Annotated in this window: 53 protein-coding genes and 1 pseudogene (1 of these 54 cut by a window edge); 15 read left to right on the top strand and 39 right to left on the bottom strand. The window is 68.3% G+C overall.

The genetic code is table 11. The annotated features are described in order from the left end of the window. Positions 1–372 precede the first annotated feature (372 nt). Both MKK65_RS26580 and MKK65_RS26585 read left to right on the top strand, forming a co-directional pair. Positions 373–1,128 (top strand): lysophospholipid acyltransferase family protein, encoded by a 756-nt coding sequence (locus MKK65_RS26580; protein ID WP_243961238.1) that lies wholly within the window; start codon positions 373–375, stop codon positions 1,126–1,128. Further along, complete coding sequence (locus MKK65_RS26585) at positions 1,125–2,261, top strand: glycosyltransferase (protein WP_243961110.1); 1,137 nt, start codon at positions 1,125–1,127, stop codon at positions 2,259–2,261. Before MKK65_RS26580 ends, MKK65_RS26585 begins: the two co-directional genes overlap by 4 nt. Positions 2,262–2,330: 69 nt before the next feature. Here MKK65_RS26585 and MKK65_RS26590 read toward each other — a convergent pair whose 3' ends face one another. The 4 genes from MKK65_RS26590 to cutA form a co-directional block, all read right to left on the bottom strand. Next, complete coding sequence (locus MKK65_RS26590; protein WP_243961112.1) at positions 2,331–2,939, bottom strand: hypothetical protein; 609 nt, start codon at positions 2,937–2,939, stop codon at positions 2,331–2,333. Positions 2,940–3,918: 979 nt separating this feature from the next. Next, a complete protein-coding gene (locus tag MKK65_RS26600) occupies positions 3,919–4,353 on the bottom strand; it encodes a YybH family protein (RefSeq protein ID WP_243961114.1) in 435 nt (144 codons plus the stop codon). A 32-nt stretch (positions 4,354–4,385) separates the two neighbouring features. After that, on the bottom strand, positions 4,386–4,877 hold the full coding sequence (locus MKK65_RS26605) for a lipocalin-like domain-containing protein (RefSeq protein ID WP_243961116.1): 492 nt from the start codon (positions 4,875–4,877) through the stop codon (positions 4,386–4,388). A gap of 190 nt (positions 4,878–5,067) precedes the next feature. Next, positions 5,068–5,421, bottom strand: coding sequence for a divalent-cation tolerance protein CutA (gene cutA / locus MKK65_RS26610; RefSeq protein WP_243961118.1), 354 nt, complete (start codon positions 5,419–5,421; stop codon positions 5,068–5,070). Positions 5,422–5,567: 146 nt separating this feature from the next. Between cutA and MKK65_RS26615 the strand changes: the two genes are divergently transcribed. Together MKK65_RS26615 and MKK65_RS26620 are read left to right on the top strand one after the other, a co-directional pair. Beyond that, the gene (locus MKK65_RS26615) at positions 5,568–6,335 is read left to right on the top strand and encodes an NAD kinase (protein ID WP_058194045.1); all 768 of its coding nucleotides are present in this window, start codon (positions 5,568–5,570) and stop codon (positions 6,333–6,335) included. Then, positions 6,332–6,818: pseudogene (locus tag MKK65_RS26620) on the top strand (N-acetyltransferase family protein). Before MKK65_RS26615 ends, MKK65_RS26620 begins: the two are co-directional and overlap by 4 nt. Positions 6,819–6,830: 12 nt before the next feature. Here the strand turns inward: MKK65_RS26620 and MKK65_RS26625 are convergent. The 6 genes from MKK65_RS26625 to MKK65_RS26650 all read right to left on the bottom strand — a co-directional run bounded on the left by MKK65_RS26625 (position 6,831) and on the right by MKK65_RS26650 (position 10,143). Beyond that, positions 6,831–7,031 (bottom strand): hypothetical protein, encoded by a 201-nt coding sequence (locus MKK65_RS26625; protein WP_058194046.1) that lies wholly within the window; start codon positions 7,029–7,031, stop codon positions 6,831–6,833. Positions 7,032–7,171: 140 nt separating this feature from the next. Next, positions 7,172–7,540, bottom strand: coding sequence for a DUF6481 family protein (locus MKK65_RS26630; RefSeq protein WP_058194047.1), 369 nt, complete (start codon positions 7,538–7,540; stop codon positions 7,172–7,174). A gap of 110 nt (positions 7,541–7,650) precedes the next feature. Then, entirely contained in the window at positions 7,651–7,860 is a 210-nt protein-coding gene (locus MKK65_RS26635; protein ID WP_007568877.1) for a cold-shock protein, read from the bottom strand. A gap of 346 nt (positions 7,861–8,206) precedes the next feature. Then, positions 8,207–9,346: a beta-ketoacyl-ACP synthase gene (locus MKK65_RS26640; protein ID WP_243961120.1), complete on the bottom strand. Its 1,140-nt coding sequence runs from the start codon at positions 9,344–9,346 to the stop codon at positions 8,207–8,209. Next, positions 9,343–9,810: a 3-hydroxyacyl-ACP dehydratase FabZ family protein gene (locus MKK65_RS26645; RefSeq protein WP_243961121.1), complete on the bottom strand. Its 468-nt coding sequence runs from the start codon at positions 9,808–9,810 to the stop codon at positions 9,343–9,345. The genes MKK65_RS26640 and MKK65_RS26645 overlap by 4 nt, the downstream gene beginning before the upstream one ends. Before the next feature lie 24 nt (positions 9,811–9,834). Further along, positions 9,835–10,143 carry an acyl carrier protein gene (locus MKK65_RS26650; protein ID WP_058194050.1) on the bottom strand — a complete coding sequence of 103 codons (309 nt, stop codon included), beginning with the start codon at positions 10,141–10,143 and terminating at the stop codon, positions 9,835–9,837. Between the two features lie 306 nt (positions 10,144–10,449). Between MKK65_RS26650 and MKK65_RS26655 the strand changes: the two genes are divergently transcribed. Beyond that, on the top strand, positions 10,450–11,562 hold the full coding sequence (locus MKK65_RS26655; RefSeq protein ID WP_058194051.1) for an AI-2E family transporter: 1,113 nt from the start codon (positions 10,450–10,452) through the stop codon (positions 11,560–11,562). 6 nt (positions 11,563–11,568) lie between these two features. Here the strand turns inward: MKK65_RS26655 and MKK65_RS26660 are convergent, their stop codons facing one another. Continuing rightward, positions 11,569–12,072, bottom strand: coding sequence for a thermonuclease family protein (locus MKK65_RS26660; protein WP_243961122.1), 504 nt, complete (start codon positions 12,070–12,072; stop codon positions 11,569–11,571). 464 nt (positions 12,073–12,536) lie between these two features. Beyond that, the gene (locus tag MKK65_RS26665) at positions 12,537–13,229 is read right to left on the bottom strand and encodes a L,D-transpeptidase (protein WP_409565499.1); all 693 of its coding nucleotides are present in this window, start codon (positions 13,227–13,229) and stop codon (positions 12,537–12,539) included. Positions 13,230–13,388: 159 nt separating this feature from the next. Here MKK65_RS26665 and MKK65_RS26670 point away from each other — a divergent pair, with 159 nt between their 5' ends. Then, positions 13,389–13,832, top strand: a complete 444-nt coding sequence (locus MKK65_RS26670; RefSeq protein ID WP_243961124.1) for a VOC family protein — start codon at positions 13,389–13,391, stop codon at positions 13,830–13,832. A 2-nt stretch (positions 13,833–13,834) separates the two neighbouring features. On the opposite strand, the gene MKK65_RS26675 is transcribed toward MKK65_RS26670, so the two are convergent. Beyond that, positions 13,835–14,278 (bottom strand): cyclic nucleotide-binding domain-containing protein, encoded by a 444-nt coding sequence (locus MKK65_RS26675; protein WP_058194054.1) that lies wholly within the window; start codon positions 14,276–14,278, stop codon positions 13,835–13,837. 52 nt (positions 14,279–14,330) lie between these two features. Between MKK65_RS26675 and MKK65_RS26680 the strand changes: the two genes are divergently transcribed. Continuing rightward, a complete protein-coding gene (locus MKK65_RS26680) occupies positions 14,331–15,194 on the top strand; it encodes an SCO family protein (protein WP_243961125.1) in 864 nt (287 codons plus the stop codon). Between the two features lie 13 nt (positions 15,195–15,207). On the opposite strand, the gene MKK65_RS26685 is transcribed toward MKK65_RS26680, so the two are convergent. Next, positions 15,208–15,414: a hypothetical protein gene (locus MKK65_RS26685; RefSeq protein ID WP_243961126.1), complete on the bottom strand. Its 207-nt coding sequence runs from the start codon at positions 15,412–15,414 to the stop codon at positions 15,208–15,210. Between the two features lie 251 nt (positions 15,415–15,665). Between MKK65_RS26685 and MKK65_RS26690 the strand changes: the two genes are divergently transcribed. Then, positions 15,666–15,854 (top strand): general stress protein, encoded by a 189-nt coding sequence (locus tag MKK65_RS26690; RefSeq protein ID WP_058194055.1) that lies wholly within the window; start codon positions 15,666–15,668, stop codon positions 15,852–15,854. 939 nt (positions 15,855–16,793) lie between these two features. On the opposite strand, the gene MKK65_RS26695 is transcribed toward MKK65_RS26690, so the two are convergent. Further along, a complete protein-coding gene (locus tag MKK65_RS26695) occupies positions 16,794–17,597 on the bottom strand; it encodes a response regulator (RefSeq protein WP_058194056.1) in 804 nt (267 codons plus the stop codon). Between the two features lie 316 nt (positions 17,598–17,913). Here MKK65_RS26695 and MKK65_RS26700 point away from each other — a divergent pair, with 316 nt between their 5' ends. After that, positions 17,914–18,117: a NepR family anti-sigma factor gene (locus MKK65_RS26700; RefSeq protein WP_243961127.1), complete on the top strand. Its 204-nt coding sequence runs from the start codon at positions 17,914–17,916 to the stop codon at positions 18,115–18,117. A 122-nt stretch (positions 18,118–18,239) separates the two neighbouring features. Here the strand turns inward: MKK65_RS26700 and MKK65_RS26705 are convergent, their stop codons facing one another. Continuing rightward, on the bottom strand, positions 18,240–18,416 hold the full coding sequence (locus tag MKK65_RS26705; RefSeq protein WP_007568853.1) for a DUF1328 domain-containing protein: 177 nt from the start codon (positions 18,414–18,416) through the stop codon (positions 18,240–18,242). Positions 18,417–18,944: 528 nt separating this feature from the next. Between MKK65_RS26705 and MKK65_RS26710 the strand changes: the two genes are divergently transcribed. Continuing rightward, the gene (locus MKK65_RS26710) at positions 18,945–19,865 is read left to right on the top strand and encodes an MBL fold metallo-hydrolase (protein ID WP_243961240.1); all 921 of its coding nucleotides are present in this window, start codon (positions 18,945–18,947) and stop codon (positions 19,863–19,865) included. Between the two features lie 12 nt (positions 19,866–19,877). Here the strand turns inward: MKK65_RS26710 and MKK65_RS26715 are convergent, their stop codons facing one another. Both MKK65_RS26715 and MKK65_RS26720 read right to left on the bottom strand, forming a co-directional pair. Continuing rightward, entirely contained in the window at positions 19,878–20,657 is a 780-nt protein-coding gene (locus tag MKK65_RS26715; RefSeq protein WP_243961128.1) for a DUF1499 domain-containing protein, read from the bottom strand. A gap of 65 nt (positions 20,658–20,722) precedes the next feature. Continuing rightward, positions 20,723–22,522, bottom strand: coding sequence for an AsmA family protein (locus tag MKK65_RS26720; protein ID WP_243961130.1), 1,800 nt, complete (start codon positions 22,520–22,522; stop codon positions 20,723–20,725). Positions 22,523–22,835: 313 nt separating this feature from the next. Between MKK65_RS26720 and MKK65_RS26725 the strand changes: the two genes are divergently transcribed. Next, positions 22,836–23,576 (top strand): CoA transferase subunit A, encoded by a 741-nt coding sequence (locus MKK65_RS26725; RefSeq protein WP_243961132.1) that lies wholly within the window; start codon positions 22,836–22,838, stop codon positions 23,574–23,576. 21 nt (positions 23,577–23,597) lie between these two features. Next, positions 23,598–24,260 (top strand): 3-oxoacid CoA-transferase subunit B, encoded by a 663-nt coding sequence (locus tag MKK65_RS26730; RefSeq protein WP_058194062.1) that lies wholly within the window; start codon positions 23,598–23,600, stop codon positions 24,258–24,260. 109 nt (positions 24,261–24,369) lie between these two features. On the opposite strand, the gene MKK65_RS26735 is transcribed toward MKK65_RS26730, so the two are convergent. The 4 genes from MKK65_RS26735 to MKK65_RS26750 all read right to left on the bottom strand — a co-directional run bounded on the left by MKK65_RS26735 (position 24,370) and on the right by MKK65_RS26750 (position 31,216). Beyond that, a complete protein-coding gene (locus MKK65_RS26735) occupies positions 24,370–26,082 on the bottom strand; it encodes a methyl-accepting chemotaxis protein (protein ID WP_243961134.1) in 1,713 nt (570 codons plus the stop codon). Positions 26,083–26,524: 442 nt separating this feature from the next. Beyond that, positions 26,525–27,211 carry a hypothetical protein gene (locus tag MKK65_RS26740; protein ID WP_058194064.1) on the bottom strand — a complete coding sequence of 229 codons (687 nt, stop codon included), beginning with the start codon at positions 27,209–27,211 and terminating at the stop codon, positions 26,525–26,527. A gap of 151 nt (positions 27,212–27,362) precedes the next feature. Further along, on the bottom strand, positions 27,363–30,062 hold the full coding sequence (gene acnA, locus MKK65_RS26745) for an aconitate hydratase AcnA (RefSeq protein WP_243961136.1): 2,700 nt from the start codon (positions 30,060–30,062) through the stop codon (positions 27,363–27,365). Positions 30,063–30,391: 329 nt separating this feature from the next. Further along, the gene (locus tag MKK65_RS26750; RefSeq protein WP_243961137.1) at positions 30,392–31,216 is read right to left on the bottom strand and encodes a CDC27 family protein; all 825 of its coding nucleotides are present in this window, start codon (positions 31,214–31,216) and stop codon (positions 30,392–30,394) included. Between the two features lie 129 nt (positions 31,217–31,345). On the opposite strand from MKK65_RS26750, the gene MKK65_RS26755 reads away from it, so the two are divergent. After that, positions 31,346–32,746 (top strand): leucyl aminopeptidase family protein, encoded by a 1,401-nt coding sequence (locus tag MKK65_RS26755; protein ID WP_243961139.1) that lies wholly within the window; start codon positions 31,346–31,348, stop codon positions 32,744–32,746. A 10-nt stretch (positions 32,747–32,756) separates the two neighbouring features. On the opposite strand, the gene chrA is transcribed toward MKK65_RS26755, so the two are convergent. From chrA to MKK65_RS26775, 4 genes are all read right to left on the bottom strand, one after another. Next, positions 32,757–34,121, bottom strand: a complete 1,365-nt coding sequence (gene chrA / locus MKK65_RS26760) for a chromate efflux transporter (RefSeq protein ID WP_243961141.1) — start codon at positions 34,119–34,121, stop codon at positions 32,757–32,759. Then, on the bottom strand, positions 34,118–35,290 hold the full coding sequence (locus MKK65_RS26765) for a M20 aminoacylase family protein (RefSeq protein ID WP_243961143.1): 1,173 nt from the start codon (positions 35,288–35,290) through the stop codon (positions 34,118–34,120). The genes chrA and MKK65_RS26765 overlap by 4 nt, the downstream gene beginning before the upstream one ends. 76 nt (positions 35,291–35,366) lie before the next feature. Then, positions 35,367–35,858 (bottom strand): Cu(I)-responsive transcriptional regulator, encoded by a 492-nt coding sequence (gene cueR / locus MKK65_RS26770; protein WP_243961145.1) that lies wholly within the window; start codon positions 35,856–35,858, stop codon positions 35,367–35,369. Then, positions 35,855–38,356, bottom strand: a complete 2,502-nt coding sequence (locus MKK65_RS26775; protein WP_243961147.1) for a heavy metal translocating P-type ATPase — start codon at positions 38,354–38,356, stop codon at positions 35,855–35,857. Before MKK65_RS26775 ends, cueR begins: the two co-directional genes overlap by 4 nt. Before the next feature lie 112 nt (positions 38,357–38,468). Here MKK65_RS26775 and MKK65_RS26780 point away from each other — a divergent pair, with 112 nt between their 5' ends. Continuing rightward, entirely contained in the window at positions 38,469–39,071 is a 603-nt protein-coding gene (locus MKK65_RS26780) for a glutathione S-transferase family protein (RefSeq protein ID WP_058194071.1), read from the top strand. Here the strand turns inward: MKK65_RS26780 and MKK65_RS26785 are convergent. The 11 genes from MKK65_RS26785 to MKK65_RS26835 all read right to left on the bottom strand — a co-directional run bounded on the left by MKK65_RS26785 (position 39,062) and on the right by MKK65_RS26835 (position 51,191). Next, positions 39,062–40,327 (bottom strand): ATP-binding protein, encoded by a 1,266-nt coding sequence (locus MKK65_RS26785; protein ID WP_243961149.1) that lies wholly within the window; start codon positions 40,325–40,327, stop codon positions 39,062–39,064. The genes MKK65_RS26780 and MKK65_RS26785 overlap by 10 nt on opposite strands. A gap of 22 nt (positions 40,328–40,349) precedes the next feature. Continuing rightward, positions 40,350–41,438 (bottom strand): lysylphosphatidylglycerol synthase domain-containing protein, encoded by a 1,089-nt coding sequence (locus MKK65_RS26790; RefSeq protein WP_058194072.1) that lies wholly within the window; start codon positions 41,436–41,438, stop codon positions 40,350–40,352. A gap of 151 nt (positions 41,439–41,589) precedes the next feature. Beyond that, positions 41,590–42,219, bottom strand: coding sequence for a uracil-DNA glycosylase (locus MKK65_RS26795; protein ID WP_243961150.1), 630 nt, complete (start codon positions 42,217–42,219; stop codon positions 41,590–41,592). Continuing rightward, on the bottom strand, positions 42,209–42,967 hold the full coding sequence (locus MKK65_RS26800; RefSeq protein ID WP_243961151.1) for a PIG-L deacetylase family protein: 759 nt from the start codon (positions 42,965–42,967) through the stop codon (positions 42,209–42,211). The genes MKK65_RS26795 and MKK65_RS26800 overlap by 11 nt, the downstream gene beginning before the upstream one ends. A gap of 17 nt (positions 42,968–42,984) precedes the next feature. After that, the gene (locus MKK65_RS26805) at positions 42,985–44,223 is read right to left on the bottom strand and encodes a glycosyltransferase family 4 protein (RefSeq protein ID WP_313902063.1); all 1,239 of its coding nucleotides are present in this window, start codon (positions 44,221–44,223) and stop codon (positions 42,985–42,987) included. 148 nt (positions 44,224–44,371) lie between these two features. Then, on the bottom strand, positions 44,372–45,244 hold the full coding sequence (locus tag MKK65_RS26810) for a sugar phosphate isomerase/epimerase family protein (protein WP_243961153.1): 873 nt from the start codon (positions 45,242–45,244) through the stop codon (positions 44,372–44,374). Further along, positions 45,241–46,842, bottom strand: coding sequence for a YcaO-like family protein (locus MKK65_RS26815; RefSeq protein ID WP_243961154.1), 1,602 nt, complete (start codon positions 46,840–46,842; stop codon positions 45,241–45,243). The genes MKK65_RS26810 and MKK65_RS26815 overlap by 4 nt, the downstream gene beginning before the upstream one ends. Continuing rightward, positions 46,839–47,852 carry a Gfo/Idh/MocA family protein gene (locus MKK65_RS26820; protein ID WP_243961155.1) on the bottom strand — a complete coding sequence of 338 codons (1,014 nt, stop codon included), beginning with the start codon at positions 47,850–47,852 and terminating at the stop codon, positions 46,839–46,841. The genes MKK65_RS26815 and MKK65_RS26820 overlap by 4 nt, the downstream gene beginning before the upstream one ends. After that, on the bottom strand, positions 47,852–49,033 hold the full coding sequence (locus tag MKK65_RS26825; RefSeq protein ID WP_243961157.1) for a class I SAM-dependent methyltransferase: 1,182 nt from the start codon (positions 49,031–49,033) through the stop codon (positions 47,852–47,854). The genes MKK65_RS26820 and MKK65_RS26825 overlap by 1 nt, the downstream gene beginning before the upstream one ends. A 62-nt stretch (positions 49,034–49,095) precedes the next feature. Beyond that, positions 49,096–50,001 (bottom strand): HD domain-containing protein, encoded by a 906-nt coding sequence (locus MKK65_RS26830; protein ID WP_243961159.1) that lies wholly within the window; start codon positions 49,999–50,001, stop codon positions 49,096–49,098. After that, the gene (locus MKK65_RS26835; protein WP_058194081.1) at positions 50,001–51,191 is read right to left on the bottom strand and encodes an inositol-3-phosphate synthase; all 1,191 of its coding nucleotides are present in this window, start codon (positions 51,189–51,191) and stop codon (positions 50,001–50,003) included. Before MKK65_RS26835 ends, MKK65_RS26830 begins: the two co-directional genes overlap by 1 nt. A gap of 324 nt (positions 51,192–51,515) precedes the next feature. On the opposite strand from MKK65_RS26835, the gene MKK65_RS26840 reads away from it, so the two are divergent. Further along, positions 51,516–52,778 (top strand): transglycosylase SLT domain-containing protein, encoded by a 1,263-nt coding sequence (locus tag MKK65_RS26840; protein WP_243961161.1) that lies wholly within the window; start codon positions 51,516–51,518, stop codon positions 52,776–52,778. 12 nt (positions 52,779–52,790) lie between these two features. On the opposite strand, the gene MKK65_RS26845 is transcribed toward MKK65_RS26840, so the two are convergent. Together MKK65_RS26845 and MKK65_RS26850 are read right to left on the bottom strand one after the other, a co-directional pair. Then, positions 52,791–54,395: a DHA2 family efflux MFS transporter permease subunit gene (locus MKK65_RS26845; protein WP_058194122.1), complete on the bottom strand. Its 1,605-nt coding sequence runs from the start codon at positions 54,393–54,395 to the stop codon at positions 52,791–52,793. Positions 54,396–54,400: 5 nt separating this feature from the next. Beyond that, a protein-coding gene (locus MKK65_RS26850; RefSeq protein ID WP_243961162.1) for an HlyD family secretion protein crosses the window boundary here: on the bottom strand, positions 54,401–55,555 show its 3' portion. It continues 96 nt past the right edge of the window; 1,155 of the gene's 1,251 nt are visible here — the last part of the coding sequence; its start codon lies off the right edge, out of view; it ends in the stop codon at positions 54,401–54,403.

Raw genomic sequence — 55,555 nt, forward strand, 5'->3', positions numbered from 1 at the left:
CGCGCGGAACGCTGCGCGCCTCGGCGTGACACCCGCGCCGCTATCCCGATCGGGCTCCGATCGTCACGGATCGTTTTCGGCAGAGCGCAACGCCCTCTCCTCCCCCTTGCGGGGAGGCGTTGGAGGTGGGGGTGGTGCAGGATCGCGCGCAGCGGTGCCTTCTGGACCACCCCCACCCCTGCCCCCTCCCCGCAAGGGGGAGGGGAGAGAGCGCCGCGCCGCAAGCGCTTGCTGGCGGATGCGGCGCGTGACCTCGCTCACCCGCACGGGCGGGCAAACCCGCGTCGCATTTAGCGATCCGCGGAGGGCCGGATAGTGCCCTCCCCGCCATCCGCGCCCCTGCGCCCGGTCTCGCCCCTGATCCGCCGCTTCATGGAGGCGTGGTTCGAGCGCTACCTGCACCGTCACTTCGACGCGCTGCGCCTGCCGCACTGGAGCGTCCCGCCGGCTCAGGACCATCCCGGCCCGCTGGTGATCTATTGCAACCACCCCGCCTGGTGGGATGCCGCGGTGATTATCGTGCTGTCCGGCCGGCTCGGTCCGAAGCGCGAGAACCGGGCGCCGTTCGACGCTGCCATGCTGGCGCGCTACCGGGTGTTCGAGCGGATCGGTGCCTTCGGGGTCGATCTCGACAGCCCCCGGGGCGCCGCCCAGTTCCTGACCGCCGCGCGGGCCATCCTGGCGCGCTCCGACACCGCCCTCTGGATCACCGCGCAGGGCCGATTCGTGGACATACGGGTCCGGCCCCTCGGGCTGCGCCCAGGCGTGGCCCGGCTCGCTGAGATCGCCCCCGACGCGCTGTTCGTGCCCCTCGCCCTCGAATACGCATTTTGGGACGAGCGCGGGGCCGAGGCTTTCGCGGCCTTCGGACCCGGGATCCCCGGTACCGAGCTTGCGGCCCTGCCGCGCACGGATAGACTGGCCCGCCTGGAGGGCGACCTGACTGCGACCCTGGATCGGCTCAGCAGCGACGTGATCAGCCGCGAGCCCGAGCGCTTCCGCGCCCTGGTCGCCGGCCGGAAGGGCGTCGGCGGCGTCTATGATCTCTGGCGGCGCCTCGCCGCGCGGCTGGCCGGCCGCCGCTTCGATCCGGCCCACCGAACCAGCGACAAGCAGCCCGGTCGATGAGTGCCTCGATCCTCACGGCGCTCGCCTTCCTCTGCCTGTTCGCGGCCGCCCTTCCGGCAATCCTGACGGCGGTGAACCTGTTCGCCCTGCACCAGCCCGCCCCGGAGGCCGATTCCGGCCTTGTCTCGATCCTGATCCCGGCGCGCAACGAAGCCGGGAACATCGCCGGGACCGTCCGCGCCGCGCTCGCCAGCAGCGCCGTGCCCGTGGAGGTGATCGTCGGCGACGACCATTCCACGGACGGGACTGCCGAGATCGTGCGCGGTCTCGGCGACCCGCGGCTGCGCGTTGTCCCGGTGCCGCCACTTCCCGAGGGCTGGACCGGCAAGAACCACGCCTGTGCGCACATCGCGGGTCTCGCGAACGGCCGCCACCTCCTGTTCATCGATGCGGATGTCCGACTGAAGCCCGAAGCCGCCGCGTCGCTCGTGGCGCAGGCCCGGCGCGCGGATGCAGCCCTCGTCAGCGGCGTGCCCCGGCAGAGCGCCGGGACGCTCGGCGAGTTGCTGACCGTGCCAATGATCGACTTCCTGCTCGTCGGCTTCCTGCCGGTTCCACTGATGCGCCGCCGCCCCGACCCGGCCTTGGGTGCGGCTTGCGGGCAGCTCATCCTGTTCGAGCGCGCGGCTTACGCGGCGATCGGCGGGCATGGCGCGATCCGCGGCTTCCTGCACGACGGCGTGCGCCTGCCCCGGCTCCTGCGCGCGGCCGGCTACCGCACCGACCTCGTCGCCGGGGCGGGTCTCGCGACCTGCCGGATGTATCGCGGGTTTTCGGAGGCCTGGGCGGGGTTCTCCAAGAATGCGCACGAGGGCATGGCCACGCCCCGCGCCCTGCCGATCTGGACCCTGCTCCTGGGCTGCGGCCAGATCCTGCCGCCGCTCCTGGTGCTGGCCGGCCTGCTCGGCCTGATACCGCCCTTCGCCCTGATCCTCGCCGCAACGGCCTGCGGGCTGTCGCTCGCGACCCGGGCGGCGATCACCCTGGCCGTCCGGGCGCCGCTGGCGACGATCCCGCTCCATCCGGCTGCGGTGCTGGTGGCGCTGGCGATCCAGTGGAACGTGCTCTTGCGCGGCGTCCGGGCCGGCGCGGCCACCTGGAAGGGCCGCACCTACCCGGTCAGCGGCGCCTGATTTTTTTTCGAAGGTCCGGCGGAGCATGTCCGCCGAATTGCTCTCGCAAGCGTCAGGCAGGCTTGGCGATCACCGCGCGGTCGGCTGGCACGGATCGGTCGAGCGCTTGCCCTTCCGAGGCATCAGCGACACGATCAGCTGAACGTTCGGCACGTCGCCGACCTGACGGGTGAGGTGCCCGACATGGCCCTCCGGCCCCTGCGGGGTCGATCCGGTGTCGGCGTTGAACTCCACCTCGCCCGGCCCCTGCTCCAGCACCGAGCCGTCCGTGGCCTCCACCGACCAGCGGCCCGACAGGGTGATCACCCATTGCGGGCCGGGAGCGGTGTGCCAGGTGCCGACATAGCCGACCGGCAGGATCGCGTACTTGATCGACGCCACCTCGCCCGGCGGGAAGCCGACATATTGCGGGGCCGCGGGCGGCGCGTAGCTCTTGAAGATGAAGTTCTTCAGGTCGCAATACTGGACGTGGCTCTGACCCTTGGCGTCCGCGTAGAGTGTCCCGTAGCGCAGCGCCGGCGGATTGGCCGCGGTCAGGCCGGCCGGACCCGACGGAGCCGCCTCGATGGTCATCAACGGCTCGCTCGCCTTGCCGCCGGCCGCCAGGACGGCCGTCCCGCCCGCGCCGGAAGCCAGCAGCACCATCGCGATACGACCGGCGGTCTTGAATGACATCATGGTTTCGACGTCCCAGAGTTCGAGGCGCCGAAGACGGCACCGCGGATCTCATAGTCTAAGCCGCCACCAACGCCTAATTTTCTATCTGTTGCACTACGATTATGCGCTGTTAAAGCTCTCGATCAACGGCAACCAACCGAATGATATCTTGGTTTGATTCGTCGCATGCGGAATTTGGATTGTCCCTACGAACTCAAATGGTGGATCATCGTCTCGGCACAGGCGGCTGGCAACATCGGACTCGGACTGACAGGATCGGGATCCACGCCGCGGATCATCGCCGCCGCATGTCCGAGACCGAGCATGGCTGACGACCTACCGGGTCTGCGTAACCTCATCGCGCGTTACCCCGCATCCTGGTTGGGCGAACTTGCCCTGGCCCCCTGGGAGATCACGGCCCGGGCGGCGGCTTTGGTCGCCGGGCGCATCGCCGCCCTCGACAGGACCTATCGGGTCGCAGACGGCATCGCGATCCACGCGCAGGCGATCGTGGAGGCCGGCGCGACCGTGAAGCCCCCGGCGATCATCGGGCCGGGCTGCCTCGTGGCGACCGGTGCCTACCTGCGCAGCGGATGCTGGCTGGAAGCGGATTGCATCGCCGGGCCCGGCGTCGAGCTGAAATCCGCGTTCCTGTTTGCGGGCGCGGCAGCCGCGCATTTCAACTTCGTCGGCGATAGCATCCTCGGCGCGAACGTGAACCTGGAAGCCGGCGCGATCATCGCCAACCATCGCAACGAAGCACCGGACCGGCCGATCCGCCTCCGGTTGGGAGGGCGCCTCGTCGAGACCGATGTCTGCAAATTCGGCGCGCTAATCGGCGACGGCGCCTGGATCGGTGCCAATGCCGTGATTGCCCCGGGCGCAGTGATCGACCCCCACGCCGTCGTGCCGCGCCTCGGGCTGATCGATCAGGGCTGGTTAGGCCTCTCTTCGTCTGCCCGACCGTGGCGCGGCAGCGTCTTCGAAGACGAGGCGCCGCTCAGTTCCACGTGTGCAGAACCGTCCGCCAGCCGTCTTTCTGGCGTTCCAGCACGTTCACCCAGTTGCCCTCGAATGTCTTCCTGGCGCCGCCGTCCACCGGGCCGGTCATCTCCCAGCGACCCGAGACGATCAGCAGGTTGTCCTTCGCGACGGCGTTCTTCACGGTCGTCTTGTGGTCGTCCCAGCCCTTCGCCTTGAGGCCGGAGAAGAATTTCGGGATGCCGTCGCGGGTCTGGGTCCCGCCCTTGGTAACGACGAGGGCATCGGGCGTGTAGAGCTTGCCCAGCGTCTCCATGTCGTTGCGGTTATAGGCTTCGTCCCACCGGGTCGCGGCGCCTTGCGCGTCGGATTCCAGCGCCTCCGCCCGGCACAGGCCGGGCAGGAGCGCGGCGGCGGCGAAAACCAGGGCCGGCAGAACGCGATTGCGGGGCATCAGATCCTCCCAATACAGATACGAACCGGAGATTAGGGATACTTCTCCCAGATCAGCGTAATGACGCTCAGCTTTCCGTCGACGTTGAACTTGAACGGCGTGGTCGTGTAGATCAGTTGCCGTCCCCTCTGCTCGACGTGCCGCACCTGAGACGTCCCCGTCCAGGCCTCGTTCCAGGACGTGTCGATGGTGTGGGTGACGCGGTCGGCATCGAATTGGTACGTGCCCGCATAGGCGAAGAAGGTCTTGTGCAGGTGGATCCTGTCCGCGTCGGACATCGTGTCGTTGGCGGCGGGCCGGGCGCGTCCCTCGAAGGCGCAGACGACCATCATCCGCCCGTCGCGCCCGTAGGTGATCCAGCCATTGGGCTTGGGGCCACCATAGGCGTCGATAACCTCGCCGGTCTCGACGATCTTCCGCGTGGTGGTGACGAGACGCCAGGTTCCGACCACCGCGTCGGCTTCCAGGGCTTGCGCAGCCGGGAGGCCGAATCCGATCGCAAGGATTGCAACCAATCCTCTCATCGCACGCCACCGCAAGTCATGGCGCCGTATTCAAGTTACGGCACCACGATAATTCAGCATCGAATTTTCACGAAGTCAATTGTTATCGGCGACAATTTGCGGACAGACCGCAGCAGCCCTCAATGAATGCCTTGAATGGCTGTATTCGCACCCGTCCGATCTTCGCCGCAGCGCAGTATCGCAGCGGCGATCAGGACGACGACAACGCCGCGAGGGCCGCATCGGCTGGCTGCGTCTCCGTCAGGATCCAGGCGGCCGTATCGGCATCGGCACCGGCAACCGGGAGATGCAGGATGATCGGCGTCTCGTAGGGGTGGCGCGCCTTCAGGGCGGCCGACAGGACATCGGTCAGGCCCTCCCGGCTCTTGAGGATCGCCACAACCTCCTCACCCCGCTCAACCGTGCCCTTCCAGCTGTAGACCGATAGCATCCCGGGCAGGACGTTGATGCAGGCGATCAGGCGCTCGCGGGCCAGGGCCTCGCCGATATTCAGCGCGGAGGCGGCGTCGGGAAAGGTGGTGTAGACGAGGAGCGGACGCTCCATGCTATGCCTCCAGGATCGCGCATGTGCCCGAGGAGTCAGACGCATGCGGGGCACTGACGTCAACCGGGCGGTTCGCTCATCAGATTGGAGCCGTGACGTGACCCCCGACGCGACCCAGATGCGCTTGCCAGGCACCGCCTGACGCCATGCCGACATTCAAGAAGATCGCATTCGTAGCGAGCCCAACCGGTTACGCCCGGGAAGCCGCCGCCGCCCTGATGCGGCGCTACGACCATGTCCCACCGGAGGACGCGGATGTCGTCGTCGCGCTCGGTGGCGACGGGCTGATGCTGCAGGTGCTGCACCGCTTCATGGATCACCCGAAACCGATCTACGGGATGAACCGCGGCACCGTCGGCTTCCTGATGAACGAATTTCGGGACGATGACCTGCTGGAGCACCTGGAAGCCGCCCAGCGCAGCGTCATCCACCCCCTGGTGATGGATGTATTGGACACGGAAGGCCGCAGTCATCGCGCCCGCGCGATCAACGAGGTCTACCTGCTGCGTCAAACGCACCAGACCGCCAAGCTGAAGATCGCTGTTGACGGGCATGTCCGGCTGGACCTGCTGATTGCCGACGGGGTGCTGGTCGCCACGGCGGCGGGCTCGACCGCCTACAACCTCTCGGTGGGTGGCCCGATCCTGCCGCTCGACGCGAAGCTGCTGGCGCTGACGCCGATCTCGGCCTTCCGCCCCCGGCGCTGGCGGGGCGCATTGCTGCCGGACTATGCTCGGATCCGCATCGACGTGCTCGACGCCCCTCACCGTCCGGTGGCGGCGGTGGCCGACCACACCGAGTTCCGCCGGGTCTGCGCGGTGGAGACCTCGCTCGACCGCGCCACCGAGCTCGTGCTGCTGCACGATCCCGGGCACAGCCTCGACGAGCGCATCCTGCGGGAGCAGTTCGGGTGAGTCTGGAGATCAGACCGGCCCAGCCGTCCGACCACCCGGCGATCGCCCGGATCATCGTGCTGACCATGGGGGGGCGAAACCTACGCGCTCGATCCGCTGCTCAGCGAGGCCGACGCCGTTGCCTACTGGACCGGGGCGGACCGCGAGACCTTTGTAGCAGACCGGGACGGGGCGGTGTTCGGCGCCTCTTACCTGCGCGCCAACCAAGCGGGCGGCTGGTCCCATGTCGCCAACTGCGGCTTCATGACCGGCCAAGAGGCTGTCGGACGGGGCATCGGACGGGCCATGGGCCTACACGCGCTCGAATGGGCGCGCCAGCAGGGCTTTACGGCGATGCAGTTCAACTGCGTCGTCTCGACCAACACCCCAGCCGTCAAACTCTGGCACAACCTCGGCTTCGACGTGGTCGGGCGCATCCCGGGAGCCTTCCGGCATCCGAGATTCGGGGATGTCGACGCCCTGGTGATGTTCAGGGCGCTCTGAGATCGCCGCCGATCAGTGCCGGTTGACCGCGACCAGTTCGCTCTCGCGAATCGCGCGCTCGCCGGCTTCCGTCCGGATCCGGTAGGAGCGCTCGCCGGTCTGATCCTCAGGCATCAGGCGCAGGATCTCGAAGATCTCGCCGCCGCCTTTGTCACCGGGAAGCCCGAGCTGCACCCGGCAGACGCGTTGGCCGATCTTGAATTTGTGGGTCATGCCGGGCTCCTGGGGCGCGGTTTGAAGGGGCGACGCCATCGGAGCAGCCGCCGGCCGCAGTTGCGGTCGGATACGGCTCCGTGTCTCTGGTCTCACGCGCCCGTTCGTGCCGTTCGGCATTCCCTTCGGCGGCAGGCGCCTCAGCGGCGCTTCTGGGCCTTGGCCTTGCGAGCCAGATAGCGCGCATCGCGCTGAAGCTTCTGCTCGGCCTGCAAGGCCTTGGCACGCTCCTGGGCGGCGAGCTGCTCGGCGAGCTTGCGCTCGGCCTCGGCCTGACGCTCGGCCTCGGCCTGAGCGGCGGCGCGCTCGAGTTCCGCCTGGCGCTGGGCAGCGCGCTCGGCCGCGCGGGCCTCGCGGGCATCAACCACGGCGCGACGCGCAGACTGGCGGGCGAGGACGGCCGGATCATCGGCAGTCGGGCGGGCTCGGAAACGAGCCAGCATCTCGGACCGCGCCTTGGCGGCGGCCTCCAGTCGATCGACGACGCCTTGCTTGTTCGGAAAGCTCACAGACACTCCTGAGTTGGGCGCGGCGGGCCGCCATCGTCCCGAAATCGGATTTGAATACGAAGAAGCCGCTCCCTCGAGAGCGGCTTCGACAAAGGCCGACGAAGCGGCGATCAGACCGTCTGGAGCTGGCCAGCGGATTCCTTGCCGCTGCGACGATCGGTTTCCAGCTCGTAGGAGACCTTCTGGCCTTCGTTCAGGCCACGCAGGCCGGCGCGCTCGACAGCCGAAACGTGCACGAACACGTCCTTGCCGCCGTCATCCGGCTGGATGAAGCCGTAGCCCTTGGTCTCGTTGAACCACTTGACGGTTCCGGTGCTCATGGAATTCCTCGATCTTCGCAGGCGTCGTGAGAGATGGCACCCGCTCAAAAAAGCGGGCACCGATATCGACCGATAGCGATAGGAAAGTCAGAACCGCCCTGCGAAGGCGTAACGGTCCAAGATATCCGGACACGTGCCGATAGGCCTCAGATAGACCTTCGCTCGCGCATTGGCAAGTCCGAAGAGATATTTCGACCAGAACCGGCATCGGTAAAACGGGCGTGATGTTTGTGGAAATGAAAACGCGATGCGGGCAGAAGATTTGTGCCGTCAAACAGATAGGCCGTGTGCATCACGTCGGGATGACTTGGCGCACGCAAGCCGCCAGCCCGGTCTCGAGCGCCGGTCAGGCCTGAGTCAGACGCAGCACCCCTTCGCCGCGGCGATGACCAACCGTCGTCACCGCCACCTCGCGGGCCGATCCGGCAGCCACGAGGCCTGCGGCAAGCGCCGCTCCGAAGGGCGCAACGATTTCGAGCCCGTGCCCGATCACGTCCCCGAGCGCTCGGACGTCGGCGCCCGGCGCGAGCCGCGCGATCGCATCCTGTTCCTCCGCCGTGATCGGTGCGACGCCTGAAGCGCCCGACAGGACGCGATCAGGCGACGCGAGACCGGCCTGCGCCCATAGGACGTCGAGACTGTGAGCAACACTGCCGGGGATGCGCGGCGCACGATCGCTCGCGACCCGGTCCAGCCGGGCGAGGGCCTGGGCCCCGCGGGCCGCTGCGTGCGCTTCCGATTCCAGCATGAGGAAGGCCGCGCAGCTCCCCAGGATGAAGCCGGCCGGGGCATCAATTCGCGTGCCCCGCTCGAAAACCGGGTGGTAGGGAGCGCGGGCGAGATAGCCACCCATCTCGTGGACCACCAGCACGTCCGGACGCTCGGCGCTGTAGGAGCCGCCGACCAGGATCGCGTCGATCTGGCCCGCGGCGACCCGGGCCTGAGCAATCCGTAGCGCATCCACACCGGCAGCTTCCTCGCCCATGAAGGTGCGGGAGGCCCCCGTAACCCCGTGCACGATGGCGATATTGCCGGCGAGCAGGTTCGAGAGCTGGGCCAGGAATAGCGTCGGCCTCAGGTCGTTCTGCAGCCGCTCATTCAGGTAGGCGCCCGGGTCAGCCGCATCGCGCAGGCCCGTCAGGATCGCGCCGTCGACCGCGTAGTCGCGCTCACCGCCGCCCGCAGCCACCACGAGATGGAGCGCCTGCTTCAGGGCGGCATCGCCCTTCACGCCAGCGGAGTCGAGGGCAAGTCCGGCAGCGTAGACGCCCAGGCGCTGCCATGCCTCCATCTGCCGCTGGTCACTGCGTTTGGGGATCTGCCCATCCCAGGCGATCGAAGGCGCCGGATGCACGCAATAGGGTGCGAAGGTCTGGGTATCGGTCCGGGGCGCCGCGCCGGCTTCGAGGGCGGCGAGATGCGCCTCGATTCCTTCGCCTGCACAGGAGACGAGGCCGAGACCCGTGACAAGGACGGGACGGCTCATGGCTGCACCGGATCCTGGAACAGGCCGATCGCCCGGGCGCGTTCGCGCATCGGCGCGTCGAGCCCGTCCGGAAACGGCATGGTGCGGAAGCGCAACTCCGCGTCGCAGAGCGCCTTGCAGGCATGGCTGATCGCGGCCTTCGTCACGGCGTAGCCCGAGCCGTCATGCTCCAGGGTTGCCGTCACGACGAGCTCCGCGCCGGGCCCGACGAAAGACCGGAACCGGGCCTTGTCCACTCCCGTAAGGAACGGCATGCGGGTGAAATCGAGATGAGCGAGCACGAGGTAGCCGGACGCCTGCGCCATCGTTTCGGTGAGCAGCACGCCGGGCACCAACGGATGGCCGGGGAAGTGCCCCTCGAAGACGGGGCTCTCCAGCGGCACCCGGGCGAGCGCCTCGATCCGGCCGGCGGCCCGGTCGAGGTGCCGGACGGAATCGATCATCTCGAAGTATTCGAGGCGCATGGGGGTGCGTCGGGCTCTAGGGCGTTAGACCTTGGCGGCCTTCTCGGCCACCAGGGCGTCGATGCGCGCGCACAGGTTCTTGAGCACGAAATACTGCTCCGCCGGAACCTTGCCCTCGTTGACCTCCTGGGTCCAACGCTCGAGCGGCAGCTTGATCCCGAAGGCCTTGTCGACGGCGAAGGCGATATCGAGGAAGGCGAGGCTGTCGATGCCGAGGTCGTCGATGGCGTGACTTTCCGGGGTGATCTTGTCCCGCGGGATGTCAGCCGTCTCGGCTATGATGTCGGCCACGCGCTCGAAGGTGGCGCTGCCGTGGGCGGGATCGTCGGACATGTCTTCTCGCGGGCTGTTCGGTTTCCGGATCGGTCGGGCGGGGAGCCCCCCTCGACACCGGGCGACCCGGCGCTCACGCCCCGCGCGGCCACCAATACGCATACCGGCCCCTGTTGCGCAGGCCGGTCGGACGGCCGCGACCTCTACACGAGGGGGTCGGGGGCGGCAACCGTAACGGTTCCCGGTGCGTTGCCGCGCTGGTCCAGGGTAGTACATCGACGGGTGCGCGGGACCGCGCGCCGCCCCGCGGAAAGAGTTCGGCTTATCTGCGCGGGATCCTTCGCGCGGCGCCAGGAGACGAAACGGATGTTACCCACGGCCCAACCCGTTGCGGTCCCGGCGCATGTCGCTCCTCCGGCCCCGCCGGAGCGAGCGCGCTCGCAAGGCGCTGCGCGGGTCGTGCTGGTCCTGGCGCTGTCCGCCCTCGGCCTCTGGATCCTGCATGGCTTCTTGCCGGCCCTGGCCTGGGCGGTCGTGTTGGCGATCGCCCTCTGGCCGCTTTACGCACGCTTGGAGCGGCGCTTCCCGCCGGGTCGACATAATCTCCTATTGCCCACGCTGATGACCGCCGCGGTGGCCCTGGTGTTCCTCGCCCCCCTGGCGATCCTGGGCGTCCAGGCGGCGCGCGAAGCCCACGATGTGGCCGAGTTCGTCCGTAGCGCCGAAGCGAACGGCATCCCGGCCCCCGAATTCGTTCAGCATCTGCCCTACGGAGCAGCACAGGCCACCGCTTGGTGGAATGACAATCTCGGCCACGCGCAGGCCGGCTCCGACCTGCTGCACCGCTTCGAGAACCATTCGGTCGTCGGTGCCTCGCGTAATTTCGGCCGCGAGGTGGTGCATCGGATCGTGCTGTTCGGCTTCAGCCTCGTGGCTCTGTTCTTCCTGTTCCGCGACTGGCGGACGGTGACGGAGCAAGCCCGGGTCGCCTGCGACCGCCTGTTCGGACCCCGGGGCGAGCGCGTGGCGCGGCAGATGGTGGCCTCGGTGCATGGCACCGTCGACGGGCTCGTGCTGGTCGGCCTTGGCGAGGGCTTCATCCTCGGTGTGGTCTACTATTTCGCTGGCGTACCACACCCGGTGCTGCTCGGCGCCTTCACGGCGGTCGCCGCCATGATCCCGTTCGGCGCGGCCGTCGCCATCGCGATCGCAGCGCTGCTCCTGGTCGCGGCGGGCTCGGTGAAAGCGGCGATCGTCGTGGCAGTAGCAGGCCTGGTGGTGACCTTCGTGGCCGACCACTTCGTCCGGCCGGCGCTGATCGGGGGCACGACCAAGCTGCCGTTCCTCTGGGTGCTGCTCGGAATTCTCGGAGGCGTCGAGACCTTCGGCCTGCTCGGCCTGTTCGTTGGCCCTGCCGTGATGGCAGCCCTGGTCCTGCTGTGGCGGGAATTCACCGAGGGCCACGACCAGACGGCGTGATCACACCTAATCGGCTGTGCTCGCTCCGGCCGAAGCCTCCATGCGGCGCCGGTCTTGGCGCCAATCGGCGGGCTTCTCGAAGGTCCCGGCCCAGAGCCCCCGACGGGTCGCCCAGGCCTGGCCCTCCTGACGGGTGTAGGCCGCCGTTACCTGGCGGCTCGCCAGGGCGTAGCCCCGCGTCACCATCCAGGCAGACAGATCCTCGCCATGCGCGAGGCAGAGGCCGGCGATACCGCCTGCAGCCGAATTCTCGCGGCGCTCGCAGGTGACGACGCCGCTGCCGATATGCGCGCTCAACGCCTGTGCAGCCTCGCGGCCACAGCGGTATTCCCGGCCCGTGACGGTCTGGCAGCTCTGCGCGGTCTCGGGCGCGTCGATTCCGTAGAGGTTGATGCGGGTGCCATGCACCTCGATCGTGTCGCCGTCGATCACCGTCGCGGGCCCGCTGATCGTCCCGGCCGCGGCGGCCGGTCCGCAGAGGAGGAGCAGGGCGAGCATCGATCTTGTCATCAGAAAGCTGTCCACGAAGGGGCGGCAGAGTTCGTTTCGGAAGCGCGCAGGGTCGCCGACCATTGTGGCGTTTTTGCCGGCTACGCTGCGCGCTCGGAGCGCCTGGGCGTTCTGTCGCGCGGTCTGCCCGCGATGGACCGGCACGGCCGTCATCCCGGAGCGGGCTCGACGGAGCGTCGCGCGGATAGGTTGCGAAAGGGTTTGCAACGTTGCGCTGCCGTGGAGGCGGGCAGCGCTTGGCGTCCCGGATGCCGGACGGGTTAGAGGACAGCGATCCGGAAGCCCGCGCCCTCGTGAGCGAGCGTTTCCCGGCGTCTCACGCCGGTGCGGGTTCTGTGTATTGTTGGCGCTGCATACGCCCCGGAGCGGGCGCGTGCCGATCGCATGATGCTGAGCGAGACCCGTCGCCCTCAGGCACGCAGAGTCGGTGTCAGACCCGATACTTGGTCAGACCCGGTACTTGGTCAGACCCGGTACTTGCCGTTGCGCTTCACCAGCACCCGGGTCCCCACCGGCACGCGCTCGTAGAGGTCTGCGATGTCCTCGTTGAGCATGCGGACGCAGCCCGACGACATCTGCTCGCCGATGCTCCAGGGTTCGTTGGTGCCGTGGATGCGGAACAGGATGTCGCGGTTGCCCTGGTACAGGTAGAGGGCGCGGGCCCCGAGCGGATTGTCGACGCCGCCCTTGCGGGTGCGCGGCAGGTCCGGGTTGAGCGAGACCATCGTGACGGTCGGGCTCCAATCCGGCCAGACGCCCTTGCGGCCGACCCGCGCCTCGCCCTTCCAGGAAAAGCCGGCCTTGCCGACGCCGACGCCGTACTGCATCGCGGTGCCGTCCGCCTGGACCAAAAGGAGCTGGCGCTGGTCGATATAGACCAGGATCGTGCCGGGCTTCTCCGGGCCGTTGTAGCTGACCTGCTGGCGGCGGTACTTCGGATCGAGCCGCGCGGTATCGACCAGTGGGATATCGTATGGCTTGTCGGGCTTCGTCCCGATGTACCAGGCCGATTCGTCGTCCTGCGCAAGCTGGGACGGGCGCGTCTGGCAGGCGGCCAGCGGTGCGATCGCGACCACGGCGAGCAGAATTCGCGAGAGCAGGAGCCGGCGAATTCGGCTCCAGGCCGATGGGCGTGTTGCGATCATGGGTCCTGACATGCGGGATACGGTCCTGGACCCTATGCCTACCGTCTCGACGCCCATGGCGATGTAGCTTTTGCGCCGCAGCGGCCCGCGAGAGCCAGATGCCGCGGCCACGGTTGCGCCCTAATTCATAACGCGGGATCCGAAGCTGACACGGCATCCGGGGGGTAAATCATGGCCGAGACCGAGACGCTTCCGACCGAGGCGGTGTCTGCGCCCGAGGTACCGCTGCGTCCGGCGATCCACCTCGATCATTGTGTCATCCACGTCACTGACTGGGCGCGGTCCAACGCTTTCTATCAGGACGTGGTCGGCGCCGAGGTGATCGCGCGCGGGAGCGGCTTCGCCTACCGGTTCGGTGGGGTGCAACTCAATTGCCACGGTCCCGGCGTGCAGGCGGAACCGGTCGCGGCGCAGCCTGTGCTGCCGGGAAACAGTGACCTGTGTTTCCGCTGGTCGGGCACCATCGAAGACGCAATGGCACATCTCGAAGCAGCCGGTGTGCCGGTGGAACTCGGCCCAGTCGAGCGGAACGGGGCCGCGGGAGCTGGCCTCAGCGTCTATTTCCGCGACCCGGACGGATCGCTCTTGGAATTCATCACCTATCCGACCGCGTGAGGTCAGCCCCGGCTCTCGGCCAACGCCTGGTTGGTCTGCTCGAGCCGCAGAGCGAGAACCCGCATCAGCGCGATGCTGATCTGGGGAAACTGCGCCAGCAGTTCCAAAAACACGCCGCGGTCGATGCGGAGCGCCGTCACCGCCGATTCCGCCGTGACGGTGGCCGAACGGGGCTGGTCGGCCAGGATGCCCATTTCGCCGACCAAGGCATCCTGCCCAAGCAGCGCGAGGCGGATCGGACCGGCCGGCCCGTCGATGCTGACCTCGGCGCTGCCTTTGAGGATCACGTAGGCCGCATCCGCCACGTCACCGCGGGCGAAGAAGCGCTGCCCCGGCTCGAAATGCACGCGCTCACTCGTGAAGGCTAGAAGCTTCAGGCGCGCCGGCTCCACCTCGCGGAACAGCGGAACCTGCCTTAAGGAGGATACCTCGGTATCGAGGGTCATTCGCGGGCTCCGCGAGGGGTTTCACACCCTTGCGGGCATGGATGGTATTCAGATGGCCAAACTGGCCCATACATCCATGCGGTTCATCAAGCACTTGTCCAGTCCCACCCCCGACGCAGCCCGGGCGTTCCGATGCCTGATTGCCGGTGCACTGACGATTCTGGGGGGGATTCTGACGAGCGCGGAACCCGTCCAGGCGCGCCTGGTCCAGGCCGATCTCGCCCGCGTTGCAGCAGCACCCCTGCCCGGCGCCCGAGTACCGCTGGATCTCGTCGTTACGGACGCGCGAACCGGACAAGCGAAGACCTTGGGGCAGGCGCTCGGCGGACGCGCCGTCGTGCTGCTGCCGGTCGATTACACCTGCGGCAATGTCTGCGACCCCATGCTGTCGATGGCGGCGGATGCCCTCGCGGCGACCGGACTCTCTGAGGAAGACTACGCATTGGTGCTCGTCGGGATCGATCCCCGGGACGATGCCGCGGCCGCGCGCCGCATGCTCCACGAAACCCTCGGAGACCGGGCGGCCGGCATCCGGCCCTTGATCGCCTCGGAGGCTGCTCTGGCCAGCCTCACCGGTGCCCTGGGCTACACGGCCGTTTACGACCCCGGGACGGACAGCTTCGCCCATCCCGCTGCGGCGATGCTGCTCACTGGCGAGGGCCGGGTCGCCCGGGTCCTCTCACCGCTGGCACTCACCGGCCGAGACCTTCGCCTGGCGCTCACGGAAGCCGGCGAAGGACAGGTCGGCGGCCTCACGGATCGCTTGGCTTTGCTCTGCTACGGCTACGATGCCGCACGCGGCATCTACACCCCCGCGGTCGAACGGATCCTGACCGTTGCTGGGATCGCGACGGTCCTGGCGATCGGCTCATTGATTCTGATCCTGCTTCGCCGGACGCGCCTGCGAACCGGCTGAAAGCGGACCTGCCTCAGCGCTTGGTCGACAGACCATGCTCTCCGGGGCCGGGGGCCTCGCGTTTCGGACTCGCATTCAGGTGTGGTGAGTCGATCGGCTCCTCGCGGGTCGTCGGCGTCGGCGAATCCTCGGGGGCGGGCATCGGAGGGAGCGGCGGTGTGTTCGGCTCAACGGCAGGCCCGGATCCCGGCCCCGCCTTGACCATGTTGCGGTTCGTCATCGCGTAAAGCCCTTTGCCGTAGCCCGCATCACAGCTTTCGTGCAGGCGCCCGCCGAGGGCAGGCCGGCCCGGTACCGGCGCGCGCTCGGGCGTCCCGGGAAGTGGATGCCAGGCAATCTCGCATCAACGCCACACAAAGCCAACGGTTGCTGCCAAGCTTAGCTTTGCCAAACTTGGCCACGCCTGATCACAGGAACCTTGGTTATTGCTGAAGGTTGTTGCGGTGTGAAGCGAAGCCTGAGGAGGAACTGATGGCATCCGGAAATTCAACCTCGAAGCGGGGCTTTGCCTCGATGGACCTGTCGCGGCAGCGCGAGATCGCCAGCAAGGGCGGACGCAGCGTGCCGGCCGAGAAGCGCTCCTTCTCGCAGGATCGCGAATTGGCTTCGGCTGCCGGACGCAAGGGCGGCCAATCCACGGGGACCGGCCGCGCCGAGTGACCCAAAACGACTGTCGAGTTGCGTAACGGCGCCGCGTCTAACGACCGGCGCCGTCCTTGTTTTTGCAGACCACCCAAAGCAAAAGGCCCCGCCGATCCGGCGGGGCCTTTTGCTTTGGACAAGTGCGGGTGGCGGGATCAGGAGATACAGCGGCCCGGAATCATGCGACGGGCCTCGGGACCGACGAGCGAGCTGAGGGCGGTTTCGCACCCCTCCCGAACGAGGCGGCGTGGCTGCAGCGGCGGCTTGAGGATGGGCTGAGTACCGAGTTCCTGTCCCTCCTCGGCAACCGGACCTGATCGACTTTCAATCCGCTGGACACCGGCAACCCGGGTCGGGCTGAGAGCCAGCAAGGCCGGACGCATGCCAGGCAGCGGTGACGGTACGGAAGCGGTCGCGACGATGACCGGGGGCGACCAATGGTCAGCGGTCTCGCGAACTACCGGCTGGATCAGCACGGTGATCAGAGCCGCGGGAGCACTTACGCCCAGAATGAAACCAGACCGCAGCATTGCCCCGACCTCATCATGAGAGCTTGACAGGATATTTCAACAACGCGGTCTGCAATCGTCGGTTCCACCACTGTCTCGTCCCGGTGATCACTGAGTATTCGCACACGTTCGCGTTATGATGCGGCTGCGCACGCGGGTCATCCACAACCATCCCCTGTGTCGCAACGGCCACGGTCGCCCAAAAAGTGCGATCGCCGGAACCTCGCGGGTGGGCTGACCGTTACATCAAGACCCGGCCATCTGGTCCTCCCCGCATTCCCCTTGTGCATCGGCCGGAACCTTATTGACGGGCTGGAGCCATCTCCGGCCCGTTTTTTTGTGCGCAAGCGAGACAGTCTTCGCGCACAAAAAAACCCCGGCTCGCGCCGGGGTTTTCGTCGTGGCACCTAACTGATCCGAAGCGGCAAGCCGATCCGAATATGACGAGTTAAGCGGTCTTGGCTTCCCGACGACGCGCCGTCTGCTGGAAGAACAGCGCCTGGCTGATCACCGCTGAGACGTTCGCCGGCTGGAATGGCTTGGCGATCAGGAAGGCCGGCTCCGGACGCTCGCCCGTAAGAAAACGCTCAGGATAGGCAGTGATGAAAATCACTGGAACCTCGAAGGTCTTCAGCAGATCGTTCACGGCATCAAGGCCTGAGGAGCCGTCCGCCAGCTGGATATCGGCGAGGATCAGACCCGGGCGCTTGCCCTCGCCGGCGATCTTGATCGCCTCGGTGCGCGTCCGCGCGACACCGATAACATTATGGCCGAGGCCCTCGACCAATGCCTCGAGATCCATGGCGATCAGCGGCTCGTCCTCAATGATGAGGATCTCGGTCGCCATGTCGGCGGCGAGCTCACGCCCCGCCTCGTCCACGAGGTCACGGACTTCGGAGACGTCGACGGCCAGGATGATCGCCGCATCCTCTTCCGAGAAACCCTCGAGACAGGACAGAAGGAATGCCTGACGCGGCAGCGGGGTGATCTGGCCCAGGCGAACCTCGGCGGGCAGGTCGTGCTGGACCTGCTCGCTGCGCCCGTTCACCGACAGGGAGTTCCAGATCCGCGTGAAGACCCGGAACAGGTCGGCCTTGATGTTGGTGCTGCGGCCGAGCGTATCCGGCTCGTTGACGAGGGTTTCCAGGGTGGCGGCGACATAGGCGTCGCCGGCCACTTGGCTCCCCGTGAGCGCCCGCGCGTAGCGGCGCAGGTACGGCAGGTGCTGTACCACGAGTTGCGATGTCGACATTCGATCCCCTGTGCCTCGCCGTGTTGCCCGGCCGCGATGCCTCGATCCTCGACCGAGGTCGTGCCGGGGCCGGCTTGTATCCTGCGCAGCCTACCGCCCAACGCGGAGGCCCGCACTCCGTTCCGCCCCCAGCGGAACCGATCCGGTGGGCGGGCGTTGCAGCCGCAGCCATGGCGTATGTCGAGCCGCAGTACAATGCGGCCCCGCGGACTTCGGCAAAAGGGGCGTGTGAATGGCGAATCGGGGGAAGGACGAGGACCGTCGCGCGGGAGATCCGCATGCGGGCCTCGCTGTCACCTCCCCGCTGCGAGCCGCGATGGGCAACCCCAGCGTCGCCCCAACGACCGCTGCGGGCCAGGATGAACCACCCGTCGCCCGCGGCGGCCTGAGTGATCTGACCCGCAATCGTCTCGCCGCACAGTTGCGGGCCATGTACGACACGGTGGCGCAGCAACCGGTTCCCGACCGCTTCGCCGAACTGATCGCGAAGCTTGATGATCGGGACCGTGAGAGCGTCTGAGGAGACTTTATACCCGCTCCGACGCCTCGATTGTCCCTGAAGAGCGAAAAGCCGCCGCTGATGACGGCGGCTTTCCGAATGCGAAAGCCAGCCTGGCGCCAGCGCCAGTCGTTAAAGTCGCTCTACAAAGTTGGCGAGCGGCCACGCATCAGGCCGACGACTGCGGAAATCGCGAACAGAACGATAGCGACAAAGAACACCAGCTTGGCGGCTTCCATGGCGGTTCCGGCAATACCACCGAAGCCGAGCAGAGCGGCGACCAGAGCGACGACGAGGAAAGTTACGGCCCAACCGAGCATTGTGCGTATCCTTTGAAAATACCGGCGCGGGCGGCCGCGTCGTTCTGGACTCGAAAACGCCAAGGTCTCGCTTCGGTTCCGCGCACTTGACAAAGGACCGCTCCTTCCCTTCGCTTAACGATCTGCCCGCGACGATGCGTGACGGAACGGGAGCCAGACGGTAGCGTTCGAACAGTAGTTGTTAGGTCCGAGCTAGGATCCGTGATGCTGCAAGCTGCAAAGAGAGCCGTTCGATCCAAGGCCAACGCGCTGGCGGCGCGCGTGACGGAGATCGTCGACGGTGCTGCCGACGCCGTGCGCGCGGCGGCTCTCGGTCTCGGTGTGATACCGGCTCCCGTCCCGGTGCCTGTCCGCGTGCGTGCCGGCCGGTCCCACCGGGCGCGCTGAAATCCTGGCCCGCCGAAGGACGAGCCGCGATTTGAGAGTTCGCGACTTATCGACTGCGGGAATTCCAGCCGACACTTCTGCCCGATTGCACCGCGAGCGGGCACGGCTCTAGAACCGCCCCCGGAAAAGCACGGGGTGGCGATGGCGGACGAGGACAAGAGCGGGCCGACCTTCGAGCGGTCCTTGCCCGTAGCCGGACGCCTGGAACGCGTGGCTCCGCTGATCCGGCGGCGTATCGCCCCGAATGGCGGCCCGTTCACGGCTACCGGTACCTGTTCCTACGTGGTCGGCGATCGGCGCGTCGCGGTCATCGACCCTGGGCCCGACGAGCCTAGCCACATCGAGGCGCTGCTGGCGGACCTCGAGGGCGAGCAGGTGGAGGCCATCGTGGTCACCCACACCCACCGGGATCATTCCCCGGGCGCTCGGCTTCTCGCCGCCCGAACCGGCGCCCCGATCGTCGGGTGCGCCCCACACCGGGCTGCTCGCGCCTTGGCAGAGGGCGAGGTGCCGATCCTCGATTCGAGTTCTGACACGGCCCATGCCCCCACGCGGGTGATGGCCGAGGGCGACACGGTTTCCGGACCAGGCTGGACCCTCGTGGCATTGGAAACCCCTGGCCACACTATGAACCATCTCGCCTTCGCGTTACCGGAGGCGGAGGCGTTGTTCTCGGGCGACCACGTGATGGCCTGGAACACAACGATCGTCGCGCCTCCGGATGGGGAGATGCGCGCCTACATGGCGTCGCTGGAAAAGCTGCGCGGACGCGGTGAGACGATCTACTGGCCGGGACATGGCGGTCCCGTACGCGAGCCGGCGCGTTTCGTCCGCTGCCTGATCGGCCACCGCCGCCAGCGGGAAGCGGCGATCCGCGCCCGGCTCGCCGCCGGAGATGCAAGGATTCCAGACGTTGTGGCGGCGATCTATCAGGGGCTCGACCCCCGCCTTCGTGGGGCCGCCGCCCTGTCGGTCTTCGCCCATCTGGAAGATCTGGTCGGGCGGGGGCTCGTGGCCTGCGATGGGCCGCCCCGTCTCGACAGCGCCTACGCACCCACCTGACGGGTGACCCAGCTACTTCACCGCCAGGGCCAGGTTCGCCACGTCGTCGAGATAGGCGCGGATGCGATCGGCATTGGTGCCAAAATCGCGGCCGCCGAACCGGGAGGCCGAGCGCACGTCGATCCGGGCGCCGTCGGCCCGGGGGCGAATTCGCACGGTCACGTCGTCAGGCAGATTGAGGATGAGGCCACGGGCCACGACCTCGATCCGGCCGTTGCCGGTACGCCCCCCGGGACGGATCGCCTCGACGATCTGCCAGTGCCGGTTGAGGGCGGCCTTACGGGCCAGTTCGAATGCCTCGTCGGCACCGATATCGAGGGTCAGCGGGGCGATCTGCGGATAGGCGCCGCGCTGACGCTCACGGATCGCGGGACCCGGATCCGACGGGTAACGGCCGCCCCGTGCCGCGAAGGCGGCCCGGGACCGCGAGAAGGCCGGGGGGTTGTCGATATCGGTGGTGATATCTGAAAGGACCGGCAGGCGCAGACCCCGCAAGCCGAGATAGGCCGGGTAGCCCAGGAGGAGTAGCGCCAGGAACAATCCGGCGAGCGCAGCCCCCAGACCGCGCGCACCCTCACGCCAGACATGCACGAACGCGAACACCGCAGCGACAGCCGCGGCCAGGGCGATACACAGCCCAGCCGCCAGGGCGACCAGCGCCGCGTCGGTGTCGGAACGCGGGTCGCGCACCACGATCAGGGCGAGCCCCGTGGCGATGATGGCAAACACGGCAAGCTGCCGCGACAACGGTCCGGCGCGGGTGACGGGTTCCTCGACAAGCAGGCGGCGCATGGGGATCACGGACGGAGTTGAAGCCGGAGCTTAGAATCGGGTGAGCTTGGGCGCCATCGCCCGAATCACGGAGCGTAAGCGCGGGCGTTGCCGCTCAGCCCGAGGGCGGCCGGAAACTTGAGGGGATCGGGCAGCATCGCCTCACCATGAGGGACGACCTGCGCGGTCAGCGCGTCCCACGGACCTGAGACTTCGAACAGGAGCCTGCGCGACGGGTCCGCGGCGCGAAGCGCCAGATCGCCCCGGGCTTCGATCCGCCGACTAGGCAGCGAGATTTGTCCCTGCAGGCTGGCTCCGACGCTCGGCCCGCGCAAGCCGGACTCGGCGAACTCACCGATCCCGTCGGAGAAGCGCAGGGTGATCGCCGCGCGCTCGAAGGCGGTCCGACCATTCCGACGCGCGAGCGCGCCTGCCGGGACGACGCCGTTGCGGTGGACGATCTCGGCTAGGTCGAGGCCCGAGATCGCGCCGCCATCGACTGCCAGCGTCGCGCGGCCGCCGAGATGGGCGAGCAGGCTTGCACTGTCGCGGGCACTGCCCTCCAGAGTGAATTGCCCCTGCAGGGGCCCGCTCATCCAGCGCCCGCCCCCGATCTCGCCGAGCAGGGTTCCGACGTCGACCCGATCCAGGCTGCCCTGCATCCGCACCTCGGTCTCAGCCGGATCCTTGGCACTCACCAGGGTAAGGCGCCCCTTGAGCGTTCCCTCCTGAAGGCGTGCGCGGTTCACAGCGACTTCCATCGCGCCGTCACGCACCAAGATGCTGGCGGCCAAGTCCTGGACCTGCAGCAGTCCAACCCGGCCCTCGGCCGCCGATAGTCGCAGATCGAGATCGCCCTTGGTGAGCGGCGTCAGGGCCAGCGGCGCCGCCTCCGCGTCAAACAACTTGATCAGATCACCCATCAGCGGCGCGAGATTCAGCGTCTCGGCCGCCAGGGTCGCTTGAACCGAGAGGCGTGCCCCGGTCCCCGGCCCGAGGGTCACGGCACCCGCCCCCTCCAGCACGTCGTCTCCGAGCCCCACACGTAAGCGCGGCCAGGATACGGAACGGTCCGAAACGTCGAATTGTCCGTCGAAAGAGAAGGCCCGGGCAAGGGGGGAGAGCGGCGCATCGCGACCAAGCCAAGCCAGGGTTTCGGACAGCGAGCGGCTCTTGAATCGGGCGCGCCCGGCCAGTGCCGGCAAGGCGCCTCCCTGAGGCGACGGGCTTGCCGTGCCATCGACAGCCAGGTTGCCGTCGGGCCACGTCACTGCTGCGGTGAACGGGGTGGGGTGCCCTTGAACGATATCGGCAGCCCGGAGATGCGTCAGCGCGATGCGCGTGGGCACGCCCCGCCATGTCAGGCTCGCGTGGGCCTCTGCGGACGCGCTCCAGAACGGCCAAGCGAGGTCAAGGTCGATGTCCCGTGCCTCGTCGCCCTCGGCGATGCAGGCACCGGTCACGCTTAACCAGCGCGGTCGCTGCGTGGCGCCCGAACGCATCCGCGCGGCCAGCTGAGCAAGCGGCACGCTCCAGGCAGCGGCGTCCGATGATAGTTGTGCGCCATCGAGCCGGAGACCGCCCAGCATGGCGCGGCCGGCCAGGAGGCCGAGCGGATCGAGGTCGACGGTCAGGCTTCCGGCCTTGGCGAGTGTCGGCCCCGTGGGACCGGCAGCGACGCGGACGGGACCGAGGGACAGGCGCGGAAGGGGCAGGAGCGTGAGGCGTGCCGGCCCCTCGCCGGTCAACGACAGGCCGTATTCATCCAGCGCGCGGCCTGCAAAGGTCATCGCCCGGCGGCCATCGACCGGCCAATCCTGCAGGCCGAGGCCAACCAGGATCACGCCTGCGAGGGTGAGAAGGAAAATGGGACGTCGGGGCGACATCGTGCTCCGGATGGGCGAGCCGCGGTTGCGGCCGAAGACCGGGTGCCGCGCCAGCCCCCTCAAGCCGTCGCGGCCCGGTTGGGTCTGCTCGTTGAAGGCACGTCATAGCGCGCCCCGCCGGCCTTGTCTGCGGGGGCCTGCGCAGGCCGCCCCGCTCTCCCCAGGGCGGCGCGGGTTACGGATCGCCCCGGACGCCATGCGGGCCGGGTATGCCGGTACTGGATTTCGTTCACGGAATCGGGGACAGCAGGCCCGAGGAAACGCGGTTCCCAAGATTTCGGCCGGGCAGACCGGACGGGAAAAGGACGGTTCGATGAAGAAGGTCTACACGGATCCCACGGCGGCTTTGGCTGGCTTGCTGCGCGACGACATGATGGTGATGTGCGGCGGCTTCGGCCTCTGCGGCATCCCGGACGAGTTGATCGAGGCGGTGCGCGCTTCGGGGGTCAAGGGCCTGACCATCGTCTCGAACAATGCCGGGATCGACGGGGTCGGCCTGGGCAAGCTCCTCGATACCCGGCAGGTGCGCAAGATGATCTCGTCCTACGTCGGCGAGAACAAGGAGTTCGCCCGGCAGTATCTCGGGGGCGAGCTGGAGATCGAGTTCAATCCGCAGGGCACCTTGGCCGAGCGCATTCGCGCGGGGGGCGCCGGCATCCCGGCCTTCTTCACGAAGACCGGCGTCGGCACCAAGGTTGCGGAAGGCAAAGAGGTCCGGGAGTTCGACGGCGAGCACTACGTGATGGAGCGCGGACTGTTCGCCGACCTCGCCATCGTGCACGCCCATACGGGCGATACCGAGGGCAACCTCCGCTACCGGATGACCGCGCGCAACTTCAACCCGATGATGGCGACCGCCGCCAAGATGACGGTGGCGCAGGTGGAGCACCTCGTGAAGCCGGGTGCGATCGACCCGGACACGATTCACACGCCCGGGATTTTCGTGAAGCGGATCATCGAGGTCGGCGTCCGCGAGAAGCGTATCGAGCAGCGCACCACCCGCAAGCGTGCCGAGAACACGCCAGCGGCCGCCGCCGGCGGCGGCACCCACTGATCGAGGGAAGGGATTAGAACGATGGCCTGGACCCGCGAGCAGATGGCGGCGCGCGCCGCCAAGGAGCTGGAAGACGGCTTCTACGTGAACCTCGGTATCGGCATCCCGACGCTGGTGTCGAACTACATCCCCGAGGGTATGTCGGTGCAGCTGCAATCCGAGAATGGCATGCTCGGCATGGGCCCCTTCCCGTACGAGGGCGAGGAGGACCCGGACCTGATCAACGCCGGCAAGCAGACGATCACCGCGCTCCCGACGACGAGCTACTTCTCCTCCGCGGATTCCTTCGGGATGATCCGGGGCGGGCACATCAACCTGTCGATCCTCGGGGCGATGCAGGTGGCCGGCAACGGCGATCTCGCCAACTGGATGATCCCCGGCAAGATGGTGAAGGGGATGGGCGGCGCCATGGACCTCGTGGCCGGGGTGAAGCGCGTGGTCGTGGTGATGGAGCACGTCGCCAAGAACAAGGACGGCACCGAGAGTCCGAAGCTGCTCAAGGCCTGCGATCTGCCGCTCACCGGCACGCAGGTGGTCGACCTCGTCATCACCGATCTCGGGGTATTCGAGATCGACAAGAAGGGCGACGGCGGCATGAAGCTGATCGAGCTCGCCGACGGCGTCTCGGAGGACGAAATCCGCACGAAGACCGAGGCGGATTACACCGTCGCGCTCGCGGCCTGATCGCGCATCGTCCCGGACATCTCATCCGGGACGATGCCTTCGGCCTTCGCTTTCGCCTTAACCCGCGGGCCGAACACGCCTCTCGGGTTGAAGCCTCCGATCCGCATCGTCACCTTGAGCCGCCTCCGGAAGCGCGGATGCCGTTGAGGAAGCGGGCGACCTCGGCGTTCAGGCGCCCGGACTGGTCCGAGAGCGCCGCAGCCGCACCCAGCACCTGGGCCGCGGCCGCGCCGGTCTTTTCGGACGCCTCCGCAACCCCGACAATGTTGCTCGTCACCTCGCCGGTGCCCGACGCCGCTTGGGCGACGTGGCGCACGATCTCCTGGGTCGCAGCGCCTTGCTCCTCGACTGCAGCCGCGATGCCGGCGGTCAAGCCGTCGATCTCGCCGATCCGGTTGGTGATGCCTCCGATGGCTGCGACGGCGTTCTCGGTCACCTCCCGGATCGCCCCAATCTGGCCGGTGATCTCGTCCGTGACCTTGGCGGTCTGGCTCGCCAGCTCCTTCACCTCCGTGGCGACGACGGCGAAGCCGCGGCCTGCCTCACCGGCCCGGGCCGCCTCGATGGTCGCGTTGAGCGCCAAAAGGTTGGTCTGGCTGGCAATGTTGGCGATGAGCCCGACCATCTCGCCGATCTTCACCGAGGTCTGATTGAGGGCCTTTACGAGCTGCGCCGTCTGGCCGGCCTCCCGGGCCGCCGTGCGCGTGAGGTCGGCCGACCCCGTGATCTGCCGGCCGATCTCCTGAACCGAGGTGCCGAGTTCCTCCGCGGCCGTCGCGACGGTCTGGACGTTGCCGGCGGCTTCCTCGGCTGCCGCCGCCACGGTGGCGGCCTGCATCGCCGCGATACTGGCCGTATCGGTCATACCCTGAGCGGCTTTCTGCAGCTCGGTCGCCGAATTCGACACCGCACCGACGATGCCGCCCATGGCCCGCTCGAAGTTGTCGGCCAGTTCGGCCCGGGCGCGCCTGCGCTCGGCCGCAGCTTCAGCGTCGGCGCGGCGCCGGATCTCGGCCTGCTCGGCCGCCTTCTCGGCGACCATGCGCTTGATCCCCTCGACCGCGCGCCCGACCGCGCCAATCTCGTCGCCGCGGGCGGCCTCGCGGATTTCGCTGTCGATCTCCCCGTGTCCCATGCGCTCGAGCGTTCGGACCAGACGCCCGAGCGGGGCCGTGACGCCGCGGGCGACCACGGCGACGCCCGCGGCGATGGCGGCGACCAGACCGATGGCGGCGGCTACGACCAGCGTGACTGTCGCGCGGGAGGCAGAAAGCTCGGACGCATCGCGCGCCTGCTGGAGCTCGGCCGTCAGGACATCGACCCGGGCCTGCGCCAATTCCCACAGCTTCGCCCGAAGCGGGTTGCCTTCGCCCAACAGGATGTCGCGGGCGAGTTCGCTATCGCCGTGCTCCGCGCTGGCAATGACCCGATCGATGATCGTCCCGAGCGCCGTCAAGGTCTGACGCAGCGTCTCATCCGTTGCACGCCGCTCGGCCGAGGCGGCCAATCTCCCCAACTCGTCGATGAGGGCGAAAGCGTGCGCCTTCGCCTGCTTGATGCGGGTCTCGTACCCAGCCATCTGGGATTCCCGCGTTTCGAGGACCAGGTTCCGCGCCTGGACCGAGATCTCGCCGACATCGATCTGAATACCAAGGATCAGCGCGAGGCGCTTGGCCTGCACATCGACGATCTGCCGTGTCTGGCCCGACTGGGCGAGCAGGTTCGCACGAGCGTAGAGTATCAATCCGCCCGCGGCCAGGGCAACGACGAGGAGCGGGAGCGCAAGCTTCAGCAAGATCTTTGCGTCGCGAAAGCATTTCATCGCGTTGGCCCCGCGCCTTCGAACCCAGACCTCCGATCATCTAGCAGCGCCGCAGAAACATCAACGCCGGAAGCAGGCCACGCTTCGAGCCCGACGGATCAAAAAGAACGCGCCCAATAATGAAAGACTATATTCAGCGCACTGTTAATTCAACTTGAACGAGAATTAGAATTCATATTGCATACGCCATCTTTTGCACACACGAGTTTTATTTACACGAACATTCGCATAGTCAGATATCAGTTATAACATCCAAGATAGAATTTGAGCACAAGGTTGTTGTGCAGCGCTCGAACCCTGACAAGCTCGATCCTTTGCAGCATTCTTGGGGGCACACAGTCGCCGCAACAAGTTCGCGCGAGGCCGTTTGACCTGAGGTCGACAATGACGTCGCGTGCCGCGGTCAGCCCAGCCGGCCACGGCACGCGAGAACTCAAAAGAATCACATCGGCGGGGTGAGGCCGTCCTTGCCGACCGCCACGAGCTTGCCCTCAGCCTTGGCGCCGTCCTTGGCGACCACGGCGAAGACCTTCGCACCGGGCGTCAGGATGGCCTTGTCGGCCGGCTCGAAGGCGACGATCGGCGCCGAGGACGGAACCACGATCTCCTTGGACCCGTCCTTGCCGTAGCTCACCGTCAGGGTGCGCTCACCACCGGACGCCGCCTTGTCGGCCTTCACGGTGCCGTTGGTCATCGCGCTCTTCACCTTCGGCGCGTTGGCGGTCTCGGCCTTTACGGTGCCGTTGGTCATGGCGCTCTTCACCTTGGATCCGGCGCCGCCGGTCTGGTCGGTGATCGTGTCCCAACCGTAATGGCCTTCGCCGGTGCCACGCATCGATTCGGGGAACAGCACGACCTCGAGGGCCGTCATCGGGTTCTCGCCCTTGGTGGCGGTGCCGATGAAGACGCCGTCCTTGATGGCGTCGAGGCTCGACGGGACGACCCAGGCAAACTTGGCGCCGCCGACATCGACAGTCTCGGACTTGCCGTCGTCGGTCTTGATTGTCAGCGTGCTGCCTTCGGCCTTGTCGATGGTGCCGCGGACGCGCTCGACCTGTGCGGCGAAGGCCGCGCTCGACAGCAGCGCTGTCAGGCCGGCGGCGGCGAGGGTCTTGCTGAGGTGCTTCATCGGGATCCCATGCTGGCTTCGGAAGCCGGGTTATGGGGCGCCCGTCGCGCCAAACAAGGTTGCGCGCAAGCCAGACCGACGCGTCTAAGCTACAAATAAGGCGGCGCCCGATGGAACCTGGATGGGCGGCGCGCACGCCGCCCGTGGAGGATCAAGCTGCCAGCGAGCGCAGCACGTAGGGCAGGATGCCGCCGTTGCGGAAGTATTCCAGCTCGTCGAGCGTATCGATCCGGCAAGTGAGCGGCACCGCCTTCTTCGATCCGTCCGCCGAGGTGATCTCCGCGACCAGGGTCTGGCGCGGCTTCAGCTCGCCCGACAAGCCCTTGATCGTGACGGTCTCGTCGCCCTTGAGGCCCAGGGAGGCCCAGGAGGTCTCACCCTGGAAAACCAGCGGGACGATGCCCATGCCGACGAGGTTCGAGCGGTGGATGCGCTCGAAGCTCTCGGCGACCACGGCGCGGATTCCGAGCAGCTTCGTACCCTTGGCCGCCCAGTCGCGCGAGGAGCCGGTGCCGTATTCCTTGCCGGCGAAGACGACGAGCGGCGTGCCGCTCTCGGCGTATTTCTGCGCCGCGTCATAGATGAACATCTTCTCGCCGGAAGGCTGGAACAGCGTCCAGCCGCCCTCGACAACGTTGCCGGACGGGTCCCGGACCATCTGGTTCTTGATGCGGATGTTGGCGAAGGTGCCCCGCATCATCACCTCGTGGTTGCCGCGCCGCGTGCCGTACTGGTTGAAGTCCTGCACGCGCACTTGGTGGGCCTGCAGGTACTCACCGGCCGGCGAGGCCGCCCGGATGTTGCCCGCGGGCGAGATGTGGTCGGTGGTGATCGAGTCGAGGAAGAGCCCGAGGATGCGGGCGTTCTCGATGTCCTCCACGGGCTTCGGCGTCTTCTCCATGCCGACGAAGTACGGGGGGTTCTGCACGTAGGTGGAACCGGGATTCCACGCGAAGGTCTCGGCCTCGGTGACCTCGACGTCCTTCCAGTTCTGGTCGCCGCCGAACACGTCGGCGTAGCGGCGCTTGAACAGCTCCGAGGTGATGTTCTCCTCGATGAACTGCTGCACCTCCGCCGAGGACGGCCAGATGTCCCGCAGGTAGACCGGCTTGCCGTCCGAGCCGTGGCCCAGCGGTTCGGTGGTGATGTCGATCTGCATCGAGCCGGCGAGCGCGTAGGCGACGACGAGCGGCGGCGAGGCGAGGTAGTTCGCCCGCACGTCGGGGTTCACGCGGCCCTCGAAGTTGCGGTTGCCCGAGAGCACCGCGGCGGCCACGACGTCGTTGTCGTTGATCGCCTTGGAGATCGCCTCCGGCAGCGGGCCGGAATTGCCGATGCAGGTGGTGCAGCCGAAGCCGACGAGGTTGAAGCCCAGGGCGTCGAGGGGCTCCTGCAAGCCGGATTTTTCAAGATACTCGCCGACGACCTGCGAGCCGGGGGCCAGCGAGGTCTTCACCCAGGGCTTCGAGCGCAGGCCCTTGGCCACCGCGTTGCGGGCGAGGAGCCCAGCGCCGATCATCACCGAGGGGTTCGAGGTGTTGGTGCAGCTGGTGATGGCCGCGATCACCACGTCGCCGTGGCCGATGTCGAAGTTCGTGCCCTCGACCGGGTAACGGCTGGCGAGGTCGGCCGCCTTCTTGAACTCGGTCTCCATCGAGGTCGCGAAGCCGGGCTTGGCCCCGTCGAGCAGCACCCGGTCCTGCGGGCGCTTCGGGCCGGCCAGCGAGGGCCGGACCTCGCCCATGTCGAGATGCAGCGTGTCAGTGAAGACCGGGTCGGGGGTCTTGGCGTCGCGCCACATACCCTGCGCCTTGGCATAGGCCGCGACCAGAGCGATCCGGTCGTCGGCGCGACCGGTGACCTTCAGGAAGTCGATGGTCCGCTGGTCGATCGGGAAGAAGCCGCAGGTGGCGCCGTATTCCGGGGCCATGTTGGAGATCGTGGCCCGGTCGGCGACCGCCATGTCGTCGAGGCCGGGGCCGTAGAACTCCACGAACTTGCCGACCACGCCCTTCTTGCGCAGCATCTGGGTGACGGTGAGCACGAGATCGGTGGCGGTGGTGCCCTCGGGCAGCTTGCCCGACAGCTTGAAGCCGACGACCTCGGGGATCAGCATCGAGAGCGGCTGGCCGAGCATGGCCGCCTCGGCCTCGATGCCGCCGACGCCCCAACCCAGCACGGCCATGCCGTTGACCATGGTGGTGTGCGAATCGGTGCCGACCAGCGAATCCGGATAGGCGATCTCGGCTCCGTCCTCGGACTTCGTCCAGACGGTCTGGGCCAGATATTCCAGGTTCACCTGGTGGCAGATGCCGGTGCCGGGCGGAACCACGGAGAAGTTGTCGAAGGCCGATTGGCCCCACTTCAGGAAGGTGTAGCGCTCGCCGTTGCGCGAATATTCCAGGGCGACGTTGTCAGCCAGCGCCTTCGGGGTACCGAACTCGTCGACGATCACCGAATGGTCGATGACGAGATCCACCGGGACCAGCGGGTTGATCTTCTGCGGGTCGCCGCCGAGCGCCACCATGGCGTCGCGCATGGCCGCCAGATCGACCACGGCCGGGACGCCGGTGAAGTCCTGCATCAGCACGCGGGCGGGCCGGAACGCGATCTCGACCTCGGCCTTGCCCTTCTCGGCCAGCCAGCCGACCGTCGCGGCGATGTCGGCCTTGCGGACCGAGCGATCGTCCTCGAAGCGCAGCAGGTTCTCCAGCAGGACCTTCATCGAGAAGGGCAGCGCGGTGGCGGAGGCGAGGCCGTTCTTCTCGGCCTCGGGGATCGAATAATACGTGTAGGTCTTGCCGCCGGCTTCGAGCGTCTGGCGGGCCTTGAAGCTGTCGAGTGATGGCACGGCTGGTTGTATCCTCGCTGCAGGTTGTCGAACACGCGCAGGCAAGACCTGCGCTACGAATTTGTGTTCGGCCTTTCTAGCGCCCGACGGGCGCGCGCCGCCCCGGGAGTGCCCGGGCAGGACGATGCGCGGGGGCGATTTGGACGCCCGTGGAGCCGCGCGGCGCAGCCAGGAGTCGATATAGAACTTTTCGAATCTGGCCGCTACCGGGTTGCGATGACAGCTGCGTAGCCCTGTCGGGCGATTGGTGGTCCGCCCGCGAGGGGACCTGCCTGCGGCGCAGGGCGGGTTGCTCGCGCGAGCGGCGCCCCGGGATACGCCGTGATCCGTCAGCCCTGCTGTGGCGTGCCGGGCAGCGTCTTGAAGCGATTCGGCTGAGCGGCGAGCTTGCGCAGCGACGCCACGTTGGAGGCGGCTTCTTCAGGACCCATGTCGCGACGCAGCACCGTCTCGGCATCGGCGAATCGGCCCTTGAGCCCCAGCACGAGAGCGAGGTTCGCTCGGACACGCGCATCGGCGCCGGGCTGGTCGGCGGCGAGCCGCAGGGTCTGCTCGGCCTGGTCGAGATTGCGCGAGAGCGCGTAGGACAGGCCGAGATTCGACAGCAGCGACGGCTCGTTCGGACGGATCTTGAGCGCGGCCTCGTAGAAGCTCTGGGCCCGGGCCTGCTCGCCGAGCTGCGCGGAAGCCGAGCCCTGTGCCGACAGGATGCGCCAATCGGGCGAGGCCGGGGAATGGGCGTTGGCGAGCACGTCGATCGCCTCGCGGTAGCGGCCCGCCTCGACCAGGGACTTGCCGTAAGCGCCGAGGATGAACGTGTCGCGCGGGTTTCGCAGTGCCGCCTGCTGCAGCACCGCGGAGGCCTGTGCCGCCTGATCGTTCAACCGCAGGGCGCGTGCATAGGCGATCGCCGCCCGCCCGTCGCCGGGATTGGCGTTGAACCGCTCGGCCAGGGCGTCGAGATCCTGACGGGAGGGGGCTTCCTGGCGTGAGGCCGTCTGGCGCTCGCCAAGATCACCGATCGAGCCGGTGGTTTCCGGGGAGCGGGTGTTGCAACCGGCAAGGCCCAGCGCCGCGAGTGCCGCGGCGGCGAGACCGGCACGGCGGACATTGGAAGCCAGGGTCCGGGAGACCCGGGTCGGGGCCGTCTTCATGATGCGCTCCGCCGGCACAGGCCGGGCGGGCTCTGGCTCGCGCTTCACGCTCCCGGCCGGCCGGTGATAGAGCGTTAACCCTAATCACCGGTTAAGCCAATGCCGGCCCGACCGCCGCACGAGAGGCACATGACCCAGGCCGAAGCTCCCGCGACGCATCCCGCCCTGCTGCCAACGGACACGCCCGCGGTGCCGGTCACCCTGGTCACGACGGCGTCCTGGCCGGAGGCCGAAGCCGCCCTGGACCCAGCCCACAGCAGCTTCGCCCGCTCACTCGGCTTCAAGCCGAAGGCTGGAAGCTTCGCGCTGCTGCCGGGATCGGACGGGAGCCTCGCCCGGGCGCTGTTCGGTCTCGGCGACGCCGAGGCCGCCACCTACGATCGGCTGATCGTCGGCAAGCTGCCGGGCCTGCTGCCCGATGGCGCGTTTCGCCTGGAGAACGCCCCAGACCCCGCCGAGGCCGCGCTGGCCTGGCTGATGGGCAGCTACCGCTTCGGCCGCTACCGGTCCTCCGGCAGCACCAAGGCCCGGCTCGTGGCGCCGGCCGGGATCGATGCTTCGGAGATCGAGCGGGTCGCCGGTGCGGTGGCGCTCGGCCGCGACCTGATTAACACCCCGGCCAACGACCTCGGCCCCGCCGAGATCGAAGCCGCCGCCCGGGCGCTGGCCGAGCGCCACGGCGCGGCGATCGACGTGACGCAGGGCGAGGAGCTGGCCCAGGAATTTCCCCTGATCCATGCGGTCGGCATCGCCTCGCCGCGGGTGCCGCGTCTGATCGACGTGACCTGGGGGCCGGAGGATGCACCGCGGGTGACCCTGATCGGCAAGGGCGTCGCCTTCGACACCGGCGGGCTCGATATCAAGCCCTCCTCCGCCATGCTGCTGATGAAGAAGGATATGGGTGGCGCCGCGGTGGCCCTGGCGGCGGCCGACATGATCATGGGCGCGGGCCTCAAGATCCGACTGCGGGTGCTGATCCCGGCGGTGGAGAACGCGGTCTCGGGCAACGCCTTCCGCCCGAGCGACGTGCTGCCCAGCCGGGCCGGGCTCAGCGTCGAGATCGGCAATACCGACGCCGAGGGACGGCTGATCCTCGCCGATGCCCTGGCGCTCGCCGACGCGGAGGGGCCCGAGCTGATCCTCGACTTCTCGACGCTGACAGGCGCGGCGCGCGTGGCTCTCGGCCCGGACCTTCCGGCTTTCTTCACCGAGGACGAGGCCCTGGCCGCCGCCGTCGCCGAAGCCGGGCGGACGGCGATCGATCCGATCTGGCGGATGCCGCTCCACGCCCCCTATGCGAGCTTGCTCGATTCCAAGGTGGCCGACCTCAACAATGTCTCCGGCGGCCCGTTCGCAGGCGCGATCACCGCGGCCCTGTTCCTGCGCCGCTTCGCCCCGAAGACCAAAGCACACGGGCATTTCGACCTCTACGGCTGGAACCCGTCGACCAAGCCCGGACGGCCGGAAGGCGGCGAGGTCCAGACCGCGCGCCTGACCTACGCGCTGCTCAAGGCCCGCTACGGGACCTGATCCGACCGGATCAGGCGAGGCCTGACAGACGCAGCAGCGTCCCGGCCCCGGCGCAGAGCGCCAGGGTCGGCACCGCCCCGAGATTGAGCCGGAAGACGGCCAGGATTGCCAGCAGCGTCAGCGCCAGGGCGGCGGGATCGAGGCTGCCGGGTACCGGCAGGTCGAGGCGCAGCGGCCCGAGCGGCACGGTCCGGACCTCACGGAACAGGGTCCGCAGCCCGAACCAGACGGCGAGGTTCAGGATCACCCCCGCGACTGCGGCGGTGATCGCCGAAAGCGCGCCGGCCAGGAGACGGCTGCCGCGCAGACGCCCGATCAGCGGCGCGCCCGCGAAGATCCAGAGGAAGCAGGGCGCGAAGGTGACCCAGGTGGTGAGCAGGCCGGCCAGGGTCCCGGCGAGCAGCGGCGGCAAGGTGCCGGGCGCCCGGTAGCCGGCCAGGAAGCCGACGAACTGGAGCACCATGATCAGCGGGCCGGGCGTGGTCTCGGCGAGCCCCAGCCCATCGAGCATTTCCCCAGGCCGCAGCCAGCCGTAATGCTCCACCGCCTGCTGTGCGACATAGGCCAAGGCCGCATAGGCGCCCCCGAAGGTCACCACCGCCATCTTCGAGAAGAACAGCGCGACCTGCCCGAAGACCGGGGCCGGACCGGGCAGAACCAATAGCGCCACCACCGGCAGAAGCCAGATCGCCAGCCAGACGGCGCCGATGCGCAGCGAATCCGCCGGTCCCGCGCGCTCTCGCGGCAATATCGCCTCGCCGATCAGGAATCCGGCCTCGCCAGACGCCGCGGCCTCCGCGGGGGTCGGAGCCGACGCGGGCTTCCGCCCCAGTACGAGGCCGAGCACGCCCGCCACGACAACCACCAGCGGGAACGGGACGGCCAAGGCGAAGATGGCCACGAAGGCGGCGGCTGCGACGACCCGGTCCGCTCGCCCGCGCAACGCCCGGCCGCCGAGACGCCAGAGCGCGTGCAGGACGATGGCGAGCACCGCCGCCTTGAGGCCGAAGAACAAGCCCTCGACCCAGACGACCGCCCCATAGAGTACATACAGCCAGCTCAGGCCCATCAGAACGACGAGCCCCGGCAGCACGAACAGCCCGCCCGCGACCATTCCACCGGCGGGGCCGTGCATCAGCCAGCCGATATAGGTCGCGAGCTGCTGCGCCTCCGGCCCGGGCAACAGCGTGCAGAAGCCGAGCCCGTGGAGGAAGCGCCGCTCGGAGATCCAGCGCCGCTCCTCCACCAGGATGCGGTGCATCACGGCGATCTGGCCAGCCGGCCCGCCGAAGGACAGAGCCGCCACCTGCACCCAGACCGGTATGGTTTGCCTCAGGGTCGGACGCGGAATGCCGGAGGCGCCCGCTGGGCTCACGCGGTCAGGGGCAGCGCCGTCTCGATCAGACGCACCCAAAGCGAAGCCCCGTACGGACTCGCGGCGTCGTTGAAATCGTAATGCGGGTGGTGGAGCGAGGCACTGTCGCCGTTTCCGATGAACATGTAGGCGCCGGGGCGGCGGCCGAGCATGTAGGAGAAGTCCTCGGCGGTCATCATCGGCGCCACCGTCCGGTCGACATTCTCCGCCCCGACCAGGGCTTCGGCCACGCCCGCCATGAAGTCCGTCTCGGCCGGATGATTCTCCGTGACCGGATAGCTCGAGCCGAATTCCACCACGCCTTTGGCACCGAAGGCGCCGGCGATCTCCGTCACCAGGGTCTCGATCCGCGCCTTGATCTGGCTGCGCACCGCCTGGGACAGGGTCCGCATGGTGCCGCGCATGGTGACGCTCTGCGGCAGCACGTTGAACGCCTCGCCGGCATCGAGCGCGCAGACCGAGACGACGGCCGATTCCAGCGGATGGAGGTTGCGCGATACGATGCTCTGCAGGGCGATGATCACGTGGCTCGCCACCAGCACGCTGTCGACGGCGTTCTGCGGCAGGGCCGCGTGGCCGCCCCGTCCCTCGATGGTGAGAGTGAAGCGGTCGGTGGACGCCATGATCGGACCCGGCCGGATCGCGAAGGTGCCGACCGCCATGCCGGGGATGTTGTGCATCCCGTAGACCGATTCGATCCCGAACCGCTCCATCAGGCCGTCCTCGACCATCGCCTCGCCGCCGCCCCCACCCTCTTCGGCGGGCTGGAAGATCAGCACCGCGGCGCCGTCGAAATTTCGGGTCTCGGCGAGGTACTTGGCCGCCCCGAGCAGCATGGTGGTGTGCCCGTCATGGCCGCAGGCGTGCATCTTGCCCGGCACGGTGGAGCGGTAAGGCAGGTCGCGCACCTCCTGGATCGGCAGGGCGTCCATGTCGGCGCGCAGCCCGATGGCGCGGTTCGAGTTCCGGCCATTGCCGCGGATCACCCCGACCACGCCCGTGCGCCCGATGCCGGTCTCCACCGCGTCGCAGCCGAAGGCCCGGAGTCGGTCGGCCACGAACCCCGCGGTCCGCTCCACGTCGTAGAGCAGCTCGGGATGGGCGTGCAGATCGTACCGCCACGCGGTCATGGTGTCGGCGAAGTCACGGATCCGTTCGAGGACGGGCATGAGTACGGGCTTTCGTGGTCATCAGGTCTCGGCAAGAGACTCGGCCGGACCAGCAAAGCCGGGGCCAGACGCGGCGTCAACGGCCACGCTTGTCGCGGAGATGCATCGCGTGCGTCGCGTGGGCCTCCAGCCCGGCGGATCCACGCCGCGCCGCGGATGGCCCGTCCTCGGTCGCGAGATCATCCAGGATCGGGCATTCGGGCCTTTCGTCGCCGCAGCAGCTCTCGGCGAGGCGCTCCAGAGTCCGGGCCATACCCTCCAGTTCGGTGATGCGGCGGCGCAGATCTGCGATTTGCTGCTCGGCAATCGCCTTCACGCCGGCACTGGGCCGGGCGCGGTCGCGCCAGAGCGCCAGCAGATCTGCGATGGCGTCGACGCTGAAGCCGAGATCGCGGGCACGGCGGACGAAGCGCAACGTGTGCAGGTCCGCCTCGTCGTAATGGCGGTAGCCCGCCTCGGAACGGGCGGCCGTCGGCAGCAGACCGGTCGCCTCGTACCAGCGGATCATCTTGGCCGACACGCCCGTGCGCCGCGCCGCCTCACCGATGGTGATCGGGCCCGCGCTCATGCGGGCCTCGGCGACAGCGCCGTCGACTCGACGGACGCGGCTCGGCCGCCGGCCCGGCGTAGGCGCAGGGCGTTGCCGAGCACGAAGACGCTGGAAAAGGCCATGGCGCCGGCGGCCAGGACCGGCGACAGGGCCGGGCCGCCGAACGGCACCAGCAGGCCTGCCGCCACCGGGATCAACGCGGCGTTGTAGGCGAAGGCCCAAAACAGGTTCTGACGGATATTGGCCATCACCGCCCGCGATAGGGTCAGCGCCTCGACCAGCGCCTGTGGATCGCCCGACATCAGCACCACGTCGGCGCTCTCGACGGCGATATCGGTGCCGGTGCCGATGGCCAGCCCAACATCCGCCTCGGCCAAGGCGGGTGCATCGTTGATGCCGTCGCCCACGAAGGCCACCGGCCCATGCGCCGCCCTGAATCGCTGGACGGCCTCGACCTTCCCGCCGGGCAGGATGCCGGCGGCCACGTCGTGGATGGCGAGGCTTTTGGCGATCCCTGCGGCGGTGCGGGGATCGTCGCCCGTCACCATCGCCACAACAAGTCCTTGCGCCTTCAGCGCCGCCACGGCCTCGCGGGCACCCGGCCTCACCGGGTCGGCCACGGCGAGCAGGGCGGCGTGGCGGCCGTCGATGGCAACGTGAATCAGGCTCTTGCCGTCCCCGGCCCAACGCTCGGCTCCGGCGGCGAGGTCCGGATCTAGGGCGATGCCGAGCTTCTCGAGATAGCGCGGCGCGCCCACGGCAACGCTTCGACCCGCGACCCGGCCGGAGATCCCGAACCCCTCCATTGCCTCGAATTGCTCCGGCTCGGGAATGACAAGGCCACGGACGCGCGCGGCCGTCATCACGGAACCGGCGAGCGGGTGTTCGGACCGGCTTTCCAGCCCGGCGACCAGCGCCAGCGCTTCCCCCTCCGTGATGCCCGTGGCCACGCGAAAATCGGTGACGCGCGGCCGTCCCTCGGTGAGGGTCCCGGTCTTGTCGAAGGCCACCACGCGCACCTCGCGCAGACCCTGCAAGGCCGCGCCGTCGCGGAACAGGATGCCGCGGGCCGCGGCCCGGCCGGTCCCGACCATGATGGCTGTGGGGGTGGCGAGCCCCATGGCGCAGGGGCAGGCGATGATCAGCACGGCCACGGCGTTGACCAGGGCCGGCCCGAGGGCGGGTGCCGGGCCGAGCACCAGCCAGGCCAGGAAGGTCAGAACGGCGACCCCGATCACCGCCGGCACGAAGCGCCCGGTGACCCGATCCACGAGCGCCTGGATCGGCAGCTTGCCGCCCTGGGCCCGCTCGACCATGGCGGCGATCTGCGCCAGCACCGTGGCGGCGCCAATGGCATCGACCCGCAGGTCGAGGCTGCCGCGGCCGTTGAGGGTGCCGCCGACCATCCGGTCCCCCGGCCCCTTGCGCACGGGCGCCGGCTCCCCGGTAACCATGCTCTCGTCGACGTAACTCGTGCCGGACACCACCGCGCCGTCGGCAGCGACTCGCTCCCCAGGGCGGACGCGCACGACGTCGCCGACCGCCAGGGCCGAGAGCGGCACCCCGGCCTCGGTACCGTCGCGGATCACGCGGGCGGTCCTGGGCGCGAGATTCATCAGCTGGGCAATGGCCTGTCCCGTCCGCCCCTTGGCCCCCGCCTCCAGGGTTCGCCCCAGCAGGATCAGGGTGACGATGAGCACGCTGGCCTCGAAATAGAGATGCGCCGCGCCGGCGGGCAGCAGACCGGGGGCCAGGGTCGAAACCAGGGAGTAGAGATAAGCGGCCCCTGCCCCGAGGGCGACGAGGGCGTTCATGTCCGGATGGCCACGCAGCAGCCCCGGCACCCCACGCAGGAAGAAGCGACGGCCGGGCCAAGCGAGGACCAGGGTCGCCAGGGCGAGCTGGATCAAGGCTGAGGCCGAACCGCCATGGAGGCTCGGCAGGATGTGGCCGCCCATGTCGAGCACCACCACGGGACTGGAGAGCAGCGCTGCAGCGACGAGGTCGCGTCGGAGGGCGCGACCCTCGGCCTCCCGCCGGGCAGCCGGATCGATGCGCGATCCGTCATCGAGGGATCGGGCTTCGTAACCCGCCGCCTCTACGGCCGCGACGAGGTCGGTGATCGCCACGAGCCCTTCGGGATGGCGGATCGTGGCTTGACCGGTGACGAGGTTGACGCTGGCACCCGTTACGCCCGGCACGGCGGCGAGGGTCTGCTCCACGCGGCCGGCGCATGAGGCGCAGGACATCTCCGCCACGGCGATCAGGGTCTGCGTCTCCGAGACTGGGTAGCCGGCATTCGCCAACGCCGCCGCGGCATCAGCCGGGCTCGCGCCGCCATCAAGGACAAGGTTGGCGCGGTTGGTCGCGAGATTGACCGCTACGTCGCGAGCGCCGGGCAGCGCCTTCAGAACGTGCTCGACCCTGCCGACACAGGACGCGCAGGACATTCCCTCCACGGGGAGGCTCAGAGAGACAGGTTCGGGCACGGGGGTGGTTCCGATCAGAGCATCCATGCCAGCTCAGATGGTGCTTCCCATCATGGGAAGGTCAAGGGCCATTCGGGTCGCATTGCCGAATCGCGAACCGGGCGACACACTTCGCTCTGCACCGAACGCGAGGCAGCCGATGGCCGAACCCCTGACCCTTTACGGCGATCCGGGCTCCGGAAATTGCCTCAAGGTCAAATGGGTGGCCGCCCATCTCGGCATTCCCGCACTTTGGCGTGACGTTGATGTGCCGGGCGGCGGGACGCGGGAACCGGCCTTCCTGGCCCTGAACCCTGCCGGCCGGGTCCCCCTGCTCGTCTTCCCGGACGGCGAGACCCTGTCGGAGTCGAACGCGATCATCTTTCATCTGGCGGAAGGCTCGGTGCTGGTTCCCGAGGCCGCGCGCCCGCGGGCCCGCATGCTGCAATGGATGTTCTGGGAACAGTACAGCCACGAACCCTACATCGCGGTGCGCCGCTACCAGCTCCATTATCTCAAGCGATCGCCGGACGACCTCGATCCCAAGCTCGCGGAGCGCGGTGCGGCCGCCCTGCAGCTGATGGACGGAACGCTCGAACGCACCGCCTTCCTCGTGGGCGACGCTCTCACCCTCGCCGACGTAGCGCTCGTCGCCTACACCCGCATGGCCCATGAGGGTGGGTTCGACCTTACGCCTTACCGGGCCATTCGCAGCTGGATCACCCGGGTCGAGACCGGGCTCGGGATCGGACCCTATGCCTGATCGGACGCGCGGGGCACCTCGGCAGCGGCTCCGTGCTCCGGCAGGCTGACCCGCACGATGGTCCCCTGCCCGACCGTGCTGTCGATGGTCAGGCGGCCCCGGTGGCGGTTGAGGCTGTGCTTGACGATGGCCAGGCCGAGACCCGTCCCGCCCCGGGCACGGCTGGAGGCCACATCGACCCTGTAGAAGCGCTCGGTCAGGCGCGGGATATGCTCGGGCGGGATACCGGGGCCGTCATCGGTTACCGACAAGACGATCCGAGCGCCCAATCGAGCATCCTCCTCCCGCGAGAGGGCGACGCTGACATGGCCGCCGCCATATTTCACGGCGTTCTCGATCAGGTTCTCGATCACGCGAGCGAGTTCGTCGGCATCCCCGGGTACGGGATAGGGGCCCGCACCGTCCTGAAACCGGATCGTGGCGCCCCGTACCTCGGCCGGCGGGCCCTGCGCATCGACCATTTGTCGGGCGAGCGCCCCGAGATCGACCACGGTGGTCGGGGCTACGTGCTCGCGCAGCTCAATCCGCGACAGCGACAGCAGGTCGTCGATCAGACGCGTCATGCGCTGGGCCTGGACGCGCATGATTTCCAGGAAGCGTTCGCGGGCCTGCGAATCCTCGCGGGCGGGCCCTTGCAGGGTCTCGATGAACCCGATCAGGGTGGCGAGCGGGGTGCGCAGCTCGTGGCTGGCATTGGCGACGAAATCGACCCGCATCGCCTCCAGCCGCCGGGCCGAGGTGAGGTCGCGCAGGAACAGCACCGCGCTGACGCCTGATCCGTCCGGCATCGGCAGGGCGCCGATCTGGACCTCGAAGATCCGCTCCAGCGGTACCCGCGTGGCCAACGAGACGCGGCGTGGCATGCCGGAACTGAGGACAGCCTCTACCCCATCAAGGACCTCTGGGCTCCGCAGCGCGAAGGACAGAGGCCGGGCTTGGTGCAGGGCCGGCAGAAGCGCCCGGGCCGCCGGGTTGGCCTCCACCACCAGGGTGCGGCGGTCCACCAGGATGACCGGATCGGGGACATGGGCCAACAGCGCCTCGGCGATCGCGTGGCGCTGGGCCGTCGCCGCCGGCCGCGGCGGCGGGGCCTCTCGGCCGCGCCCCCCGAGCCAACCGCCGAGGCAGATCGAGACGAGTCCGGCGAGAATCAGCGGAAGGTCGAGATGCCCGGACAGCGCGACAACGGCACCGAACAGGCCGACCGCAATTGCGGCGCCGGTCCAGGCCGTAGCGCTGCGCGGGCGTTCAGACATGATCGACGGCGGGCCGGAGTGGTTACCGGGGTCCGGGATCGTCGGGCCGCGGCCGCCCGGATGGGCCGGCAATCCCCTCGGGCGGGCCCGGATCACGCGCGCCGCCGGCACGCTTCACGATCTCGTAGAAGCCGAGCATCGCCAGGGCAATCACGAACGGCACGACGTAGTAGCAGCCCCGGAACAGGAGCAGCGAGGTCAGCACCTCGTTGCGCGGCAAGCTCGACAGGGCAAGCAGAATCGTGGCCTCGAACACCCCGATCCCCCCGGGGGCGTTGGAGGCGATACCCAGCATGGCGGCTAGCACGTAGATCGCCAGGAAAGTGGTAAACCCCAGCGTCATCTCCTGCGGCAGCAGGACGTAGAGCACGGCTGCCGCCGCACAGACATCGCCGATCCCGACGAGCATCTGGCCGATCGAGACCGAGGCCCCCGGTAGTTCCAACCTCCACTGCTTGACGGTGATGCTGCGCTTCTTCGCCGAGACCCAGGCAAGGTAGCCGAGCACGAGGGCCAGCGCCACGAGGCCGATGCCCTGGTTGATCCGGATCGACGTGAAGGCGAGCCCAGCCAGCTGGCCGGCCTCGATGATCAGGCTCAGGCCGAGCACGACGCCCATGCCGAGCCAGAAGGTGAAACCGGCGATGACGGTGAGCGCCGCGATCTTGGCCGTGGACAGGCCCTGCCGGGCGTAGATCCAGTAGCGGATCGTGCCGGCGGTCAGCAGCGGGAAGCCGAGGGTGAAGCTCACCGCGTAGCTGGTGAACGAGGCGAGGGCAGTGATCCGGTACGGAACCTTGATCCGAAGCTGACGCAGGGCCAGCGCGTCGTAGCCCGTGAGGAACAGGTAGCTGATTCCGACGAACAGGAAGGCGAGTCCGAGCTGCTCGGCGGTTGCCGCCGCGACGGCCCCCCGTACCTCCGCCCAGCTCACGCTTTGGACGAGCTTCCACAATACGCCGAGCGAAACCGCGAACAACACGATGCTGGCGGCCGTACCGATCCAGGCATACCGGCCGCGCCAGCTCTTCCGCGGAGTGTCCGCGGCAGCGTCGTGCTTGACCGGCTCGACCGGCTCCGCCGGCCCCCGGTGCTGTCCCTGAAAATTCATGCCGTTCGGCGTCCGCCCTTCCGGCTGCGCGGCCCGGCCGAAGGCCTGCGCCCGTGCCGGTTAGTCCCGGACCGCGGCCCGTTGCCTCGCCATGTAGGCCGAACCATCGCGCAAGGCCAGGGAAGGCCCGGATACAATGGTGGCTCGGTCCTCAACGGATGGCCCGGCACAGGATCGCCGCAGCCTCAGACAAGCCCATCCGGATCCGCGCCGGCACCTCCGGCGCGGTGCAGACATAGGTCGGGCTCGGATGCGGGATCGCGATCAGGGGCAGGCCCGGGCGCAGGGCCTCGATCGCTGGTGCCACGCTGCCGGCGTAGCGGCCAGCGAGCACCGCCACGGTCAGATGCGGCAACAGGTCGAGCAGCGGAGCGAGATAGGGCGCCGCCGCGGCGAGCTCCGCCCGGCGCGGCGCCCGGTTCAGAGCGCCCTCCTCATGGATCAGCCAGGGCACGGCGTTCCAGATCAGGGTGTCGGCCCGGGGAATGCCGGCATCCTTGAGAAATCGGAACAGGTTGGCGGCGGTGCCGTTCGCACTGTCGCGGGTGACGAAGCCGGTGCGCAGCACCGCCGGCCCCGGGGTCTCCAGAAGCAGCAGCATCCGCGCCGCGACGCCGCCGTCGAGCGGGTCGGGAATCGGCACCGGCGCGCCTCGCTCCACGGAGATCCGCTCGGCGAGGCGCCGTATCGGGGCGATATGGGGCGCGGCGATCAAGGCGCGGCGGGCGGCGAGCGCCTCAGGATCGGTCAGAGATTTCGGCGCCTGCGGCTCAGGCAGCATCGAGGCCGAGGATCGCCGCGTCGAGCTGGCCCGTGAGGCGGAAGCGCTCGATCCCCTCCTCCCGGGCAAGGCGCGTGTCGAGGCCTTCCACACCGCCGAATTGGAATCCGATCTGGCTGGCATAGGCGGCACAGGCGGCGCGTTTTCGCGCCTGCGCCTCGGGATCGAGGGCCATCCGCCGTACCGGCAGGGCGGCGAACAAGTCGGCCAGCGGTTCCCGAGGCGCGGCCTCCCGGACGGTATAGGGAAAGTCGCGCCACCACAGGATCGGGATCGGCACGGCGCGGCTCGTCAGGGCGCGGACCGCCTGAACATGATCGACATGGCCGCCGACCGCCTGCGGGGCGAGGAGGAGGTCAGGCCTCTCCTCGGCAATCAGACCGGAGAAGGCCGTCTCCAGTACGGCCGCGATATCGTCATCGCTGCGGGGCGCGGAAAAAAGCTCCGGCGCGGAGCCATAGCCACGGTGCGGCGCTTCCCGAAACGGCAGATGCCGGGGCGGGGCGATCCCGAGTTCAGTGGCCGCGCGGACGTCCTCGGCCCGGCGCAGGGCCATGTAGTCGACCTCGGCCGACAGCCCCTTGTCGAGCTGGCAGGCCAGCGCGAAGCCCTTCGGATCGGCGACGCTGCCGGTGAACAGCGTCGCCATCACCACCTGCCAACCCTGTCGGGCCAAGCTTGCGAGCAGGCCGCCGCAAGAGAAGGCCGCGTCGTCGAGGTGGGGCGAGAGGGCGAGAACTGTCGGCACGCGGCGCGGCTTTTCGGTCAGAGGAGATGCGGTTCGGCGCGGAAGCGGCAGGTCGGATCCTCGGGCAGGTCGACAGAAAAGTCCGTGGCCGCACGCTCGTGATGCACGCGCGCGTAGACCTCCATGATCTGGCGGCCGACCGCACTCCACGAATAAACCCGCCGGCATTCTTCGAGGCCCGCCATCGCGAGACCGCGGCGCAATTCCACGTCCGTGACGATGCGGGTGAGCGCACTGGCCAGCGCCGGAACGTCCCCAGGATCGACCAGCAGGCCGTTCTCGCCGTCGCGTAGGCAATCCGAGACGCCGACGGCGTGGCAGGAGACCACCGCAAGCCCGGCCGCCATCGCCTCGAGGATCGTATTGGAGAACCCCTCCGCATAGGTCGGCGACACGAACACGTCGGCGCGCCGATAGAGGTCCGGCACGCGGCCGTACTCGGCATAGCCGGTGAACGCGATCTCGCGCGGGGAAAAGGCCAAGTCCGCAGTGAGGGCTTGGGCCGGATCCACGTCCGGCCCGATCCCCGAGATCGTCGCGGCGAACGGCGTGCCCTGCTCGCGCAGGACTGCCAGGGCGTTGATGAAGTCGAGCACGCCTTTCCGGCGGTCGACCCGGCCATGGTAGAACAGCCGGACCGGGCCGGCATGCGGCGTCGGCAGGCCATCAGATGTGCCTTGCGCGAAGCGGTCGGTGTCCACCGCGCCGGGCACAATCGTGAACCGGGCGGGATCGGAGCCGAGGCGCTCGCACACCTCATCCACGAAGGACGCGCCGCCGATCAGCAGGGCGTTGGCGTGCGCCAGGACCTCGCACATCGCCACCCGGTGGGTCTCGCAGCAGGAGCCGACCCAGTGGCCGTCGCCGCCCTGGATCGAGACCACGCTCGGCACCCCAAGCTTTCTGGCGGCGAGCAGAACCGCCCAACCCGTGGGGTAACCGTACTGTGCATGCAGCACGTCGAACGGCTTGTCCGCGTGCTCCCGGCAGATGGCCTCCACCATGGTGGCGATATCGCGCTCGAAATCGCCCGACGTCTGCTCGCCGAGCTGCTCCAGGCCGATCACCCGCACCCCTGGCACCTGCGGTGGCGGGCCGCCGCCATAGACGCGGGTGCCGAAGGCATCGCCCCGGTACTGCGAGATCATCGTCACGTCGTGACCTGCGCCGACCAGCTCGCGCAACAGATTCTGTGCGTAGACGCTCATGCCCGATATCGCCGGGAAATAGCGGCGGCTGAGGAAGAGGATTCTCATCGGGCACCACCGGACGGCCAGGATTCCCTCCCCCTTGCGGGGAGGGGTAGGGGTGAGGGTGGCGCAGACGGCACCGGGGCGCTCGATCTTGCAGCACCCCCACCTCCGGCTCCTCCCCGCAAGGGGGAGGAGAGGTGCGCGCGTCCCCTCACTGCCATTGCCGCCGTGTCTCCTGCTCGCCGGCGAGTTCCGGGCCCGGCCGGCGGCAGCCGCGCAGATACTCCAGCGCCTGCGGGATCATGACGTCGGCCCGGTGGCTCTCGCGGGACAGCTCGACGCAGACCAGCTTGCCGAAGCCGATCTCTTCGAGCGCGCCGAGCACGCCGGGCACGTCCATGTCGCCCTCGCCGAAGGGCAGATGGATGTGGCTGCCGCGCTTCATGTCCTCGATCGCGACGGTGCCGATCCGATCTGCGAACTCGCGGACAGCCGGAGCCGGTTCGCGCTCTCCGGTGACGAGGCAATGACCGGTGTCGAGGGCGAGCCTCAGTCCGGGCACGTCGAGGGCTGCGTAATCGTCCAGCGTCTCGATCAGCATGCCGGGCTCGGGCTCCAGGCAGGGCACCACGCCCGCCTGCGTGGCGAAGGCCGCGACTTCGTGCAGCCCCTCGGTCAGCCACCGGCGGGCCTCGTTGTGGTCGACACCGGGCTTCGGCACACCGGCCCAGAACGACACCGCCTCGGCCGACAGCATCGCGCCGATCTCGACCGCGCGCTTGAGGAAGCCGACCCGGCGGGCGCGGCCCGCTGCGTCGGCGGTCACCAGCGTTGGCTCATGCTTGGCGTTTGGATCGAGCAGAAAACGCGCGCCGGTCTCGATGACGCAGGCCAGCTCCAGCTTCTCCAGCAAGCTCGCCACCCGGCCGGCTTCCGCCGCCCAGGTCTCGGCGAACGGATCGAGATGATGGATGTCGAGCGTCAGAGCAACGCCGTCGTAGCCCGCCGCCTTGATCAGCTGCAGCGCGTCGTCGAGGCGATGGTTGGCCGCGCCATTGGTGTTGTAGGCGAAGCGCAGGGTCATGCCGCCCTCCCCTGCTTCTGGGCGAGGCGGAACGGCGCGTGGTGGGATTCCGGCTCGCGGTAAAGTGGATAATGCCGGCCGACGATCTGCTCGGCCAAGGCGGTGTCGAAGAGCGGCTGGCCCCCGAAGCGCTCCAGGGCCTCCGGCGTGAGGCGCACCGGGCGCAGGGTCTCGCTCTCGGTGCCGAACCGGATCAGCGGATGGTCGCGCTCGATCAGCTTGCGCGTGTTGCGCTCGCCGATGCGGTAGTAGCTCATGGTCTCGACCTCGAGGCCAGGCACGATCGCCTTAACCACGCCGACGCTGCCGCCGAGCGGCGAGCAATCGACGTAGAGCAGATCGAACCCAGCCTCTGTCAGCCGATCGCAAGCGATCTTGCCGCGGGCATGCCCATCGGCAGCCTCGGTGGACGGCAAGTCCGAGAACCGCTTGGTGCTGCGCTCGCTGTACACGGTGTCGGCCAGCACGCCGCGGAGGTCTGCAGCCGGCATCTCGATCCAGGCAAGCATGGCCTGCAGGGCGCGGCTCTCCTCAAGGTCGAGGCTGGGCAGCGCCTTCTGGATGAAGGCATCGACATAGCCGAGCGGCGTGACGGTGGCAGCGAGGTCCAGCGGCCCGTGCCCGAAGGTCTTGCGCACGCGGGCCGCCTGGAACTCGAGCAGCGCCTTGCGGAGGGCCCGCTCCCGATCCGGATCACAGGCCTCGCCGCAGGCCGAAAGTGCGATGGGCGCAGGCGCCCGCGCCGGATCCTCGTCGTAGCCGACGACGTAGATGTTGGTCAGCCCGAACTGGTCGGTGGCAAATTTCGGCAGCGCGCGGATGCCCAGATCCTTCAGGCGCGCCAGCATCGCGGCGTTCTCAGAGCCGATCCCGTCGAGATCGAGCATCACGCCCTGGTCGAGAGCGCGGAACAGCAGACCGTTGCCGTCGCGCTGCAGCAATTCGAGCACACCGTGGCCGAGCGCGAAGGGCACGTCCGGCCCTGCGCCGAGGCCGTTGGTGATCAGGTTGGTGAAGGGTCGATAGCCCTCCGACAGCTCGAAGTAATCGGTGGCGGCCACGTCGAGCGGCATCAGCACGATTTCGTCGGTCCCCCGCCGGACGGCCGGTGTCCATTCCAGCACCGTATCGCGGCCGACCGGAGAGCCCGCCGGCAGGCACAGGGTGAGCGGATCGGCGACGGAATTCGCCCCATAGACCCGCACGAGGTCAGCGTAGCTCGCACGCTCCTTGGCCCGCGGCAGCACCGCCAGCGAGGGCATCAGATTCTCGGCGATCTCCGCCACGGCGCCGATCAGCGCTTCCTCATCGGTGGCGCCGTAGCCGATCCCGGACGGCATCGCGCCGACGAAGAACGGATCGTCGAGGAACAGGGCCACGAACCAGACCGGAACGCCGGTGCGGTCCAGCGGCGCCAGCGGAAAGCCGACGATGCGCCCCTCCGGCAGCACGTCGAGATAAGCCCGCACCGGATCCGGCAGCGACTCCGGCAGCCCATCGATCCGGCGCTTGGCGCCAAAGCGATAGGGGCGTGGCGCCTTGATCCGCTCGTGGCGGGCTCGGTCGTCCTGGTCGTGACTGAAATCTGCGTTGGTCAAGGCGTCCGTCCGGTTCCCTCGTAGCCGTAAGCTCGGGCGACGAGGCGCATGGTGTGGAGATCACGAGCCGCCGAATAGGCCGCGCGCTCCTCGGGCCGGCGCAACGCCGAGCCGAAGGCACGCACCTGCTCGGTGAAGGGCGAGCTGTCGGCATCGAAGGCCAGCGGCTCCGCGCGCCCGCTCGCCCCGTCCGTGAAGGTCAGAGATCCGCCGGCCGTCTGACCCATCGTGTCGATGGCGGTGAGCTGGCCCTGCGTGCCGACCACCTCCAGGCGGCGGCGCAGCAGGGCGTCGGGGCAATTGTAGGCGACATGCAGACTCGCCAATGCACCGCCGGCGGTCCGGCCAATCAGCAGCGCGCCGTCATCGACGGCATAGTCCTGGGCACGGCTCTGGGTCAGGGCGGCGAGATCCGCGATGGGCTCGCCGAGGAGGAAATCCACGAGATCGAGGCCGTGGGGAGCCAGATCCATCAGGGCGCCGCCACCGGCCTGTGCGGCGTCGATCCGCCAGTTGGGCTGGCCAGCTTCCGACCAGTCGCGCCCGAGCCAGCAGGCGTAGACGATCCGCACCGTCGTCACCGTCCCGATCCGACCGGCTGCGACTTGGGCGCGGATGGCCCGGTGAGCCGGATGGTGCCGCTGATCGAAGGCCGTGCCGTAGAAGATGTTTTGGGACTCCACCGCCCGCACGATGGCCTCGGCGTCACCGAGCGTCGCCGCCATCGGCTTCTCGCACAGGATCGCCTTGCCGGCCGCCGCCAGCGCCTCGACGGCGCCCCGGTGGAGGTGGTTCGGCGTCGCCACGTAGACCGCCTCGACCTCCGGCTCCGCGAGGAGACCGGCGAGGTCTGCATGAGCGCGTGCGCCTTCGCGCTCCGCCGCCGCGCGGCTCTCCGGGTTGGGATCGCTGACCGCCACGAGGCGGTGGCCCGCCGCACGGATACCCGGGGCCATGTAATCGCGGGCGACCCAGCCGTAGCCGACGATGCCCCAGCCGACGGCGTCCATCACCACCGCTCCGGGAGATCGACGAATTCGCGGGCGCGGACCCGCTGCGTCTCGGCACCGTCGATGCGACCGTCGAAGGTCATATGTTCGGGGGCCGACGTCTGCATCGGGTAGGTGGCTCGGGGGGCGTATTCTTCGCGGTAGCGATCGGAGGGCCAGCGGATCGCATGGCCGTCGCCCTCGGGCTGGTAGAGCGGATTGAGCTGCACGACGGTTCCAGCCTTCGGCAAGGTTAGGCCGTCCACCACCGCGCGGGGTGCGGGGCGCATGCCAGGGCCAGCCACCACCGAGAACGCCTCACAGGTCCGCAGCGCGGCGGGCTCCTGGGGCACCGGTGCCCGGGCTTCGACGAGGGCACGAGTCAGTTCCGCGTCGTCGTACACGAGAGCATCGGGGAACAACTCGGCAATCTCCTCGGCGGTGACGGCGCGACCGGCGGAGAAGCCCGGGCACTCGCGGTTGTGGATGTGGCTCAGGGCCAACCAGCCATCATCGCCGGCATTCTGGCGCAGGTTTTCGAGGAGACCGGCCTTGTCATCGAGGAAGTAGAAGGCGTCGTTGCACACCACGAGATCGACAGGCGCGCCGGGGATCGGCCAGTGTGGCGAGCCGGCATCGAAGCAGACGAGTTGCGGCCGGGGGCCCACGACCCAGTGTCGGGCGACCCAGAGCTTGGCGAAGACCACGTCGGCTCCAGCGGTCTTGCAGCCGCGGCGCTCGAGCTCCCGCAGGTAGTGGCCGATGCCGCAGGCAAACTCGAAGACGCAGCGCGGCTCGTTCCAGTGGGCCTCAAGCAGCGTCAGTCCGGCCAGGAACGTCGGGTCACTCCAACGGTGCAGGAAATAGTCGCCGACGCGGCCCCAGCCGAGGCGCTCCACTGCATCCCGCAGCGTCGCATGGCGACGGTCCTTGATGAGTTGGATGATTTCCGACGGATCGGCCGGAGGGCCGTTCCACCAATCATCCTGATCGACCAGCAGAGCAGCAAGCGCTTCATCGGCCTCGCCCGCGTCGAGATGGGCCAGAACCCGATCGACCAGAGCCTCGCGGCCGATCCGCAGATACGGGATGCCATCGATGACGGGCCAGCGCGCACCGGTGCCGGCATCGCGCAAGGCATGCGGCACGTCGGGCTTCAGCACGTTGCCGGTTTGCGGCGATCTGAGTTCGAACGGGATCATGGGCTTTCGGGACCGCCCCGTCGCCTTGGCGACGGGGTCTGACGGACAACGCGGGTCTGGTCCTAAGGGATGCGCATGTCGCGCAGGACACGGTCGTGGAACCCCTTCACCGGTCCGGCATGAACCAGCTCCCACTCGTCCAGCACTGCCGCCATCGTGGTCGAGGCGCCACGCAGATGCTGGGCGATCTGCAGGACCCGGTCGACGCAATCGGCAGCGTGAAACGCACGGCCTTCCGCGGTGGCATCGTCCGGCAGCACAGCCCGCGCTCGCTCGACCTGCCCGCGCAGGGGCCCGTCGAGTTCGGACATCGCCCAGGCGGTCGTCACGGCCATGATCGGGCCGAGATGATCGCCGAGCAGCATCTCGCCGGTGAAGCCGGCATCCGGCATCGCAGCGTTGTGGAAGTGATGCGCCATGGCGGCGAGGAACACGGTCCCGGGATCGGCCCGGTAGAACGGGCTGAGGCAGACGCCGTAGACCGCCACGATCAGGCAGTGCTCGGCATGATTCTCCGGGGGCTCCAGCAGGATCCGGGCACGGCCCGGGCAGGTCACCCCCGCCCGCGGCTGCTTCGCCAGGGCCGAGACGAAGGCCGGCACCGGTCCGGGCCGGCCCGGCGGCCGCGGCGCAAGCCGGCCGCGCAGTCGATCCCGCAAGTCCGGATCGATGTCACAGGTGACGGCGTCGAAGCCCGCCACCAGAACGGCGGAGGCAGCGGCCTCCGAAAGCCCCGCCGCCGCCAGGAAGGCGGCGTCGAGGTCGCAGAGGCGGGTCGCGGCCAACGTCGTCGCGGTGATGTCGAGGGCGACATCGTCCGGTGCGGCGCCGCCGGTGAGCAGACTCCAGCCCTGCGCGAATAGCCGTTCGGCGATCGACCCTTCGCGGCCCGCCGAATGGACGCGCTTGAGGTCGTTCATCTCGACGAAGAGTTCGCGCAGTGCGGCCGGCGCCGCCGCGTCGGACATCAGTGGACGCCGAGCCAGTCGAGGAGCATCGCTTCCTGCTTGCCGAAAGCGTGCTCCGGCCCATGGCCGTTCTTCACCATCGGGGCCTTGAAGAAGGTCGAGAGTTGCTCCTGCACGCCGCCATCACCGCGCTTCTTCGCCAGGTCCAGCACACGGGCGATCTCGATCACCAGCGGTGCAGCGAGAATCGAGTCCTTGCAGAGGAAGTTGACCTTGATCTGCATCCGCTGGCCCATGAAGCCGGTGACATCGATGTTGTCCCAGGCTTCCTTGTCGTCGCCGCGCGGACGGTAATAGTGGATGTGCACGAGGTGGTCCTCGACCGGGTAGCCGAGGATCGAGTCGAGCACCGTGCCCTTGGTGTTCAGCTTCGACTGCAGCGAGTTCGGGTCGTTCAGGGCCAGCCCGTCGCGGTTGCCTAGGATGTTGGTCGAGAACCAGCCGTCGACATGGAGGGCGCGGGCCTTGAAGGCCGGCGCCAGCACCGTCTTCATCATGGTCTGGCCGGTCTTGCCGTCCTTTCCGGCCACCGGGACGTTCATCTCCGTGGCCAGCCCGAGCAAGGCCGGCACGTCGGCCGCGATGCTCGGGGTAAAGTTGGCGTAGGGGATGCCGCTCTTGATCGCCGCATAGGCGTAGAGCATCGCGGGCGAGATCGCCTCGTCGCTGGAATCCAGGCCCTTCTCGAAGGCGGCGGTTGAGTTGAGGGTCGGATCGTTGAGGTCCGGCCAACGCTCCGTGGAGGCGAGGTTCACCACCACCACCTCGTCGAGGTTGCTCTCCTTTTGGAAGCGCCGCAGGTCGTTGGCGATGACCGAGACCGCCTCGCGGTGATCCTTGGCGACGATGCGGTTGGTACCATCGATGTTCTTGCAGAACTTGGCGCTGCCGACCGCGGGCCAGGGCGTGATGCCCTTGAGCGCCTGGGCACCGTCCTCGATGTCGTCCTTCGACAGCACGCCGTGACCGGACGCAGCCGAGGCGAGGTCATCGCCGTTCAGGTCCCACCCGCCGAACACGAGGTCCTTGTAATCGGCCATGCCTGCCACGGAGAGGCCGGCGAGCGGCAGTCCATCCAGCCGGTTCGATCCGGATTTGATCATTTCGATGCCGGCGATGGCAGTGGTGGCGACAGCGCCACCCATGCCAACGAACGCGACGCCGACGCGGCGACCGGTCTGCATGCTCATCGGAAAATAGTGTCCTTGTGGGGACGCGCGTCGCGTCTGGGGAAAGAGTAGTCGACCCCCCCGGGGCGATATCTAACTGGCTCGATCGTGGCCCGTTCCAAGTCGAATGCGACAACTTTGCGCCTGCGGGGAGCCCGGCGCGGCCGGATCAGGGCGTTAAGGCGGCCTGAAAAAGCAGGGTTAACCCTTCGTTGACCGTGCCACGGTTGAATCACGGGGTGGTCCCATTCTGGTCACGGCAAGTGCGGATAGGGCCGCCGCCTACGAGAAACCGGCCGCCAGACGCCGGACCGACACAAGGGACAATCTGGAAGAGGACCAACGATGGGGGTTTTCCCGGAGCCGGCGCGTTGCGCCGACGACGTGAGCCGACTCGTGCCCAGCGCGAGCTTTTGTGAGACTGAAACCGTGGCGTGGCTGCCGCGGGCCGGACGCAGGAACGGGCGCCGGTCACTTTGCTGCATCGGCCGCAATGGCCTTCGCCGCCTGACAGGGACCCTGGCTTTGGGCTTTGTCGCCGGGTTCGGACTGCCGCAGGCGGCCTTCGCGCCGGCCTTCTTCGCGCCGTCCGCTCAGGCCCATGACCGCATCGACACCAGCCCGCGCGCTGCCCGGGCACTCGCCGCCGAGGGCGAGACCGGCTGGATGCAGGCAGGCGGATCGGATCAGGGCCTGCGGGCCGGATTCGCAGACACGGCGCTGACAGAGGGCGCTGCAGACTGGGCCGGATTGCCCGTCGAGGACCAAGAGCCGCCAACCGTCGCCCTGATCCAAGAGGACCTCGCAACCCTGCCTCGGGTGACCCAGGAGCAAGGCGAGGATGCGGTCCGGTTCGGTGAGCGCAGCGTGCCGCGCAAGGTGGTCGACACGATCGTGAAGGCCTCCGATGAGGCCGGCGTTGATCCGGTCTACATGATGGCCTTGGCCGACAAGGAATCGAGCTTCGACACGGATGCCAAGGCGGGGACCTCCTCGGCACAGGGCTTGTTCCAATTCGTCACCCGGACCTGGTTGGAGATGATCCGCGATTACGGTCCTCGCTACGGCCTGAGCGAAGAAGCTGCCGCCGTGAAGGGCCGGGGCTCCGCGATCACCGTGGCCGGCACCATGCGTGCCCGCGTTCTGGGCCTGCGCAACGATCCCCGCGTCGCCGCCCTGATGGCGGCTGAGTTGATCAAGCGCGACCGCGAGCGGATCGAGGCGAAGGTCGGGCGGGCGCTCACCACCACCGAGCTGTATCTCGCCCATTTTCTCGGCAGCGCCAGCGCCGGACGCTTCCTTTCACTGTCGTCCGAGAAGCCGGACGAGGTGGCGGGTCGTGAGTTCCGCAGTGCCGCCCGGGCCAATCGCAACCTGTTCACTGAGAAATCCGGTGGCAAGCGCCGCAGCCTGACAGTCGCGGAGTTGCACGGTCGGATCGACGACATGATCGACCGTCGCCTGACCCGCTACCAGGGCGTCGCCGCAGTGGCGGGCGCCCCCGACAAGGCGCCGACCCCGACCGAGACCGCGACGAACGAGGCCAACCAAGCCCCGGACAACCGCCGCGTGGAGGTGACGGAGGCGCTGCCCCCGGACGGCGTCTGATGCCACCCCGCGTCAATGTCCGCCTGCCGGGGCGCCGCCGCCAAGCTTGACCGTTCTCAGGCTCAGCGCGAGTGGCACCGCACAGGCGGCCACCAAACCGAGTACCCAGAACACATCGATATAGGCCCAGTAGGCCACTTGGGTCTGAAGAACGCTGCCGATCCAGGCGGTCGCCTGGCTCTGGGCCTCGACGCCTGCATAGCCGTGCTCGGAGAAGTACTGCGTCGCCTGCCGCATGGTCTCCTGGTAGGCCGGCGCCGCCGGATTGACGCTCTCGACAAGCCGGCTCTGATGGAACTGGCTGCGATAAGCTAAGATGTTCTGGGCGAGCGACACGCCCATCGAGCCGCCGACGTTGCGGGCGACATTGATCAGAGCCGAGGCCTGATCGGTCTGGTCCTTACGCAGGCCCTCGTACGACGCGGAGGTGATCGACAGGAACACCATCGGCAGCCCGATGCCGATATAGACCCGCGACCAGGCAAAGAACGCGAAGGTCGTCGTCCCGTTGATCCGCGTCAGGTCGTACATCCCGAGCGCCACGATGGTCATGCCGGCGGCGATCAGCCATTTCGGCTGCACGTAGGCCGAGGCACGGCCGGTGAGGAACATCATCACCACGGTGACGATACCGCCCGGGCCCAGCACGAGACCCGAAAGCGTGGCGGTGTAGCCGTAATATTCCTGCGTGATCTGCGGGATGAACTGCGTCGTCGAGATCAGGATCGCCCCGGTGAACATCATCACCAGGAAGCAGGAGCCGAACTGGCGATTGCCGATCAGGCGCAGGTCGACCGCCGGGTTCTTGCGGGTGAGGAGCCACGGGATCATGGCGACGAACGAGACGACCACGAGGACGCCCGACACGTTCATCAGGGTCGAGGTTCCGAACCAGTCCTTCCGCTGCCCCTCGTCGAGGATCACCTCCAGCGAGCCGAGAAACAGGGCGACCAGCAGGAAGCCGACGACATCGAACCGGATGCCCTTGCGCACCAGGGCGCGGCGCTCCTTCTTGGCAGCGTCGCTGTCCTCGATGAGCCAGTACATCAGCCCGAGCGCGATCACGCCGATCGGCCCGTTGATCAAGAAGCACCAGTGCCAGGAGGCGTTGTCCGACAGCCAGCCGCCGAGCGTCGGGCCGATCACCGGCGCAACCACGATGGCGACGCCGTAGAGGGCGAAGGCCTGCCCGCGCTTTTCGGGCGGAAAGGAATCCGCCAGGATCGACTGCGCCAGCGGGGCCATGCCGCCGCCGCCGAGCCCCTGAAGCACCCGGAACAGCAGCAGCGATTCGAGGCTCCAAGCGAAGCCACATAGGATCGACGCGATGGTGAACAGGCCCACCGACCACATGAAGAACGCCTTGCGGCCGTAGCGCTTGGCCAGAAAGCTCGACGCAGTCAGCGTGATGGCGTTGGCCACCAGGTAGCTGGTCACCACCCAGGCCGCTTCGTCGGGCCCAACCGCGAGGCCACCGGAGATGTACCGTAGAGCGACGTTGGCGATGGTGGTGTCGAGCACCTCCATGAAAGTCGCCAGTGCCACCACGCCAGCGATCAGCCACGGATTGTGTCCGCCGGGGGCCTTATCGGAAGATGCCTGGCCCTTGCCGGCCATCGTGGTCACCGCACCGTGACGGTAGGCACGATCGACATGCCGGGGCCGATCGACACGTCCGTCGGCCAATCCTTGACGACGATCTTCACGGGGATGCGCTGCGTGACCTTCACGTAATTGCCGGTCGCGTTCTGAGCCGGCAATAGGCTGAAAGCCGTACCGGAACCAGGCTGGACGGAGGCCACCGTGCCGTGGATCGTCCGGCCCGGATAGGCATCGATCACAAGGTCTACGGGCTGGCCCGGACGCATGTCGGTGATCTGGGTCTCCTTGTAATTTGCCGTCACCCAGATGTCGTCCGGCACGAACATCGAGAGGCTCTGACCGGCCTGCGCGTACGCTCCGATGCCACCGGTCAAGCGCACGACGCGCCCGGGCTGCACGGCCCTGAGCGTAGTATAGCCGAGATTCAGCTCCGCTTGCTCGACCTGCGCCTTGTCACGGGCCATCTGCGCCTGAGTCGAGGCCTTCTGGGCCTGCAGGGAGCCGATCTGCTTCTGAGCGGCGACCACGCTGGCATTGGCGCTCTGCACCGAGGCTTGGCGCTGCTGGAGCGTCGAAGTCGCAGACTGCGATTGCTGAACCGAGCCCGAGCCGCGCTCCGCCAAGTCCTTGTAACGGGCCGCGTCCTCCTGGGCGAATTTCAGGGCCGCCTCTGCGGTGGAGACTTGGGCCTTGGACACATCGATGTTGGCGTATTGGGCCTGGATCTGGGCGTCGATGTTCTTGATCGCGGCTTCGTCGGCCACGACCTGGGCCTTGGCCTGCTCCAGGGCGATCCGGTAGTCTCGCTGATCGATCTGGAACAGCATCTGCCCAGCCTCGACATGCTGATTGTCGGTAACCGGCACCTCAACCAGATAACCGCCGACTTTCGGCTGAACGGCGATGCTGCGGGCATCGACGAACGCGTCGTCGGTGCTCTCGTAAGGGTGCATGTACAGGAGCCAGTAGAAGAACACGCCGACGCACAGCGCGACCACCGCGAGGCCCCCGAACAGGAACGCCCAGGGGTGGCGGCGCAGGATATTCGGTCGCTGTTCCTCGTCCTCCGGCTCGCCGTCCTGCTCGGGCTCTTCGTCCGAAGCACGCTGATCTTCGTCGCCCTCTTGGGCCGGTTTGCGCGCGGTCTCACCATCCGAATGGGAGCCGTCGCGTCG

This window comes from Methylobacterium sp. J-001 (assembly GCF_022829565.1).
Taxonomy (GTDB): domain Bacteria; phylum Pseudomonadota; class Alphaproteobacteria; order Rhizobiales; family Beijerinckiaceae; genus Methylobacterium.

Coding starts and splice junctions, on each gene's coding strand:
- MKK65_RS26580 (WP_243961238.1), top strand. CDS start 373: ATGGAGGCGTGGTTCGAGCGCTACCTGCACCGTCACTTCGACGCGCTG.
- MKK65_RS26585 (WP_243961110.1), top strand. CDS start 1,125: ATGAGTGCCTCGATCCTCACGGCGCTCGCCTTCCTCTGCCTGTTCGCG.
- MKK65_RS26590 (WP_243961112.1), bottom strand. CDS start 2,939: ATGATGTCATTCAAGACCGCCGGTCGTATCGCGATGGTGCTGCTGGCT.
- MKK65_RS26600 (WP_243961114.1), bottom strand. CDS start 4,353: ATGCCCCGCAATCGCGTTCTGCCGGCCCTGGTTTTCGCCGCCGCCGCG.
- MKK65_RS26605 (WP_243961116.1), bottom strand. CDS start 4,877: ATGAGAGGATTGGTTGCAATCCTTGCGATCGGATTCGGCCTCCCGGCT.
- cutA (WP_243961118.1), bottom strand. CDS start 5,421: ATGGAGCGTCCGCTCCTCGTCTACACCACCTTTCCCGACGCCGCCTCC.
- MKK65_RS26615 (WP_058194045.1), top strand. CDS start 5,568: ATGCCGACATTCAAGAAGATCGCATTCGTAGCGAGCCCAACCGGTTAC.
- MKK65_RS26625 (WP_058194046.1), bottom strand. CDS start 7,031: ATGACCCACAAATTCAAGATCGGCCAACGCGTCTGCCGGGTGCAGCTC.
- MKK65_RS26635 (WP_007568877.1), bottom strand. CDS start 7,860: ATGAGCACCGGAACCGTCAAGTGGTTCAACGAGACCAAGGGCTACGGC.
- MKK65_RS26640 (WP_243961120.1), bottom strand. CDS start 9,346: ATGAGCCGTCCCGTCCTTGTCACGGGTCTCGGCCTCGTCTCCTGTGCA.
- MKK65_RS26645 (WP_243961121.1), bottom strand. CDS start 9,810: ATGCGCCTCGAATACTTCGAGATGATCGATTCCGTCCGGCACCTCGAC.
- MKK65_RS26650 (WP_058194050.1), bottom strand. CDS start 10,143: ATGTCCGACGATCCCGCCCACGGCAGCGCCACCTTCGAGCGCGTGGCC.
- MKK65_RS26655 (WP_058194051.1), top strand. CDS start 10,450: ATGTTACCCACGGCCCAACCCGTTGCGGTCCCGGCGCATGTCGCTCCT.
- MKK65_RS26660 (WP_243961122.1), bottom strand. CDS start 12,072: ATGACAAGATCGATGCTCGCCCTGCTCCTCCTCTGCGGACCGGCCGCC.
- MKK65_RS26665 (WP_409565499.1), bottom strand. CDS start 13,229: ATGTCAGGACCCATGATCGCAACACGCCCATCGGCCTGGAGCCGAATT.
- MKK65_RS26670 (WP_243961124.1), top strand. CDS start 13,389: ATGGCCGAGACCGAGACGCTTCCGACCGAGGCGGTGTCTGCGCCCGAG.
- MKK65_RS26675 (WP_058194054.1), bottom strand. CDS start 14,278: ATGACCCTCGATACCGAGGTATCCTCCTTAAGGCAGGTTCCGCTGTTC.
- MKK65_RS26680 (WP_243961125.1), top strand. CDS start 14,331: ATGGCCAAACTGGCCCATACATCCATGCGGTTCATCAAGCACTTGTCC.
- MKK65_RS26685 (WP_243961126.1), bottom strand. CDS start 15,414: ATGACGAACCGCAACATGGTCAAGGCGGGGCCGGGATCCGGGCCTGCC.
- MKK65_RS26690 (WP_058194055.1), top strand. CDS start 15,666: ATGGCATCCGGAAATTCAACCTCGAAGCGGGGCTTTGCCTCGATGGAC.
- MKK65_RS26695 (WP_058194056.1), bottom strand. CDS start 17,597: ATGTCGACATCGCAACTCGTGGTACAGCACCTGCCGTACCTGCGCCGC.
- MKK65_RS26700 (WP_243961127.1), top strand. CDS start 17,914: ATGGGCAACCCCAGCGTCGCCCCAACGACCGCTGCGGGCCAGGATGAA.
- MKK65_RS26705 (WP_007568853.1), bottom strand. CDS start 18,416: ATGCTCGGTTGGGCCGTAACTTTCCTCGTCGTCGCTCTGGTCGCCGCT.
- MKK65_RS26710 (WP_243961240.1), top strand. CDS start 18,945: ATGGCGGACGAGGACAAGAGCGGGCCGACCTTCGAGCGGTCCTTGCCC.
- MKK65_RS26715 (WP_243961128.1), bottom strand. CDS start 20,657: ATGCGCCGCCTGCTTGTCGAGGAACCCGTCACCCGCGCCGGACCGTTG.
- MKK65_RS26720 (WP_243961130.1), bottom strand. CDS start 22,522: ATGTCGCCCCGACGTCCCATTTTCCTTCTCACCCTCGCAGGCGTGATC.
- MKK65_RS26725 (WP_243961132.1), top strand. CDS start 22,836: ATGAAGAAGGTCTACACGGATCCCACGGCGGCTTTGGCTGGCTTGCTG.
- MKK65_RS26730 (WP_058194062.1), top strand. CDS start 23,598: ATGGCCTGGACCCGCGAGCAGATGGCGGCGCGCGCCGCCAAGGAGCTG.
- MKK65_RS26735 (WP_243961134.1), bottom strand. CDS start 26,082: ATGAAATGCTTTCGCGACGCAAAGATCTTGCTGAAGCTTGCGCTCCCG.
- MKK65_RS26740 (WP_058194064.1), bottom strand. CDS start 27,211: ATGAAGCACCTCAGCAAGACCCTCGCCGCCGCCGGCCTGACAGCGCTG.
- MKK65_RS26750 (WP_243961137.1), bottom strand. CDS start 31,216: ATGAAGACGGCCCCGACCCGGGTCTCCCGGACCCTGGCTTCCAATGTC.
- MKK65_RS26755 (WP_243961139.1), top strand. CDS start 31,346: ATGACCCAGGCCGAAGCTCCCGCGACGCATCCCGCCCTGCTGCCAACG.
- MKK65_RS26765 (WP_243961143.1), bottom strand. CDS start 35,290: ATGCCCGTCCTCGAACGGATCCGTGACTTCGCCGACACCATGACCGCG.
- cueR (WP_243961145.1), bottom strand. CDS start 35,858: ATGAGCGCGGGCCCGATCACCATCGGTGAGGCGGCGCGGCGCACGGGC.
- MKK65_RS26775 (WP_243961147.1), bottom strand. CDS start 38,356: ATGGATGCTCTGATCGGAACCACCCCCGTGCCCGAACCTGTCTCTCTG.
- MKK65_RS26780 (WP_058194071.1), top strand. CDS start 38,469: ATGGCCGAACCCCTGACCCTTTACGGCGATCCGGGCTCCGGAAATTGC.
- MKK65_RS26785 (WP_243961149.1), bottom strand. CDS start 40,327: ATGTCTGAACGCCCGCGCAGCGCTACGGCCTGGACCGGCGCCGCAATT.
- MKK65_RS26790 (WP_058194072.1), bottom strand. CDS start 41,438: ATGAATTTTCAGGGACAGCACCGGGGGCCGGCGGAGCCGGTCGAGCCG.
- MKK65_RS26795 (WP_243961150.1), bottom strand. CDS start 42,219: ATGCTGCCTGAGCCGCAGGCGCCGAAATCTCTGACCGATCCTGAGGCG.
- MKK65_RS26805 (WP_313902063.1), bottom strand. CDS start 44,223: ATGAGAATCCTCTTCCTCAGCCGCCGCTATTTCCCGGCGATATCGGGC.
- MKK65_RS26810 (WP_243961153.1), bottom strand. CDS start 45,244: ATGACCCTGCGCTTCGCCTACAACACCAATGGCGCGGCCAACCATCGC.
- MKK65_RS26820 (WP_243961155.1), bottom strand. CDS start 47,852: ATGGACGCCGTCGGCTGGGGCATCGTCGGCTACGGCTGGGTCGCCCGC.
- MKK65_RS26825 (WP_243961157.1), bottom strand. CDS start 49,033: ATGATCCCGTTCGAACTCAGATCGCCGCAAACCGGCAACGTGCTGAAG.
- MKK65_RS26830 (WP_243961159.1), bottom strand. CDS start 50,001: ATGTCCGACGCGGCGGCGCCGGCCGCACTGCGCGAACTCTTCGTCGAG.
- MKK65_RS26835 (WP_058194081.1), bottom strand. CDS start 51,191: ATGAGCATGCAGACCGGTCGCCGCGTCGGCGTCGCGTTCGTTGGCATG.
- MKK65_RS26840 (WP_243961161.1), top strand. CDS start 51,516: ATGGGGGTTTTCCCGGAGCCGGCGCGTTGCGCCGACGACGTGAGCCGA.
- MKK65_RS26845 (WP_058194122.1), bottom strand. CDS start 54,395: ATGGCCGGCAAGGGCCAGGCATCTTCCGATAAGGCCCCCGGCGGACAC.